Consider the following 43,083-nt stretch of genomic DNA (forward strand, 5'->3'; position numbering starts at 1 on the left):
TATGCGCGGCGAACTCAACCGCCTCGTGCGTCGGCTGGAACAGCATGTCGAACGTCTCGACAAAGAGATCGAACGATGTGTCGGCGAGGACCCGCAGCTCTGCCGCAAGGCCGAGATCCTCACCTCCATCCCCGGCATCGGCCGCGTCACGGCCCTGGCATTGATGGCCGGCATGGACGAGTTGGGCAGTTGTTCGGGCAAGCAGGCCGCCATGCTGGCAGGGCTTGCACCAATCGCCAACGACAGCGGTGCCCGAACCGGACGTCGTTCCATCCGCGCCGGCAGGCCAGCACCCCGGCGCGCGCTCTACATGGCCGCCTTGTCGGCCCGTCGATACAATCCCGCCCTGGCTCGTTTCGCAGACACGCTCAAAGCCGCAGGAAAACCAGCCAAGGTCATCCTGGTCGCCATCATGCGCAAGCTGCTCGTCTTGGCAAACTGCCTCCTAGCTCACGATCGCATCTGGACACCAAATCCGCCTTGACAACCAACACAGATTCTCATCCCGTGCTGGGCTTTCCGTTGCGCAAGCAGGACGACCGCCACATCCCTCATTACGATTTTTGCCATCTTTATCGATCAAGGACTCACGAGATCGCCCCAATTGTCTTGACGGATCTGTTCTTAGAGCCGGCCGGCCGGCCCCAAGGACGCCATCGACGCATTTAATTTCGATGCGGCTGAGAGGATGCAGACCAGAAGCTTAGAGACATCAGCAGCATCCCCGTTTCGCGAGTACTAGGTTCCCTCGTGATGCTCCATCTGCGCCCGCTGAGGGACAATTAACGTGACCGACACCAAGCGGGTGAAGGTACAGGGGCTGCACGTATTTGCTTCTAGTCGAACTCGAGGAGACCGCTGATCCGGCGTCGCGGTTTCTGGAGTTTTGCGAGGGAGGAGCTCCGCGGGCGGCTGATTGACGGCGACGCCCCCGTCTTACTCTACATCGGCGAGCCTCAGCGTCCTCTTTGGGCCGGCTGTTTTCACAGCATCCGTGCAGCACGCCCGCTCCGCCTTGTAACGTTGTTGTAGTAGCCTGCAGCCTGCTGAACGGATCGATGTCGCGATTGCTCCATCGCTTCCAGAAGAGGGATGTTCCGAATGGCGGCCTCTGTCAGATAGCCTGACCGCAGCCCATGAGCGGAAAACTCCCCCGGCTCCAACCCAGCCATCTCCGCCCGCTGCTTGAGAATGGCATTGACCGACTGCGGATCGATCGCCCGCCGCGACACAGTCCCCCAGCGCCCGATCCCCCGAAACACGCTGCCGCTGTCGATCTTGGCGGCCGCCATCCAGGCATTGAGCGCCTCCACCGGCCGGCCGGTCAGATAGACGACATCGTCTTGCTCACCGGAGCTGGTCTTGGTGCGACCGAGATGGATGGCGAGAGAGGGGAGGGGGGCGCCATTCTCGACTGGGATCGGCACCTCGACGGTCAGTTGCTCGCGGCGCAGTCCGGCGATCTCGCTGCGCCGGCGGCCGCCGGAGGCAAAGGCGACCATCAGGATCGCCCGGTCGCGGAGATCGCGCAGGCTGTCGGTCGCGCAAGTCGCCAGCAGCTTTGCCAGCACGTCGCCGGTGACCGCCTTGGCGCTCTTGCGAAGACGTTGTCTTGGCGCGGCTCGGATCGCCAGCCGAATGGCTGATTTGAGGGCAGGGGAGGCGAACGCGCCGTCGAGGCCGCGCCACTTGGTCAGCGTCGACCAGTTCGCCAGCCGCCGCCGCACTGTGGCTGGCGCGTGTGGACCGACGGATTTGAGAAACCCTTGGCTCCTGAGGCTTTCGTCGACGTCGGCCGGCATACCGTGATCGGGTGCGGAAGCCCGCTTTTCCGGATCCCAGAGGTGATGAGCGACGAATTTTAAGAGCAGCGCTTCGGGCGCCGGCCAGGGCAGCGACTTTTTGGTGGCGGCCAATCCCCAGGCTTCCAGATAGGCGAGATCCGAGGTCAGCGCCCGCAGCGTGTTGTCGCCCATGCCCTGGTTGACGAGATGGCGCAGGGTTTCGACGTCGTCGTCGGTGAGCAGTTCGGCGAGTTCGTCGCGGCGCTCGATCGGCAGCACGGCGGCGATGGTGTCGAGCTCTTCGGCACGGCGCTCGACGGCGGTCAGTGATGTCTTGGCTTTGGCCACGGGCGTCCCAAAAAGTCGCGGGTTTTGGCGGCCTTGAGGGCCGTGATTTGCCCCGATTCTCGCTGATTTGCGGCTCCAGATCAATAACCATCGATAAACGTTGGTTATCGATGGCCAGACGTGGCCTGGAGCATCATGAATAGTGACGGAAGTTAGTGAGACATTGGTTTCCGCAACAGGAAATGACGACGTTAATTCATATGGTTAACGAGGCGCAAACACCACCAGCTTCCGCGAAGTTGGCGGTAAACGGCCCCGCAGAATGAGACCATAGGCAATCGAGGCAGACCGAACCTGCCACCCGACGCGGCGGTAAGCTCGGCAGACCACTGACCGAACTGCTATGTAAGCGGAGTTCCGGCCGATCGCTCGTTCCGGCCTATGCCGCTTCCCAAACCTGGTTCAGGATTTTTGCCGCGAGCGCCGCCTTATCCTGCGGCAGGAAACGACTGTAGTGCTGCTGCACAACATCCGGAGTATCTTGGATAGCGTAGCTCGCCTGTTCGTAGGAGCCCGTCTGCTTGAGGATATGGGTCGCGAGAATATCCCGCACGTTGTGCGGCCCGTGCGGCAGCAGGCCCTTGATGGCGCCGCGACCGGTATACGGATTGTAGATCCCGTATCGTTGGATGACGGTCCGCCAGGCTTCGTAGAAGGTCGTAGAGTCGTAAGCGGCGTCGAGGCTGGTCGTCTTGACCGTCTTTACGAACAAGGTGCCGGGATCCTTTGCGCCGGCGAGCAGCACACCGCGGTGTCGATCGATATAGGCTTCCAGGTATTTATAGAGATCGAGAAGGTCCGGCAGGATCAGCCGGAACGGTTTCTGGCCAAAGAAGGACGAGCCGAAATTCTTGAAGGCGACGGACGGGATGAGCACTTCCCAGCCACGCTCGCGGTCGCTCCAGCGCAGCTCGCCGCACTTCATGCCTTCCAGCCGGCGCTCCGCCGTCGGAAAATGACCGCTCGGGCAGACGCGCAGCTGCCGGAGGTTCTTCTGCCGCAGCCCCAGATGAAGTCCGAGCCGAAGCATCAGGAAGGAGCGGACAGCTTCCGCCGCCTGCCGTGGATAGTGGTCTTCGTCCGGCATGCGCGTCAGGATCTCGTCGGTGATCTTGCGGTATTCCGCCAGCGGACTGTCCGCTTCGAGGATCACCATGATCGGCTCGAACGGATCGCGATGCACCCGCATGACCCGCTGCACTTCCTTCGAGCGATTAGCAGCATGCCGATGAAACGCGTCGCAGGCGCCATGCCAGTCGCGCGAAGCGAATTCGATCTCCTCTGGCGCGATCAAGCCTTCGATCGGGCGAACGTTCTTCAGAAGCTCCGGATGCTGCCGGATCCAGCCGACCTCGGCACGGGTGAGGGCTTGGGCGACCATCAGCATGTCTTCTTCCCACTTGGTGTAGAAGCCGCGTCGCTGCTCACGCCATTGCAAATACCAATCCCAGACACCCGGGAAAATCAGCATGCCGAAGGTCAGCTGGCTGAGCGGGACGCCGCGGCCTTTGACGATGCCGGCGGGTGAGGCGGCCAGCGCCCCGAACATTAGTCCAAGATGCTCGACCTTCTGGGATGCCGTTTCCTCACCCCACACGCCATTGCGCTGAAAGCCGATCGCCGTCAGTGTCGAGGTCTTGAAGCGGATCAGGTCCGCCATCTCCATCGCCAACCGCGGCGGCGCGTCGACTACGCCGGAAAGAAGGTCCGGATCCTCGAAGGATTCGTCCGCACTGGGACTGGTGCCACTGGTCAGCACGGCCGATCGGGGAGACAGCGATCCGCCGCCATAGGTGATGCCGGGAAAGCGGATGGCATAGCGCTGTTTGCTGGCCGCCGCCTGGTATCGGTCGATAATCGGTGGAACCGGAGATGATGACCCGCCGCACCCAGTCGAGGATTTCCTCGCGCTTGAAGAACGGCAGGCTGCCAAAGTCATCCGGCAGATGCCAGGCCAATCGCCGCCGCTCGGCAGGACTGATATCACCAAGATCGTGACCATGGAGCGAGCGCGACTGATGCGGAAGCTTCCCCTTGAAATATCCCGACGGCAGTCGGTAGCGGCGCTCGATGCGGGCGAGGATATCGAAACTGGCAATCGATCTCGGCGCGCGATCACCCTGGATCCATGACAAGAGCGTCTTGTGGTCGAAATTCTCGCCGAGACGAATGATCGCGCGATAGAGTTGCCAGTAACTGTCGCCGAAGCGGCGCATTTGGTAGATGAGGGCGTCGTCAAAACTCTCTGGATCGTCCGCCGCCTCGAAGAGCGGTTCGGGAAATTCCCGGATCGGTTTTGGCTGCGGACCTGGCGATGCTGAGGCGGGTTGAGCCGGGGTGTTGTCGCTGCCCAACCGTTGCGGCTTGCGGTTGGAGGATGCGGTCGGTACTGGCGTCTGATGATTGGGTTTGGTCGGTTTTGATTTCGGCTTTGAATGCCGAACGTCTTCCGCAGCGGGCGCCATACGAAGCCATCGGAGGATGGCGTCGAGGCCAGGGCGGAGTTGGCTTTTGAGCTCCAGTGTCATCTCGTCCTCGATCCCGCAGGCTTCACCGATCGTCGTCCAGTCAATGCGGCCGTTGAGCAAAGGCGGTGATTTGCGGTAGATGATCAGACTGATGAGATACGGCCGGATATTCTCCAGGACCTGTTTCGATGCGACCGGCGCAATTCGAACGTCGCAGAAGTCTGAGATTTTTCGTTGAAAATGACGTGAGGATATATCGTCTTTTGGCATGCTCGCATCCCTCTCGGCCCCAATGCCGAAGGCGAGCGGAAATAGGAGTTGTCGTTTGACAAAACGTATATCGGAAGGAGCACAAGACGATCATCGCGATTGGTGTTCTGAGCTACCTCCAACGATAGCTCTTACGAGATCGTTCCGGCCGGCGGGACCCGGACCATCAGCCGGCCATGAAGGCGCAGCTCGGCGGGGAGTAAGAGAGTTGCGGTGAATGTGGATCAACCGTAAAGCGCGCGCTATATTTGCAAGTCCACGAACAACTTTCTGGAACCTGAACCCACGTCTTATCTCCTTCGGATGTCTCGAAAGTGCCTTCCGAAAGAGCGAGTCCGTGGCCATCGGGCCGAACTCACCCAGCCAATGAAACGTCTGAGAATGTTATCGGATGCGCGTTGACAAGTGTTGAAATTCAAGCCGACAGTTTTCCGTCAGCCTCGGCATCACCATCGTCGAAACCAAGGTCCTCTTCCAGCGTCTCGATCAAGACCTGCGCATCGTTTGCAGGCAGGATTTCAACGTTGCGCAGCTTACGGTTGATGGCGCGGCCTCGCACCTCGACATTGTCGATCTGGTTGGACGCTTCCTGCAGCTTCTTTTTAACCTTCTCCAGCACTGGACCGAATTTACCAAACTCCTCCTTGACCGCAGAAAGAACCTGCCACACTTCGCTTGAACGTTCCTGGATTGCAAGTGTGCGGAATCCCATCTGCAGACTGTTAAGAATGGCGGTGAGGGTTGTCGGTCCTGCCACTGTAACGCGATAGGTTCGCTGGAGGTCGTCGCACAGTCCCGGGCGACGGATGATCTCGGCGTAAAGGCCTTCCGTTGGCAGAAACAGGATCGCGAAATCTGTCGTCTTCGGTGGACGAATGTACTTACTTGATATGTCCTTGGCCGAGTTCTTGATGCGTGTCTCCAAAGCCTTCGAGGCTTCCTCGACGGCGGCAATGTCCCCGATCTCTGAGGCCGCCTGCAGCCGTTCATAGTCCTCAATCGGAAATTTCGCGTCGATTGGTAGCAGGCACTCTTCTGTCTCGCCGGAGCCGGGGAGTCGGATTGCGTATTCGACACGTTCGTTGCCAAATTCGGACATGGTGGCATTCGCGACATACTGCGCAGGCGTCAGAATCTGCTCGAGTAGAGCTCCAAGCTGCACCTCGCCCCACGACCCGCGTGATTTTACGTTCGTCAGGACGCGTTTCAGATCGCCGACGCCCGTCGCCAGGTTCTGCATTTCACCCAGGCCCTGATGAACTGCTTCGAGGCGTTCGCTGACGATCTTGAAGGAGTCTCCGAGCCGTTTGTCAAGCGTACCCTGCAGCTTCTCATCGACGGTGACGCGCATCTGTTCGAGCTTCTCACCATTCTCTTTGCGCAATACGCCGAGCTGGTTTTCTACACTGAGCTTTAGTGCTTCGCCCGTCTGCGCGTTCTTCTCGCTCAACACTTCTAGGCGCTTGCCAAAATCCTCGTGTTGGGCGCGCTGGATATCAAACATCTGCTGGTTCTGTTCGATCGAGTTCTTGGCAAAGCGGTCCAGGCTAGCTGTCACCGTTTCCGTCAGTGCCTTTGTCCGCTCGCCAGCATCGGCCTTCATTGCATCGAGATTCTGAATGACCTGATCACGAAGCTCGCGGAACGTGGTGAGGAGGGCTTCCTGGTTTTTGGAGAACTGGGCTGCGCTGTCGCTCGCCATCTGACGAAGCGTCTGGGAAACTTGGTCTAGGTTTTCCTTCTGCTGTTTCGCCGCCTCGGCGGACTGTGTCCGCAAGGTTTCTGCGAGTGCCGCAATGCTCTTTGTGACTTCCTCACGCAAATCCTTAGCGGATGCCGTGCCTTCTTCGCGAGCAGCCCGAAGATCGTCGCGCACATTGCGCTCGATGCGCTCCTGGGCCATTTCCAGGGCGTTCAGTTTTGCCGCTGCGGGATCGGCGTCAAGCTTTCCGGCCAACCTTGAAAGGCGGCTTATGACCACGAAAACAACGAGGAGCGATACGAAGGAGCTGAAGGCGGCGGCGCCCCACAAGCTCCACTGAATGTATTCCTGATCCACGAGCATGGTCCTGCTTGATTCCCAACCAATCCTGCGGCTACGAGAATCAGTAGCCGACATCTTTGAGAAGAAGGCACGTATTTCGGGCAACCCTCAAGTAGCGGCCCGCGTAATGCTGTGCCTTGTGGATAAATGTTTCTCTCAAACGTTCGACGCGATCCAATGCTAGCTGCTCATCATAGACTTGAGCCAACGCCAAACGCGTACCCACCACCGGTCAGGATACAGTTCAGCGTAGTAGTGTTCACGCCGACGCTCCTCGGCCGCGCGGCCGGCGGCAATTTGCTCGGGGGTCCACTCAGTGGACCACTCGACCTTGCCCCGGTCAATCCAATAGTGCGACTTGCAGGGGCGCTGCCAATTGCCGATCGACGGTCGCAGCGATGGTCCTTGGGGGTGATCGGTGAATTGCCATTCGGTCGGCCCAAGAGGTGTCCGCACCTTTGAACCGCAGCCGCATGCGCATAAGTGCGCGGCAGTCTCGAACTCCTCCGACACATAGAGAACGCCCGGCTCAAGCTGGGCCGGCATGGTTTGCACGCATTCTAGCTCAATTCTCATCATAAGCATCCGCGGTGAGGCCGAGGTCGTCGATCCCGAAGAGCATGTGTCGATACCCCTCGGTGTCTCGATAAAAGCCCCGTATTTGCTTGTAGCGGATCACGGCGAAGCAGGCATTAAGCGCGTTCAGCTCGCCGATCTGGATGTTTGAACGATAGATGTCGTCGGCCGCGTCGGACAGGTCGGCGAGCTTCCGGTCGCGCATCGTTGCACCTTCATGGACGGGATAGTAGGTGGCGCGCAGCATGCCATCAATCGTGCCATGCTTGCGGTTGAGACCCATGCCAACGTCGATGAAGGGAATGTTGCGAGAGATGAGCGCGTCGAAGATTCCTGCGCGCGACGATCCTTTGTCAACACAGACGAAGGCGAAGGTAACGCCGTCAAGGCGCTCTGCAGTGTCGTGGTCGATGTAGGTGGCTTCGACTGTCAGCCCGTGCCGAAAATTGTCATAGCGAGCGCCGTAGACGGTGGCTTTTGCCGTCCGAAGTTCCTCAGTGGCGAAGCGACCCGGGGAGCGAAACGCGGTGTGGACATGGTAGGTGTCGCCATCAAACGCGCGGATATTAGGCACCGGCGTCTTGACCAGAAGATCGAGTAGATAGGCGCCGGTGCCGCCAAGTCCGATGATGGCCACCGTCTCGTCGGCGAACCCCGTGTTCAAGTCGCCGATCTGCGCGCGCGACGTTAGCGTGTCCTGAAGCTTGAATATTGGATCGGGCTCGAAGGTTTCGACCACCCGATAGGTGAGGGGTGTCGCGGTGGGATGCCGCTCGATCGCAGGTCCGGAGATAATTGATACGTAGCTTTCAATCTTGGCGTAAAAATCAACGAAGCTGCCTTGGGGCAATGGTTTGTTGGAGAAGGAGCGTTGCACGACAACATCGGCGCACACACTACTCAGTTGGATCCTCGTCTCACCGCCGCCGAGGTTGAGGATGGGTGAGCCGTCAAGCTGATGGGGATGGCCGCCGGCAAAGTAGATCTGGTGGTCATCCTGCTGGACGTGCTCCTCGTCAACGAATACCAGCTTGGCGACGATCGCGCCGCTCTGCAGTGCGCCTTGCCGATCGAGATAGGGGATGTCACGCACGACGAGGCAATTGCTGTCGAACGCGACCGCATAGCCGCTCTCGACGAGCCGAGCGAGGTCGGGGTTACGACTGACCAGTTTCCGAAACACTGAAGATCATCCCTTCTTTGACTTTGACCGAGGCGCCCGGCGCCAGCGTACCTTCAGGCTTGTTGCCCTGGCCGCGCTTGTAGCGCACCGAGTAGGTGATCTCAGGGTGCTGGGCGTAATCCGGAACCTCGAGCGTCACCACCTCCTCATAGCTGATGTCGCCTTTGGGCCAATCGTGTTCGGTACCCTCGACTACGATAGTGACGGTCTTGTTCGGGTTGTCGTTATCCATCCGTGCGAATCTCCATCTTCCGATTTAGGCAGTGTCGCACTAGTGGATGTCAGAAGCTGTCACCCCCGTATTCGCGCAGAATGCAAAGTGCGTTCACCAGCGACATTTCTTCGATCGTTCGGCAGGATGTTTGGAGCAGCAGCGGGCTGGCGAACACCATCGCTGCCGCCTGAGCGCGCGAGACAGCGACGTTGATTCGGTTCAACGAGAATAGGAACGAGATGTCGCGCGGCAGTTCCTCGCCGCTCGATGTTGTCATAGACACGAGACAGATCGGCGCCTCCTGACCTTGGAACCGGTCGACCGTGCCGACCCGCACCGCGCCCGGGAGCGCAGCGCGGAGGGCGTTCACCTGCGCATTGTAAGGAGCAACGACAAGGATGTCGGCGTTCCCGATGACACGCTCGCGGCCATCGCGATCACGATAAGTCGCGCCATCAACTTCCGCTATCCGGGCCACGATCGCTTGGATTTCCTCGGGGCTCACCTGAGACCGACCGGCATGTGTGACGGCGCGCATGCCGGCACCCAAGAGATCAATACCAGTGCGCGAGACGAGCGTTTGACCGCGCGCCGCGTCGTCGCTGCGGAGCCGCCCCTCGTAGACGGCCGTCGAAATGAAACCGCAGACCCGTGGGTGCATTCGCCGGCTGACCGGAATGAAAATGCCGCGGTCAGTCGGTACTACTCGGTGCCCATCGATCAGATATTCGAGACACGAACGTCCACTGTCGCCGGGGTGGCTGCCTTGCAGGGGTTGGGGCAGTTGCATGGGATCGCCGACCAGCACGATGTTGCGGCTGGACCTTGCCATGGCGAGGATGTTGGCAAGGGAGACTTGGCCAGCCTCGTCGACTACCAAATAGTCAAATGCTGCGTCGCTGTATCGGGCGAAATGCCACGCAGTTGCGCCGACAACATGTGCGGATGCGATCTCAGGCGCGTCATTGTCGCTCACAAAAACAATGCCAGGATAGGCCTCTTCGTCGCCGTCGTCAGACGTCTTCTGAACGAGTCGGCAGTTCATGCCCTCCACCCGTGCTCGGTCTGCCACCGCCTTCAGCAAATTGCTAATCGCCTTATGGCTATTTGAGGACACGGCGACACGCTTGCCTGCCCGGACAAGGTCCACGATCGAGAGCGCACTAACATACGTCTTCCCGGTGCCCGGCGGTCCCTGGATTGCGAGCGTAGAATCCGCCATTGCAGCGATTGCGCGGCTTGTTTCGATGGACAGGTCGCCGTCCCCTGAAATCACACCAGGGGACCGCAAACCGCCCACGAACCGGGGTCGGGAGCGGGTGAGTATGTCCTCGATGGCAGGGACGCGCCCAGTGTTGGCAATGATTTCCTCGGTTACCGCAGCGACCGCGTCCTTCAGGACGCTATTGCGCAGAGGCCTCGGCGGCAAAAGGTCAAGGCGATCGGGTAGAGGGCCTTTCGCGATCGAGCGGCGCAATACCAGCGTGTTCGTATCGTGGTCGATCGACCGCAGGTTAACGTCTTCTGGCATTGCTGCCGGCTTCAAGCATGGACTCTTGCCGGCACGCAGCTTCGTCTCCTGCTGTGGGAACCGATATGTCCGTTCGAAGGACTGCTTCGTGACCTGCACAGGCTCGCTTACGGCCTCCAGGCCCTGGATGCATTCGAGGTCGTCGAGTAGTTCCTCGCTTTCCTGCGCGAGGCGGTCGAAGATCGCCCAATAAGCCGGCTTGTCCTCGCGCTTGTGGAATTGGCTGAGGTCAAGCAGCAGATCGGCCACTTGGTCGCCGAGACGCTCTCGCACTGGCTGCAGTTTGGCGCGTAGGACCCTGATCTCCTCATCCTCTGCCTCGATATTTGAGAGTGATCCGCCTTCAGGCACCTCGCCAAGGACTGCCCAAGCCATTCCCGTCGGGCGGACATCGCTGACAAGCCAATCGCGAAGCAATTGTGTCGAGAGGCAGTCTGTACGATTGTAGTCGTGGATCTCGTCGAGCAGGCGCTGCTCGCCGGTGTGGCGCCACTCCTCGTAGAAGACGACGCTGCTCCCGGCGGTCGCGACGTCACCCGCACGCTTCTTCATGTAGAACGCCTCGAGATCTTTGATAGAGTAGCCTTTCTCCGATGCGATCATGGCGCCGGAAACGACCTTGAACAGATCGACAAAGCGCCGCTCGCGCTGGAGTTGATCTATCGCGGCCTCGCAGGTGCGATGCTGCGCGGTCAGCCGCCGGAGTGCAGCAATTTCGTAGTTGGCATAGTGATATATGTGGGCGTTAGGGTGCCGCCGCATATGCTCGACGAGGAAAGTCAGCAGGTCGGCCACCGAGCGGCCCTCGTCCTCGCGGCTATGAGCCCAAAATGCCCGAAACGCCCACTCATCCTTTTCGCGGTACCAGACGCCGTGAAGGTACTCGAGCCCGCCTGGAAAATACGGATCCCCCTCGATATCATAGAATACGTCTCCCTCATCAGGCGCCGGCAGCAGGCCGAACCCTTTTCCAGGCTCCGCATTTCGGAGCTCGAAGGCCGGCAGCCCACCAGCTCGGCGTGCCGACTGCAGGCGAGCCTGGGATACCAACTTGCGTTGGGTTTCGGCCGCCATTTTCGGCACGCGATCTTTGCATACAACAAGAGCGGCCATGGTGGTGATACCGGCTGCCTCGAGTTTCTGGCGCTGAGACCTGCTGATACCGGCAACCAGCGCCAGACTATCGTCGGCGTCCCACTGCTCGGCACAATGGCTACTCCAACGACACAGGGTGCACGCCGACACGGGTTCGGACCGGGTCTCGGGACGCTCCACGAGAAACGCCTCCAGCATCCGCCGAGCGTTGCGTGCGTAGGCCGATACTTCCGAAAGCCGGACAGTGAAGCGGCTACCGTCGCCCAACTGGAGGTGGGCGGCCTCTGGCGCCACGCCCTGTACCTTTCCAATGAGATCGCTGTACAAACAGAGTTGGAGGACATGTTTTGGATCAGGCCTCCGCTTCAGCTTGGTGTCGACGACCTCGTACGACCACGCGCCGAGATCCGAAGGTCTTTCGACGCGTTCAAGGAAGTCGCTGTAACCGCCCCATGCGCCATCGAGCAACGCGCCCTGAAAAATGATGTTGGGGCCAGTCCTCATCGCCTCGAGCGTCAGGCGTACCGACTCTTCGAGTGAAATGTTGTCCTTCGGAATCTCGATGACGCTATGGCCATCCGCCTTCAGCCTATCCAGGAACGCAAGTTCGTGATCATCGCCCTGCTTCTGGAGTAGCTCGGCTTCAGGGCCGTCTTCATCGGGCTTAAGGTCGCCAACTTCGATCAAACGCAAATCCAAAGCCGTCGCATGGCGACAGCCCTTGAACCGCATGAGGTCCGACGCACTCAGTCGCAACAAGTGCCCAATCAAGCGCATGCGCAATCTCCTTTCTTCCGCTATAGCAAAAGAGGGCGACAAAAGCTGTCACGGTGATTCTATGTCTTTCGCGAAGGCTCAGGAGCTTCTCAAGCTAGCGATGATGGCGACCCGCCGAGGGGGCGTGTCACTTGAGGAAATCATCGAAGAGTTCGGTTGCGTGCATCGGTCAGCGCAGCGCATGACGGTCGCATTGAAGGCTGCATTTCCCCAGACGCAGTCTAATGATGGCGACGATCGCAAGCGCCGTTGGCGAATCCCGGCACGGGCGATCGCACCTCTCTTGACCCCCTCGGCTGAGGAGCTCGCTGCGTTAAGTACGGCAATCACGGAACTTGAAACGGCTGGAATGAAGCCTGAAGCAGGTACGGTTCGCGGACTCGAGCGAAAGATCCGGGCGCTTATTCCGCCGGAGGCCGGGACGAGGCTCGCGGTCGATGAGGAAGCGCTGCTCGAAGCCTTAGGACACGCGGCCCGACCGGGACCGCGCCCCGCTGTCAGCAGTGAAGTCGATGCGGCGATTTCTGAAGCGCTCAAGGGGCCGTTCCTGCTGCGGATATCTTACCGTAAGCGCAAGCAGGACAAGCCGACTGAACGGGTGATTGCGCCGCACGGCCTGCTTCTTGGAGTGCGTCGCTACTTGGTCGCGAGGGACACGGCAAAGAAGCCCGGAGCACCCTTGCAGCACTACCGCGTCGAGGAAATCTACTCGGCCGAGGTACTCGATGAGAGCTTCGATCTCGATCCCGGTTTCAACATCCGCACGCACGCGGAGAAGGGCTTCGGGTCGTACGAAAGCGCTGCAGAGCACGGCGACGTCGTATGGCGGTTCTCGCCGGACGCCGCGCCCCACGCGCGCCGATTCGTATTCCATCCGACACAGACCATAGAGGAGGAGCCTGACGGCTCGCTGCTTGTGCGCTTCAAGGCGTCCGGCCTCCTCGAGATGTGTTGGCATCTCTACTCTTGGGGAAACTCGGTGGAAGTGCTCCAGCCCGCACGGCTGCGCGAGATGGTGAACGGGCACCAGCGCAGATTCGACGCGCTGCCGTGAGACGATACCGGGAAAAGAAATCGCGTCCGGCCGTTCTGCTGACGAAGTGCGAACGGAAGCGGCATGTGAGAGGGCGCTCGCCCGTCAGTATGAATTTAGATATCAGCTTGGCGGCCATTGCTGCGGAGGCTATTGATCGGTATGCGAAATCGATAGAATTGGGGCGTGAGAATGGATTGGGAGAAACTGCTCTGCAGTGAACGGCTTGGCGACAAGCACTATGAGCCTAGGCCGAACCGGTCGATCTTCATTCAAGATCATGACCGCATTGTTTTCTCTGCGCCATTCCGGCGACTGGCCAACAAGACCCAGGTCCAACCTCTCTACGAGCATGACCACGTCCACCATCGCCTAATCCATTCCGTCGAAGTCAGTAGCGTCGGACGATCGCTGGCCATGCGAATTGGTAATTGGCTTGAGGAAACACATCGGATCGCCAGCGGCGAGTCCAACAGCTTGGCGAACATTGTTCAGGCAGCTTGCGTCGCCCATGATATCGGCAATCCCCCCTTCGGCCATTCAGGCGAAGCGGCGATGGGCGACTGGTTCGCGGAGAAGTTCGATGATTCTAAAGGGATCATGGCGGAGGTCGAGGATCAACACCGCTCAGAATTCGTGAGGTTTGAAGGCAACGCACAGGGATTTCGGATTATTTCGCGGCTTGAGATGTACCGCAATGATGGCGGTATGCGCCTGTCCAAGGCAACTTTGGGGGCGTTCACGAAATATCCGACCACTTCTGCCGTCCGCGAGAGCATTGTTGGCAGCGGAGATGTGACATATGTCGGCCTCAAGAAGTTCGGCATCTTCAGTTCCGAGATAGAGCTGTTCAAGGAAGCGGCCAATTCGTTGGGGCTTCCTGAGGAAGTGGACCGCATTGGCAATTGGTGGCATCGGCATCCGCTGGTGTTCATCGTCGAAGCCGCAGACGATATCTGCTACAACATCGTCGATCTTGAGGACGCCTTCACGACTGGTGAGCTCCCATTTGATACGGTCAGAGGGCTGTTGCACGAGGCCGCGAACAGCCCGAACCGCGATGTGAGTAGCCTCAGCCGCGCCGAACATATCGCTTTATTGCGGGCATTGAGCATTGGGGCCGCAGTCGAGAGTTGCGTCGAGGCCTTCAAGACCAACTACGATGCCATTATGGCTGGAACGTTCTCTAATTCTTTAGCTGATGCAGGGCCGATGGCCTCTGTCTTCGCAAAAATGAAGACCCTGTCCCGGGACCAGGTCTTCACGGCCCGGAGAAAGACTGAGTTGGAAGTGTCTGGTCGGCGTGTGATAGGCAACGTGATGTCAGGCGTACTTCCTGTCTTCGAAGATCTTTTTAAGGTCAAGTGGGATCAGGATGGGCTTTCCGACCACACACGGCAGCTCGCTAGGGCGCTCGACTTGGACTTGCGGGACGTTACCGATGCCCGGCGCGCTCTGCACGCTCTTGCTGACTTCACGTCGGGTATGACTGATCGATATGCTGTGAGGATCGCGAGGATGCTCAGCGGTATCTAGTGAACGGCGCGCCGGCTTCTTTAACGTGCTGCGTATGCAGATCTTCGGTATTGCTGCGAACAAGTTGATGGCGAATGAGCGCTGTAGGGGAGCTGCCGTGTTATCCTACCAACCGCGTGCCCCCGACAACTTTTATCGTCGAGATTGTCGATGGCAGCAATGCGCCTCATTCCGGTCGTTCAGTCCGATATTGCGCCGCTGGTCTGCTCACAGCGTTGGAGGTTCAGTCACAAAATAGGGCAATTAGGCGGGTTTCGGAGTTGCGGCATCGTCACCGACGCCGTAGGGGTTCGGGTCAAGAACGTAGGGGAGAATGGTGGAAAGAAGCGCCGGCAGTTTTTTCGGGTAAGAGGCTACACGTTTCAAATCGACGGTCGCCAATGTCATCCGCCGTGTCGCCAGGGCTACAAGGAATTCGAGAACTGCTTCACCCTGGTTTTCTGCGTGACGTTCTAGCATTTTCAGTACCAGATGGCCAATCTTGGCGCTGTGATTGGCCATCTGGGGATCCGCGTAACTTAACTCGTGCGGAAAGGCTGCCCGTAACAGGCTGGCCTGGATTATCCCGTCGTTGAAGCGCGTAAAGTTTTCGCTCGACAAAACGGTCATGTGGAACGGCGATTGGGACAGAGGAGCTGCCTGCCCGGTTTTGGATGGTGTTCGACGGTTTTCGAGGATGCCGGCGATTGTGGCGAACACGTCACCTTGCCGTACCTTTTTAGCTTCATAACCGGGCTCCCAGAAGGCGAAGCTCGGCCTCAACTCAAGCGAGTGACCACCGGTGTTGGGAAGGAAGAAATCGTTTTCGACAATGGTATCGGACAGAATGACGCGTCGGCGCTCCGCAAACTCGAGTACCTCACCGTCGGCCTTGTTCATTGACTGATCAAGCGACACTTTCGTCCAGAACCCTAGCTCCTTCTTCCAAGCCAGGTAGCGGTTCTGGTGAGGCAAGGTCATGGAATCGACCACGCAAAAGGTATGCTTGTATTCTTTGTTGTTGTGTTCGAGGTCCTTCAGCAAGGTGCCTTGATATTCCGCCATGCTGTGCTTGCTCAACCCGGCGAAATATGTTCGTGGCAGATTTTCGAACGGCGTGCGAAGGTCTCGACTTGCGTCTTGGAACGATTGACCGGAGCCCACGGTGGCTGCGACAATAACCACGCCCTTCCGCTCTCGCGTCGCATCATCGGGCTTTGACGTGTCCAACACAAACGGCCTTTGAAGACCGAGGGCGTGGATTTCTTCCGCGACGATCTCGGCCAGGCGCCTACTATCCTCGCCTCCCGTTGGCAGGATGTGTGAGGTCGAAGCCGGAACGTTGCGCTGCACGAGCTTCCTGATGGCCAACCGGTTTTCTGAAGCCAGCAATGTATGCTTCAGCTCAACAAAAAGACCGTGACCCGCGTGTTCTATGTCCAGGCGCAGGCTGAACGCGTTCTGCTCGCGATACTTCTTCATCACTGCTTTGAAAGCCGGCGTCGCTGCCGGTTCCACGAGCGTATAAGCAGAGATGGTAGCGGCGTCCCTCAGGAACTGGTCGCCGACAAAAGTGATCAGCCGGGAGCCGTCCTGACACCACGGGCATGTGACATCCTCGAAGGTCTCGAGCATCAGCGGCTCAAGTCCCTTTGTCGTTTCGCGCGCGTCGAATACGACCGTTCCGGGGACACTCCTTGCAGTCGAGAACAGCGTGATGATGCGATCGGCCGGAAGCTTGGTCTGTCCCGCGACAAGTTCGGGAAGAGATCCGCTTGCGGTCGCGGAGATTAGTATCATTTCCTTCGTATGGTCCTGAACCCAGAGCTGGTCTAGGCCCTCATATGACAGAAAGCTCTGTACCTGGATGCTGGATGTCATGTCCGGGGATAGGCGGCTTTTCAACGCGCAGGCCGCGTACACTAGTGAAGCAATGGAGGAGGAGTCGATCCAAACCTTCTCGGCGTGCACAACGAGGTATGGCAGCAAGGCCAATGCAAGAAAACCGATTTCCTCGCCTTGAATGAGTGCATTTGCGGCCCTGAAGAAGGCGCGCGAGTGTTTGCGGCGTGGATGAACGAAATGATGGGCGTGGGGAGCGACCAACACGGCTCCACGGGATGAAACAAGGTGATGCGTACCTGAGTGAATGATGTCTTTGAAGTCACCAGCGGTGAGCTTCAATTTCCCTTGCAAAACAGAGGAAGCGGTTGCGATCACTTTACCCTTCCCATCGAAGGATGCCACAACAATCGCGGTATCGGACGGCAAGCGTATCTGATTCCGTGCCTGGATCATCGCCTTCACCGCTTTGGTCATGCTGTCCGCTAGATCCGTCGGCGCGACAATGATCAGGGCTTCAGGATAGGGATTGCCGCTCAGAATGTCCCTGTCGACGATCTCGATCAGGTCATGTTGCCGAAAGCTTGCAAGCGTTGTGACGAGCACGAGGCAGTCAGCGTGTTCCTTGCGCGACCAATGAAAATGGTAGAAGGCGCTCATTAGTTACCCAGCCCGATCGGAATGAGGATAGTGAAGACCGCGCCGACGACATGGGCGTGTTGTTTTGGTTGTCCTCCATCGACATCGAGAAACGCCAGGTCCTGCCCGAGCACCCGCGGCTCCATGGTTCCCGGTGGAAACCACTTGCACAGGGACAATCTGCCTGTCCTCAACCGCATGAAGCCGCCGGCGGACTTTAAACCAAGCATTACCCGGGGAAGGCCCCATCCATGGGCTGAATTTGGAACCGACGTGATGCTTTTGAGAAAACATCGATGGACGAGGCCGTATTCCTGGGCAATCGACATCTCCTCGGGCACTGGGCTGCCATAGGCCCGTGCGGCAAGTCCGGGACCGCTGTCGAAGACCGAAACTTCCAGAAACTCCACCCTCGGCCTTGCTGCATGCCGCTCCATACTCTCGATGTATTCACGGAGTATCGGAAGGCCTCCGGAGAACGAATCGATCGGGATATCAACGGGTCGTAGGGCAAACACGATGCCCCGTGCCGAACGTCGGTAGAGCGCGCCGTCAAGGTCGGTTCGAGCATGGAGGTGCGTGTTCGAAAAGAGTTCCCGAAACAAGGTGGCCAGAAGCTCGGTATCGATACTGTCCTTGTTCAGTCGCTTCCGAGCTATTAGCCGGGCCAACGCTTGCTGTACGAGACCGGTGAAGTCGCTGCGTACCTCGCCTGTCCTTGGATGATAGAGAAACGGATTTGGGCCCTCGCGCTCCAGGTGATCCACTGAAATCAACGGAAGCGATTGCCCATGAATCATTTGACCGAAGCTGCCGGTATATAGTTCGTCCAACCGCTGACTCACCAATCGGAGCATCCCGCTGGTTACATCGCGCTCGCCGTCGCGCCCGATAATGCGGTCGGCGAAAGACGCGGCAATCAGGCCGTAGGTACGGTCGAGCAACGTTTTCGCAGCGTGTTCGGGAGAGACATCAGTGCCGAGCTGGAGCGTCGCCGAGGGCTCATTGCGGCGCGACCATGTCATCGCCAGCTGCGCGCTGCTGACGGAACCACCCGGCCTTGCTTCGAATCCCCACTTATTGGGTACCGTCAGCCTGCTCTCGCGCTCATTGACGAGGCCAAGCACCGCTTCGAGTTTCTCGTATCCGGCGGTTTGGCCGAGACGATCACGAGTGTCTGCGCCGTTTGCCATATCCGACGGCCTTACTGATTGGCCAAGACGGCCTGGAACTCGTCCCACTCGCGCTTCGACATCGCGGTGTCGGATTGCTCAAGCTTCTCGCCAGCCAGCATTCTGCGCAGTGCCTTGACGGCTTCGCCCGAGAACGTCGCCGCTTCGAGCCGGTGCTCGCGAAAAGCGTCGTAGGTCAGTGGAACCCATTTTTGCAGGATGTCGAGAATGACGTCGGCATAGACCCTGATCTCATACTGAGCGTGTGTATCGGCCCGCAACCGTAGGAAATTCATCAGATTGTGGAGGTCGGTCTTCCAGTACCATTGCGTATAGAAGTTCAACGACAGGTTCATGCGCGCAAGTTCACGCGCCAATCCCTGTCTGCCCTCATCAATAGGTCTTCCCGTCTCGTCGTGGTTCAACATATCGAGATAATGATCGTAAGATCGCTGCGAGTCCTCGGTCAGGAGAGCGAGAATGCTCTTGGCCTCGTCGGGACCAACAACTGCACCGCGGCCCTGGCGGTTCTGGACCGATTGAGCAGCAAGCTGCGCCGGCTCCGGTATGTAAAACTCACGGTCGAGGATGGAGTAGCGGGCAGAGTACTCATTGACGTTGGCCATGCGGTGCCGGATCCATTGACGAGCGACGAAGATCGGCATCTTAACATGTAGCTTTATCTCGGCCATTTCGAAGGGCGTCGTATGCCAGTGGCGCAGCAGATAGTTGATCAGACCACGATCTTCGTTGACTTGGCGTGTTCCGCGCCCGTAGGACACACGTGCCGCCTGAACCACGGCACTATCATCGCCCATGTAGTCGACAACGCGGACGAAGCCGTGGTCGAGGACGGGAAACGCTTCGTAAAGGATCTCTTCCAAGCCGGGGGATACCGATCTTCGGGTAGACGCGGTGGCGTCTCGCGACTGTTGGATCTGGAGCTTTTGTTCGTCAGAGAGAGTGCCCATCGTGATCCTCACATCCCTTTACTGCATTCTCGCTACTACACCGAGTTAAGGCCCGCCCGTTCTACCTATGTGTCGCAAACAAATGGTTGACGAGCAAGGATTCCAACGGATTTGCTGATGCGACGGAGCCGCGGCGCAATGGTTTCGATTTTTATGTAGATCGAGCTTTCCCCTATGCTGGAATTGTTCGCGCGTTTCCCACGGGATGACGACTGGCATCCCATCTTCCGGGAAGCTTTTGATATGATCGCGTTGCGTCTCCCTGGGTCATGAAAGCTGACGGCTCAAAAACAGGCATTCAGCCACGTCAAGTACGTGTACGGCCTGCGGAAACTGTTATCAATTTCGGATCGTAATAACGGCGTCAATGGTTCCGATCCCTTCAAGGCGTGCTATCAATGCGACGACCTGGACGATCAGGCCAGTGACCCGAGATTTTATAGTGCAACCTCTCCCCCTAGAAGGGCCTAGACCGCTCAACATCGAAAAGCTCTTTGTGAGCGGCGAGGAAGCTTTGGGCGCATTTACGGTTCGGTTCGTTCACGTCGATTTCTACGTAACGTTCGTGAGACAGCTGCCAGCTTCCGTAGCTGCTGGTAGAGCTCATTCGGAGCCGTCTTGATCGTCTGGTAGGCCTCGGCTCTTCCTAACTGTCTCTGAAGTCATGGGCGCGCCTACCAAACGCTTGCCGCCGCCAGCTCGATGTCTCGCGATAAGCATCAGGACCGCGTCCGCTGCGGCGCAGCGCTTCATCCGGCATGTTGCATGATCTCATCGGTGATCTTGCGAAAACGCCAGGGGGCTCACAGCCTTGAGCGCCGTCATGATCGGTTCAAACGGGTCGCGATGAGCAAATCCGTTTGTGACAAAACCCTATCTGGGTCTGAGCTTGTCGTCTCCGTTCCTCCATTCGTCAAATGTTTTGTATGGTGCTATCTCAGATTTTCGTGACTGATTGACGAAAAGGCTAGCTCCGACGACATCGATCTTCGGATAGAGCTGTAGATACTCCTCTCTGTCAAAATCCAACGTGCCATGGTCGGGAGTGATCGGAAGGATGGCAACGTTTCCGTTCGACCCGTCGAAGTAGCCCAGCTCCCACGGCATCCATCGCGAGCGTTGTGAACTTTGTGAGTAGACGTAAATGAGCGTCGAACATTGATCCATGCGCCGACGCAGCTTTTCCGCCGTTTCGCCGCTGACATGTTCTCGGTCCAGATCGGGATCATCGATCCAGTCGATGTATACAGTCTTCCCGGTGTCCTCCAGAAGACGTTTTAGTCCGAGTATCAAACCTGCATCTTTGATTGAATGAGAGAGGAAGATATCAAAAGAGTCGCGAAATGCCGATATCGCGTTATGTGCGGCGATGAAAATTCGGGCGGTTTGCGAGTCGATCCCAACAATTTTGGCACGCACTTGCCTTTCGGTAATAAACGTGGCCACTAGACTGCTTCCTCTGCCATCCTGGCCGAAATGATACTTTCCTGTAGTGTGAATCGCCTTTATATTACAGGCTGGATTCGTATGGCACCTTTCCTTATCCAGATAGGTTTTAGCTGCAGCCAGCGGAGAAGACTTCCAGTTACGCTTAGGTTCGCCGATCTTGTCGGCGAAATTCTCGCGGCTGCTCCATTGGACGCTATGCCGCCGCCGTTGCCATTTAAAGCCTATGCATAGGAACGCGGTAAGTCCCCGTATTTCGCGACTGGAACGTTGTTAAAACCGCCGGTTCGCATAGCCCGGAGTACGGGGACGCATGGGGTCGTCGGGATGCTTTCTCCACACATTGAACGGCCGGGAGTTTGGTGCCTCGAAGATCGTTATACCGTTCGGCCCACGGACGTTGGGACGCACGATCTTGAGCTTCCACTCCTCTGTGACTTCCACGTAGGGATAGAGTCCTAGAAATTCGCGTTGTCGATAAGATTTCGTTTCCTTTCGAAGCACTGGCAGGATCGCAACGAGGCCTTTGGCGGCATCGAACCAGCCCAGTTCCCAGCACATCCAAAGGGATTGATCGGCATTTTGGGTGTCAAGAAAAAGCAGGGCGTCGCTGATGCGCATCGTGTCACGGATGAACTCTGCGTTCGCAGGGGTGACCTCGTCGCGCGAGGGGCTCGGTGCCTCCAGCCAATCGCAGAATACAGCATGCCCCATATTGGTCAGGACTGAGTAAACCCCAAGTACAATCTCTGCGTCTCTGATTGTTTGTGATAGAAAGATGTCGTAATGCTCGCGGCGAGAGCGCCCTAACTGTCTAAGCGCCTCATCAGGTGTTTTACCGAGACCTCGAGCAAATTCCTTGCCCACCTCCCGCATGTCATCCTGTTCCAGAAATGGCATTCTCAAGCGCTACCAGGGTTGGCGGGCCGTCCCCCCTTAGACCAGAAGCGCTTGTTGACATCCGCTGGCTGCTCTTGAGGGGTTCGAAATCGCTCCTCCCGTTCAGAAATGCCAAGGTGTCGGTGAAACAGCGCCACAAAATCGAGATTTGTCTTAAGGTCATCCGAAACGCCGCCCATCCTTTCGGCAACAAGTGACGCTGCACCGCCGGCTGACACGAGAGGGATGAGATTGATTTTAGGCTGCGCCTGCCGGAGCATCTCGAACTCGTCAAGGATGCCACCCATGCCTCCTATGAAGACGGCGTTGGTGAACTCATTTTCTGTGAACATTTTTCGGCGCATTTCTTGAAGGCTTTTCTTCAGATCCTTGTCCACATCATCTGTGTAGGTAACGTTTTGGAAATGCTTATTTTCTTCAGGAAACTCGTCTTGGAAATGTCTTGATTGGTACAGGCGGACCCAAGAGCCATAATCTATTTTCATGTCGGCGGCGATCGTCCAAATCATTGGTGTAATCGCTGGCTGCCCACCCCAGATAAGCTGACGCCGACCGAGGGTGACGTAGACCAAAGCGGAGACAGCGGATGCTATCGCAACCGTATCAGCGGTTTTCGCATACTCTGGCCCCCGTTTGGGATCGGGAACCCCTGCGGACAGAAAAACTGCACCATCCATCTCACATCTCCCAGGCAGCCAGATCCCAGCTGGCGTAGCCTACTCTCATCGCTCTTACAGAAGATATATTGTCATCAAGCCATTTCAAATGGGCCGCCCATGCCTCACCGATGCCGACTTGGTCATAGACGAGAACGGGCGTTCCTCGTTGTCGTGAGTTTCGAGCTCGCTCCGCAACATCATTCAAGGTAAGAGCGGTAGGCACACCCACGATAGGATAAGCCCAAACCCTCTCGCCGTCTTCGAGCTTAATCGCGACGGCTCGATGAGCGCCGACACCCTCAACGATTCCTTCAATCTTCAAAACCTCGGCGCGTAGCTTTCCGGTTATCGACATGTAGCGTGAGGCGATACTGCGGCTGCGTAGCCTTTCAATTGCAATAACGATGTCGTCTGCGGTTTTAGAAATTATTGGGCCATCTGGGCCTTCCAGCTCGTTGGGATCGAGATAAATTGTTTCAGCAAGGTCGGTGAACCTACTTGGACGGTGCTCCGGCCACACGACGCGAAGCACATGAATTTCCTTGGATCTGGCTCGCCCGATTTCTTGCTTGGTCCATTTGCTTTCGAAATAGGTCGGGGTGTCGAGCATCACCATGACGTCGGAATCACACAATCTGTGCCAGAGAACGTCTTGAAACGGCTCACCAGGCCGGATGTCGTGCGTGTCCAGGAACACGTCGTACCCGCGGGATGAAAGTAAGTCGTGAAGCTGAACCGCGGCAGATTTAGATTCAATCCGGCGGTAGCTTACAAACACCTGCCTCTGGCGTCGAAGTAACCCAAGGCACTCCAACACTGCGGCGGCTAGCTGCCGCATTTCTGGATCATCATCTGACCGTTGATGTCCATTGAAGACTTGGAGAAATTCAGGGATTACCCCCGAGAAATTCTCATCTCGTCCGAAACTTGGAATGATTGGGGCACTGTCCTGAACAACCCCCTTGGCGATTTCGATATCCGGCGTAGTCGGATGGCCGAAATAGACCGCAGCGAAGGCCGCGTGTCTATCGCGTTGCTCCAACTCCCCGCCGGTCCGAATGACAACGTCAGTTCCGATCTCCAGCGAATACTCGGCAATCATCTCGGACAACGTAAGCCGAAGCCGCGCCCGCTCTTCTGGAAGCGCGCCACCCAGAAAGCCTATCTCATATATACTCATGTTCCGCTCCACCCATCGGACAATTTTGGGACGTGCCAATCAAGCTCTTAGGTCGATCGCCGACTCAACCCAGTCCGCGAGATTGTTCTTGATGTGGTCGTAGACGTTGCTGCTCGTCGTATACGGCGGATTGTACACTTTCGCCCACTTTGACAGCGGATAGCTGCCGACGGTAAAGCCATCAAATGGATTTGGCCCCATGGTGGCCTGGTTTCCATCCGAATCTTTCAGATTGTGGATGTAGACCCCGAGAACCCCTTTTCCGTCATCAAACGCTTTCCTGATTTCATATTCCACCCATTTGCGCTCCGCGGTCCGCTGACCAATCAGTACAATTAGGCAGGTTTTGCCTTTCAAATTGTCATCGATCCATTTTTTGATCGCAGCGTCGCCCTGATTTTCGATCTCTTCCCATTTATTCGCGCTGAGGATCGGCTGCTCTTCCACGACGCCCATATTTTTGACCTGCTGAACCCGCCAATGATCGTCCCCATAACAAAAGCTGAGAAATGTATTTCGCGCCATCGGCAATCGCCTCCCGTTCTGGTTGCTCTGCACGATATAAACGACTTGCCACAACTGCAACCTGAAGCTCCGCTTTCGGCAAAAGATATTTGCTTCTTACTACCATATAACGTCGGCCGGGGCGTTTCTTCGAAAAACAATGCGTTTTGCACTCACTCCGCGGCTACGCGGTCATGCAATGAGCGGGATAGTGCAACACCGAAACAATTGGAAAAAATTTCATTCTCCTCCCCTAGGCGGCGTCGAACATTCCGGGCATGGTGGCGCCATCGCCTGCACAGGTTGTTTTCAAATGACTGAAAAGCCATACATATTTATAAGTCATTCCAGCAAAGACATGGCCGCACTCACGCCGATCATCCGAAACTGGAAAAGTCTCGGATTGAATATTTGGTGGTCACCTGACATTTCGGAGGGCCGCTGGGACATCATCACCCGACAGAAGCTTGACGAAGCCACGCGGGTTGTTGCCGTGTTAACCGAACATACAGCAAATTCGGAACTCGACTATATTTTCGTCGAACTCGAACTGGCGCGAAAGCAAAACAAACTCATCCCTTTGATGATCGGACAGAGGGCAGACGCCTTCAATCTGCGCGCCGTGACGGCAATGATCCAAAGCTACTACTTCGAGGATATTGCCCAGATCGCGGACGGTGCCGTATCCGCCAAGCTGGTCGATACGTGCCGTCGTGCTCTTCGCGCCAGCGCAGAGCCGACTCCGGCCGCGCCCACGCGGCCAGTTGCAGAAACCGCAGCCGATCGCATAGAAACGTGGTTTTCGAGCATTGAGCAGAAGCTCACGCCCTATGGCCAGATCAAAGCGTTTTCTCATGCCTTGGCCGTTGCCGTTTTTGAAATGAGCCCGGCCACTGTTGTCGACGACATTGCCGACGACCTGTCGCGGCGGCTTGTGGAGGCCGAGCTCGATCGGGCGTCGTCCACGGTCGATCCCGGGTATCCGAAACGCGCTCGGCAGGTTCTCGATCTCCTCGCCTGCGAACTGGCCACGCTCGCTCATCCCATTCTCGGTGTCGACCAGGACGTGGTCCGCTTCCGTGATCCGGAGTGGGCGGGTCATTTCCTCAAATTTGCGTGGACCGAGTTTCCGCAACGCCGGAAGGTGTTGGCCGACTGGTGGCGATCGATCGCCGAGCGGGCCAACGCGGACGGGAAAATGCGCCTGGGATTTGCGTTGGGCCTGCTTGCGCAAAGCCATTATCTCGACATGTTCGACACGCTGCTGAAAGAATGGCTGCTGTCGGGCTCCGAAGACTGTCAAAACGTGGCAGACGTCGCGTTGAGCGTCGCTGCGTTCGATCCGGTGGCCGCCGACGCGATCGCGCGTCTGGTGGAATTCTGGGCAGAGCGCGGTACGCGAAATCAGCTTTCCGCGGCGGTGCGCGTAGCCTGTGGCTACGCCGGAACGCGCATTTCCGGATTGTCGGTGGCGACGCTACGTTATGCAACGCTGCATAGCGATCATGCCGTGACCGGCGAGTTATTCCAGTCTATAGAAAAATCGCTGTCCAACCTGATGCAGACCCACGCCGAGAGCGCCGATAAAACGCTTTTCGACCTGCCGGGCCTGATCAAAAAGCTTGCGGACTGGGTCGGCGAGGGGACGGCATCGCAGCGGTCAGACAACAGGATGGACGAGAACCCTTACCCGCTGATGCTGTTTCTGACCGTGCTTGGCAAGCTGCCGCTCACCGCTTCGAACCGTCATCAGGGAAAGCTGTCGCTCCAGGCGCTGTCTTGCGACGCCGAAACGGTTCGTCTGATGGCAATCATCCTCAACACGGCGCTTCATCGGCATCGCATCGGTCAACATCCGACGCGCGAGAAGGCACGCGCGATCCTGAAGTCCTGGATCGCGTCGCGCGAGGCAGAACTCCGCGTCGATACGCTGGCAGATTCGCGCGAGGATCCGCTGGCAATTTTGGCGAAAAACCTCGTCGATACTGCCCAGACGCAAGACGATATGGACCGCATCGGCTTTCTGTTTGAACGAGCCTTTACGCTATCAGATCTAAACGATAAATTCCACCAGCAGGGGAAATGAGGCTGCCGTGACAATCAAGACCTACGATCCTATCAGCGCTCAGTTCGATACCATCCCGGTCCAAAAACCGGGCACGCAAGTCATCGAATTCAGCAACGGAGTGGCGACGAGACGCGAGGCCGCCGGGCCTTCTTTGGTCGACAGGCTGAAGGAGATGGCAACGCCGCGATCGGGGATTGCTGCGATCGTCATTGCCGTCGTACTCATCTATCTGCTCGGCGTCGCTGGCCTGCTCCTGACGATGGCCGTGATCGTGGGTCTTGGCGTTTTCCTCTCGCTGAACCGTCGCAACCCGATCGCGGTGATGTTGTCGGGCCCCGTGCCTGCCTATTATCTCGTCACCGTGTCGGCCGTGCCGATTGCAGACGAACGACGCGTCCAGCTGAAGGATACCGGGATTTATGCCACCGTGCATATAGAGTATCAGGCAGCGGTCATCGATCCCATTGAGGTCGTCCAGAAGGGTATTCACGACGTCCGGGAGTATTTTTCGCCGCGGCTCTACAAGAAGATCAGCAGGCTTGCATCGGAGGGTAAACTCGACGACAAGCTCGAGAGCCTGCGCAAGGTGCTGATGGATTTTGCCGAAGAGCCGATCGACGACACGGCCATCCGCATCACGGAGTGCAATATTGAGATCACTGTCGAGGAAGCCGAGGCCCGCAAATTGCGCACGATTGCCGCGGCGCAGCTCGACATCCTCGAAAAGCGGACCGTCCACCAGACGCGTGCTGTCGATCGCGATTATTATGCGAGATTGCTTGCAAGCGACGAGGAGCTGCAAGCGGAAATGATGAGCCCACATGCGGACAAAGCAGCGCTGCGCGACATCATCAATCAGCGAATGGCGCGTGAAGAGCAGGACTTCACGCGCAAGCTCGCGGTAATGGAATTTGCGGTCAAAAACGGGATTATCGAGCCGCATCAGGTACGGCGCGACTACCCGCAGATGATGGGCGAGTTGGCCCGGGCCTTTGGAGGCCAGATCAGTGCACCGGCGGCGGCAACACCGATCGCTGGCAATCCTGGCCTCAGTGCGATTACCGATCAATCGACGACGGACCGCGATTAGGGAACTGACGTGAAGCCACATTTGCAAGCGGCTTCCCTTCACTGAGTGTTGGCATGATCTCGATGTCCTCGTTTTGTTGGGATCGCAAAGATGCGCCTGACGGAAAACAGTGTGCTCGTCATGAGAGAGCCGGAGGTGGAGCGTCCGACGAAACTTGCGCATTGTTTCGTTGAAGACGTAACGAGGTCCGAGTGGCGCAACAGACCGTTTGGCATCGTTCTCAAATAGATCATATGTCGCTTTCACGGAGATCAAAGGGCAGCGAGTGGCGGGGGTGACGGTGCGCTGCGGACGGACGGGTCAGGGGAAAGACTGCCAGCGGAAGGCTGGTTGTGACGAGAACTGTGCGAGCCGTGTTACCCCTGATCAAGTATTCGTCTTGCCGCGGCACTTGTCTTGGCGACCGGCAGCAAAGGGCTTTTAGGCTGCTTTTGAAAGTCTGTATTCCTCGATCACGCAACCGAAGTATGTTTGGCGTGTTCAATATCGCAAATCTACCTCCGGTCGTGATTTCACTGGCGGGACCAATCTTTCTCTGCCATCCTCTACAACCAGCATTGTGGCTGATTGCGATGGGGGCTCCATGAGGATCGCGTTCGTTTCACTGGTATTGCTGTTAGTTTCACAGTCGATCGCCGCCGCAGAAAGCTGTCCGCGATTCCAGGCCAGCACGATGACCGTTACGGGAGCAGATCCTGCACATTGGCGGGAGGACTATCCGAAGGTATTTCCTAATCCTCGCGACGTCCAACCTTGGGAGTCGATCAAGTTTCGCACCGAACCTGCCAAATACATGCAGGTCGTTTTGGAAAGCGCGAAACCGCATTTCAAGAACGTCGGGGGTCGTCTAACCGGCACAGGCTCTGAACCGTGGTGGATCTCCAAATGGCTTGACTACGGAACGTCTGGACGTGAACCTCTGATGGGCTTGACGAAGGAGCGAGGACCGAAGGTAGGCGACTTGTCAGAGACAAGTACGGAAGGCCCGCAGGTCTGGGCTGTCGGTTTCTACAACACGCCGGGAGCTGCTGTGTTCGGCGAGGTCTTCGCTGACCCTTGCAGCCCTTCGCTGCCTGTTAATCTGAAATTTCCGGCAGACACTGTTTCAATTAAGTTCCTGTTCACGGATGCGTCGCCCGACGCGGTTTCGTATCTTAAGGATGCGCCGGTCTATTGGGCTTACATTGACCCACCAGATTCAAGCAGCGACTCCCATGACGTGACCGAACGCACCCGCCAGCAACTACGGCTCTTGCAGGTCGACATCGCTGTTAAGGACAACGGATCTTTCGACACTGGATGGGCGTTTGGAACCTTCGTTTGGCAAGGCCCGCCGAAGGGTGACCAGTTTTTTGACAACCTAGTTCCGGTCTCGCTTCAGTGGGGCAATGATCCCGGAGTCTATGACGACACATCGATCATGCAAAGCTGGATCAATCAAGACCTGAAAGATGTCACCTTCGGTTGGAGCAAGCGGCCGACGATGGGTTTTATGGGGCGTGCGAACGGCCCTGCAGACAACATTCGATCCTCGTGCCTATCCTGTCACTCGGCAGCGCGCAGCCCACGGGCGACGATGGGGCTGTTGAACAGCGCTTTCGATATGGCCCGTTTGGACAATACTCAGGCAGTCAAACGCCACGTCGATACGTGGTTCCAAAACATAAAGTCCGGTCAAATCTTCCAACCCTTGGAGCCCGCCGCTGCAACATTGGATTATTCGCTCCAGCTCGAGGCTGCGATATTTCGGGCATGTCTCGCCTGCGAAGCCGGCGATTTAACTGGCGAGACTCCCTTAATATGCCGGAGCAGCGGCTTCTATAACCGGCCGATGTGTAGTTCCTCGGACACGCCAGTGGCGCGCAAGCGCATTCTACAAACCATGGTGCCACCGCGCCAGTAATGGCGATGCCTCGCGAGAACCAAGCTGGCGCAAAAGAGGGAAAGCGCAATGTATCAACGTCGAGCTATACACCCCATAAGCAGAACTCTAGAGCCTCTGTCGCAGGCGACGGTCGAGACGCTGTGGACGATCTTTGTCGCAATTGGCGAGCGCTGGACCCTTGGAGATGACCCGTCGACCTATCGGCTGCGTTTTGAAACCTTCCTGGAAAACAGAATCAATGTAAGCCCGATCTACAGGGACTACTATGCGAAAGGGGCGGTATATTTTGACGAGTTGGTTTCGGATTTAGGACAAGCGGCGGCACTCGATCGGCTTTTCGGACAAAAACCGCGGGTCGTCCAATCGGGTATTCCGGCCACGCGGCTTGAGGCTATTCAACGGTTCGTCGCAAACGAATTCATATCTCTTCGTCTGGCGCTCGGGGGGTTCAAGTCTTTCGGCGCGATCAACTATCGCGGATACTTCGGAGGCGCAAACATCGAGGGGGAACCGACCCCTTATCGCAAGCGGTGACCAATGAAAGCGGAAACCGTCATCATTGGCTCGGGAGTCGCCGCTACGGCAGTCGCGCAAACGCTGCTTGAGAAGAATCCGCAAGCTTCCATCCTGATCCTAGAGGCAGGGGTGCGGGTGAAAACGAAGGACTACGGACTGTGGGAGCAATACATGCTCACGCGCCAGACGCCTTACGAACAATATACCGATCTGCCATACCCTCAGCGCGATTTTACTGGCGAAAACACCAGTGCTGGAGGGACGGATGTGCCTCTCAATGGCGCAAGGGTCTTCGCCTACGGGGGCTCCACGCTGCATTGGGGTGGCTGGTCGTTCCGGCTAAAGCCGGAGGACTTCCACCTGAGGTCAAACACGGGCCAAGGCATCGATTGGCCGTTCGACTACGACGAACTTGAATCATTTTACTGTCGCGCCGAACATCATCTCGCTGTTTCCGGGGATTCTCGTGATCCTTTGCTTAAGCGCACTCGGGATTACCCATTTCGTGAATTTCCATTCACTGTCATGGATGGTCCGATTGCAGATGGGCTCGACAAGCTAAAAATCGGTTACGGCCATTTGCCTATCGCGAGGCGAGGCGTCTCGGGCGAACCGTCGAGACATGCGCCATGCCAAACGACTGGCACCTGCAAATACTGTCCTTTCGGCGCGCGCTATGCTGCCTGCAACTACCTCGACGATTTGATTGAATGGAACGATTTTCCTGGTTTCTCGGTGCGGCTTGGCGCCATCGTCGATCGGATCATCTCAGACGGAAAACGCCGGGTCAAAGGCGTGACGTTCTGGGACCGCGAGACGGGAGCCTCGCTGGACGTTGAGGCCGATCGCGTCATCGTTGCCGCGGGCGCAATCGAGTCTGCCAAGCTCCTTCTGCGTTCGGTCTCGGAAGAATGGCAAAACGGACTTGGCAATGACCATGATTTGGTGGGTCGCTATCTTGTCACCCACCCGTATTTCACCTTTGAGGGACTTTTGAAAGAGAACCCTCTCCGTCTCCAAGCGGAAATGGACTTTCCGACGCTTGCTTCCCGGCATTTCGATAGCAAGGCTGAACAGGCCGCCGGAAAGTTCGTTCTGGTCTCACCACCGGATGCGGTCGGATTCAGGCTTGCCGATAGCCTTCAGAAAGGCCAATCACGGAAAGAGATCATTGATGCACTTGAGGGAAAGACCGGGATTCAAATCCACGGGATGATCGAGGTGTTCGGGCGCTTCCATAATCGGGTGACTGTTGCCAAGGATGCCGGAGGCAAGGTCAAATATAACCGCGTCGGCATACCAATGACCCAGATCGAGTACGACAAGGACCCGGAGTTTGACAAACGAATGGCTCTGGTGGAAGCCAAGGTGGGCGAAATCCTCAACGCAATGGGCGCGCCTCCCACCGGGACGAAGTCATTATCCTGGCGGGCCGATCATGCGGCCTCCGTCTGCAGGATGAGCTCAAAACAAGAAGAGGGCGTCGTCGATGACGATCTCAGGGTGCACGGGATCGACAACCTCTATGTGATCTCGAACGCAGTTTTCCCTAACATTGGAGCAATCAATCCAACCCTAACGCTCACGGCATTGGCACTGAAGCTGGGGGACCATCTAAATGCACGAGGCAGCGCATGATGACGAACGACGAATTCCAGGCGAAACGCCAAACATTGCTCGCTCGACTGCAATTGGCGCTGGAACTCGAATGGGCCACGCTCCCTCCCTACCTCGTAGCCCTGCTCAGCATGAAGCGCAGTGCGAACCGCGAAGCCGCCGATCTCGTTCGAGGCATCGCAATGGAAGAGATGCTGCATTTCGCACTTGTGGCGAACGTTATGAACGCAGTCGGTGGCAAGCCGCTTGTTGCCAAAGCGAACTGCCCTGCCTATCCCCTGACGATGACCTTCGAGGGCCGGCCGTTCGCCGATCGGACGTTCCCGATTGATCTCGGACCTTTCTCGAAGGAATCGATCGAGACCTTCATGAAAATCGAGCAGCCGCAGACGCCGATTGCCAAGACAACTTGGGCGCATGAAAGGATCGATGTACCAGCGCCCACTATCGGAGAATTCTACGGCGAGATCTCCTCCTTGCTAGAAGAACTCGACGCCGCGCTCCCAGGCAAACTCTTTACCGGCGATCGTAAACGGCAGCTTGAAGGCGACTACTTCTGGGGCGGTGGCGGTGCCATCGTTATCGTGACCGATATTCACAGTGCGAAGACTGCGCTTACAACCGTCGTGGAGCAAGGTGAGGGCGCTTGGCCTTGGTCCCAAGAAAAGCTTGCCGCGACCGCCGGCGAGCCACTGGAAATGGGTCACTACTACCGGTTCAGCGAGATTTTCTACGAGCGTCACTTTCTGAAGTCGGATCAACCTGACGAGCCGCCAACAGGCGATCCGATGCCGATCGATTATGGGGCTGTCTATCCTATCAAAAAGAACGCCCGGGCGATGGACTATCCTACGGAATCGCAAGCTGCAAAGTTGAATGAATCCTTCAATCGTCGTTACACGATGATGCTCCGCCAACTTGGGGAGGCGGTTAACGGGACGCCGAATTCACTCTATACTGCGATCATGAACGGCATGCACGAAATGACGTCGACCGCACGGGAGCTCATGCAGACCCCGTTTCCTAACTCCACCGGCGGCGAGACGGCTTGTCCGACCTTTGAGTGGGTGGATTAAGAGCGACCCTGATTCAGAGCAGCCGGGTAGGTTACCTCGACTATGTCGGCGTGGCGGCGCGGTCGAGTTGGTCGCCATCGCGGACGCCAAAGGGCGAGGATAGAAGCGGCCCAGCGTCTGCGGCTCGGCTCCCATCAAGGCAAGCACAGGCAGATTTTCACCCGTCAGCGCGATCAGGTCAAAGTTAGGCTGTGTCGACTTGCGTTTTTTGAGAGGAAGTGCGCCTTGACTTCGGGAGCCAAGCCACCGGCTCCAAAGAATCCCTCGATCTTCTGCCAGAGTTTCAGGTGTTTAGTAGCGCAGCGTGCTGACGAGCAATTGAACCAGAATGTCGTGTCGCCGCCGTCACTCAACGGTATGGTTTTCACAGCCTTCAGATATCCTTCGACGACGTCTGGCTCCGGGTTGTGATGCGCGCCGTCACCGCAGAAAATATAGTGGCTGGCACGGATACTCTCGACGAATTTCTTTGAGTAGCTGTTGTCGGCGCCATGATGGGGCACTTTCAGCACGTCGACTTCGAAAGGTTTGTCGTCTCCGATTAATTTCGCCGCGGTCAGGTATTCGAGCAGGCTCTCATCGCCCGCGTCTCCTGTCAGAAGAATTCGGCGGCCATTCTCCTCGACGAGAAGTACGAGAGAGGCGAGATTGGGGGGAGTGACATCCTTTTCGATCGCGAGCGCCAATTCCTGCGCTCGGCGGGCGACGTCCATCGGCGACACTCCGGAGCGAAGGTCTTCGACATCGCGGCGATGCCGATTGCGCAGGGTTTCGACGTAGTCTTTCTTTTTCTTCAGCCAGTCGATCCAGTCTTTGCGCAACTCATCGAGCTGTACCTTCGTTGGACCCAGCACGGTAGTGGTCATAGAGCCTAACGCAATCGGCTTTTTCGGGCGCGCGACCATGAAGTTTCCGGCGAAGTCTGGATTGAGCGGTATGCTCAACTGATCGTCTCCGATCCGCCAGTTGACTTCGATGGCGTCGCCGACGCTGAGCGCGAGCATCTCGACACGCTCCGCATTCCTCACCATTTCCGGCGTACCCAACCCGGCGGCATTGAGGCCAGCCATCGCGTTGGCACTGGCCGCAAGTGCGCTACCCAGTTGCACGCTTTCGGACTTGCTGATGTCGTCGAGGAAGGCATTGTGCCAGAGCGCTCGAATCGCCGGCGGCCTGGGCATCGCGGGCTGTTTGAACTTCTTGCCCTTGAGCTGCATGTGGTCGAAGGCTCGCCACTTCATCTCGTCATCAAGCATCCGGAGCACGCCACCGATATGGTCGCGGTCGATGTGTGAGACATAAACGACGTCGATTTCCTTTTGCGCCGCCCTGAGTTCGGAGAGTGGGGTCGCGATGAATTCGTCATAGGCGTCCGGTAGGCCGGCATCGGCCAACACACGCCGGTCATCGCTCGAGGTCAGTAACAGGCAGTCGCCGCTGGCGGCAGGGAAAACTTCGATCTGCATCAACTTTTGCCCTTCATTCGCTTCTGAAGACTGTCGGTCAGGTCATCCACGGGCTGGACCATTCTCACCACCTCCCGCAGGCACGCGCCCGGATCAATGACACCGAAACCAGAGCCGTTTTGCCATTCGTAGCCGGAACCCGGAAGCGGTTGTGAAGTGCGTTGGATGACCCCACCGATCTGGGCGGCAGTGAGTTGCGGGTTTAGCGAGAGCATCAGCCCGGCAACGCCCGCGACATAGGGGCTTGCCATGCTGGTACCCGTCATTTCAATCCACTTGTTTTGCGAATCGAAACCGCAGGCCGCGACGATCCCAGTGCCCGGCGCCGCAATCTCTGGCTTCATCCTCCCATCGCGGGTCGGCCCTTGGCTCGAGGACGCGTTGAGCAGTTCCCGCGCCTCATCGAGATTCGCTACGCCGATCACGCGCGGACCACATGCCAACGAACTCAGCGTCGAATGGTCGACGAAGGTATCCGGTCCAAAGAACGAGGGTAACCGCCACTGCGTGCGTACCCGACCTCGTGACGGGTCGTCCCGCTCGATCCACGCATCGTAGGCTCCGTTGCGCACCACCTTGCCGGTAAGCCGCACCTTCCAGCCGCCGGCTGTAATCCCCACGATTGGCTCGCCCATATAGGGACTGAGATAGATCGAAATACGGTTATCCCCATTTTTGGGGTCACTCAGGACGTTGTAGATCGAAACGACCGTGCGATCGGCCAGCAGCAGGTTCTCCACCCTCTGGCCGGGAGAGACCGGCCCGATGCGAATGCCGTTAGGGGTAAAGAGCTCAACGTCGAATTCATCCTGTGCGCTGTACCAGATTTCGAGCTCATTCTCGGAGACGTCTTCGACACCGTTGCCAACCACGAGCCATTCCAGATCGCGCCGCAGCGCCGCCGCTGGGATTCGACCGCTGGAATGCACGCGCCCAGACCAGATGCCGGTATCGCCTTCGAATTCCAGCGCATCCTGTCCGGAGTTCCCGGCCGCGACGCAAATCGACCGGCCCGGCTCGGTCATCGATGCGTCGATCCAGCGTGAAAGAAGCTCCGAGCCATCGTGTGCGCCGCCATTGGTGCCGAGGCTGACATTGATCGAAATCGCCTCGATATCCTTGTCAGCCTCCGCCAGCGCGAAGAGATACGCCAGGCCGTCGACAAGGCAGGTCGTGTCGTAGAACGATTTGCGACGATCGTTGTCGGCGTCGGGGAGCGACAGGAGAACAGCGGCGATCTTTGCCCTTTTGCAGAGACCGGAGCGGCCCGCAGCGATGCTTGCAACATGGGTTGCATGAGAACCGCGGATTTGCTGTGACTGCGGCGCAAGATCGTAGGGTGATACCCGCGCCGCCTTGGCTTCTTTCAGCGCAAAGGCGATGTGCTCGGCCGTGATTTCAGACCCGCGGCTTTGGGCTTTGCTTGCCTTCCCCTCGCTGACGGCGAGTTGCGGTGGGTCGAAAGCATCACCGCCTTGATCCCAGATGCGGATGATACGTGAATTGCCGGCATCGTCCATGAAGTCTTCGTGGGCGAAATCAATGCCACCTACGTCGATTATCCCGATTAACACGTTCTTGCCAATGTCATCGATCGTTCGGTTCTTGCCGGCGACTCCGACTGTGCCGCTATTGTAGAGAACGTAGCGGTCGGCGGATGGTTGGCTGGGGGTGTTGGCGCCAATCTGAGGGTCCGGCGCCCGCAGCGTCTCGGCGAGCTCGATGGATTGCACCACGGGATCCGAGTCGAGCTTTTGGAGGTCCGCGATGCTTACGGTGGCTGTGCCGACACGGCCGTTGCGGCGTGTGACAAGATCAGGAGATTTAGCGCTCTCGCGATTCAGAAGGACAAAGACGCTGACCTCGACATCCTTCGGCAGGTCCTTCTGTTTCGGGCCGCGGGCGATTGCATCGATCTCACGCTTCAGTTGCTTGACGCTGTCGTCGGTCGTCAAGCTGACGATATCAGGCACTTTCAGTTTCTGCGCCGCCGGTTTGAGCCGCACTGCACCGTTCTGCTGCGCGCGCACCGCGTTCACGTTAGAATCGCCGTTTGCCACGCAACGCAGACGGCTATTGAGTTTGCGCATGCGATCAAGTGGATTGGCCATCTCAGTTCAAGGTCCTTTTTCGATCCGAGGATTCTATTGCGACAAGCACTTTCTGAAGTGGACACACAGTTCTAGAAATCGGCCCATCGGCGCCATGAGATACTGAAGTCGCACGTGAGCGTTTGTGGCGCGTGACGCTTCAATCCGTTGGCAAATCACTCCACACGAACCAAGCGAGCTAGTTCAACCGGGTAGGCAGATTGAACTGCGTCGGACTGAGGTCCAGTTTCTGTTCAAAAACCTTGAGATCGGTAGGCTCCAGCACCATGCCACCTGAAACATCGCCGCCCTGCGGAAGGGCGCTACCTTGGATGTCTGAAAAGCTGGGAATCTTATTCTCCGGCCAATCGTCTATAGCGTCGAGCTGGATGCGCTTCGGTTCAAGGACAACACCAAGTGAATTCGGATCTAGCCGATATGCTGACGTCGCGAAAATCTCGCGGGTATTCGCAGCGTTACTTTCAATGCTTTCAATCGAGGCGGAGACCGTTCCGGTCGGCAGAACGTCGAGCGTTGCCCCGTCCGACGTCTTGAGATTACGAGCGATTGCATTGAATTTTCCAACTGCGACAGCCAAAGTTTCTGGATTTTCGAGATTAACGCGCAGTGTGGCAACCGTCGCCGTGACAACTATGGGAACTGAAGTGCATAGACTGCCGGTGAGTCCAGCGTGGCACTGCAGTTCGTTCACGACCTTTGTTTCCAGAGTCCAGTCTGGTCCGTACGTCGCGACCGCCCAGTACATTGCCTTTGCTTTCCATTCCGCCACTCCGTTGGCCCGCATGCCATAGTAGAAGTTCCGGTGCGTGTCGTGAGCTGTGCGATTTTGCTTCGTGCAAAAATAATCGTGAATGATGGATGCCTTCAGATAAGGCCCTTCGAATGGCCCTCCAATAATCGACCAGAAGGCCTGTGGAATAGATGCGCCATCTACTTTTTCACCGGCGGGAACGTCCCATTTGAGGCCATTCGGGTCATCGAAGCTGAAGTTGTTTGACAATTCAAATAAGGGTCGCGGATCAGCGTCTATGAACTGACCCGACGGTCCGCTCGAGAAATTGCCGAAGAACTCAGCCGCGTTGATTTCGATCGCGCTGCAACAAAGGAGAGCCGCGGCCAATAGTACGCGCTTAAAGGAACTGTCCGAACTACCGCTTTTAGCTAAAAGGTCACGTTGCATGTTTGAAACCCTCCCCAGTCTCAGCTCCGCAAAGTCCGAGCATGTCCCCCCAGAAAATAACCCATGATTGCAAATTCTATCGATGGCGTCAAAGAGCGTCAGGAGGTTGGATGGTTGATGCGCGCTTCTCACTTTCCGGAGGGGTACCAGCGCCAGGCGGTCCGACGATTGCGCCGCCCCAGTTGTCATCCAAGCTCTGCTATACGAAATCGGGGGAAAGTACCATGGTGAGCCTTTACAACGACCCGTTCAAGGTCGCCGAAACCACCGAATCCATTGCGTTGGCGCGCGGAATTCTACCCTGCGGCTGATAGCCGCCGCAGACGTTCGTTCGCTTCTGGCCCATCGGCAATCTGGTGACCGCGCGTTGGAACGCAGGCTGAGGGTGCTTGCGATCAACAACCCAAGAGCTGTAGCTGCGTGAAACTGCGAGATTGTAAACCTTGCTCGCGAGGTTGGCTGAAATCGCACCCCCACCAACAAGGTTGATCTGCCGATCGTGCCGTGTTTTGAAGTAAGCAAATCGGCGCCGGGGATTTGACAACAGGAATGGCAGAGCAGTTTGACATGTTTTCGGAGCAGGTTCCGCGCGACCATGTGGTTACGCGTAGCACCTCCAAGTCCGCTGAACCCGACAAGCATGCCATTCCCATGAGTGAAGAGGACATGGTCCGACATCTGTCGGAGACAGGTCGATATCGGATCCTGCAGAAACTTATGCCGCGCGCAATAGCTCTCTTCGCCCGGCCAGCGTACCCCCTCAAGGGCATCATTCTCGACACCGAGACCACGGGCCTCAATGCTCGCAAGGATGAGACCATCGAGATTGGCGTGATCGCTTTCACCTTCGATGCGACAGGAACTATCGGTGACGTGACCGGCATCTATGGTGGGCTTCAACAGCCGAGCGTTTCCGTTCCCCCCGAAATCACCAGGCTCACCGGGATCACCGACGACATGGTCGCCGGGCAAACGATCGACATGGCGGCGCTAAAGGCGCTGATTGACCCCGCTGATCTGCTGATCGCCCACAATGCCGGTTTCGACCGGCCATTCTGCGAGGCGTTTTCTGATCTGTTCTCCGGTAAGGCCTGGGCTTGCTCGAACTCCGAGATCGACTGGGCTTCACGCGGATATGAGGGCACCAAGCTCGGCTACCTCATCGGGCAGGCGGGCTACTTCCATGATGGTCATCGGGCTGTCGATGATTGTTTCGCGCTTTTGGAGGTTCTCGCTCGGGAAGTCGAAGGATCGGCTTCCACCGCTTTCGCCGAGCTCTATGAAGCAAGCCAGAGGTCACGTGTGCGGATCCTTGCGGAGAACAGCCCCTTCGACATGAAGGACGACCTGAAGGCGCGAGGCTATCGCTGGACCGACGGAAGCGACGGCCGTCCCAAATCCTGGTGGATCGAGGTTGGGGAAGAAGCGCTCGATGATGAGCTCCGCTATCTCAGGGCCGAAATCTACCGCTATCCAGACGCCGATCCTCCAATCAAACGCCTCACTGCCTTCGACCGGTTCCGGGCCTGATAGCCCCTTCAGCCCATCTTCTGATCGGACCCATGCTTTGAGCGCATGGCCGACCTGAGACCTTGTGCCTTATCGACGGGCGTCCAAGGGCCTATCTTCCAATCATCGAAACGACGTTGGAACCGAAGCAAGGTTGCTGGCGTCAAGAGACCTCACGAAAGGGGATCATCATGAACGTAGCACGCTCTTTCAATAACTGGCGCAAGTACCGTCAGACCGTTACCGAACTCGGCCGCATGAGCTCGCGCGAACTGCAGGACCTCGGCATCGATCGCGCCGACATCCGCAGCGTTGCTCGCCAGTCGGTCGCTCGCTAAGCGGCTTTTTCCTACCCATCCTGAATGACACTACGCCCGCTGATGACGCGGGCGTTTTTGTGTCTGGCCGCCGCGAGGCGCTGTGCTGGAGATAGCTGTCGTCAGGATTACGTCATGCATTTTTCGCATATCTGCACTGCAGCAAAGTCTATTTAATGTGCGGCGCGAAAAGGTATCTTGGTTTTCATCGAAGCGATGCACCTCCTCCCGCAGAGCTTCGAATTCAGACGGCCCACTCCTCCTCCCAAGGGGCGTCTGTCGGAACAGCGGCACTCCTCCAGCCGTTGTTCGGTTCTTTTCGAAAAGCCTGCCGCACCTCCTCCCGCGGCAGGCTTTTTCGTTTTCAGGCTCGGCGGGATCAAAGTCCCAGATCGAGTTGCGGTTCTTGCCCGCTTTCTTCGGTGTTGAGCGATGACAGGGTGATCCCTAAGAGCCGCACCGGACGTTTGAACGGGAACACCGAGGCGAGCAGGGTCTCTGCAATCTCCAGCATCTGGTCGACGTCGGAAACGGCTCCGGACACGGTCCTGCTGCGTGTCGCCTGACTGAAATCCGAGTATTTGATTTTGACGGTGATCGTCTTTCCCGTGATGTCATGGGCCCCGCAATACCGCCAGGCCTTCTCGGCCAACGGTCGGAGCTCGGCTTTGGCCAGGTCGAGATTGTCGATATCCTCGACGAACGTATCCTCGGCGCCGACGGATTTTCGGATGCGGTCAGGCCGGACCTGGCGCTCATCGATGCCCCGCGCGATGCCATAAAAATAAGCACCGGACTTTCCAAAATGCTCCTGCAGGAAGGCGAGCGACTTCGATTTCAAATCGAGCCCGGTTTCGATCCCGTATTTGCGCATGCGCTCAGCCGTCGCCGGCCCGACGCCATGGAATTTCTTGACGGGCAAGGCTTCGACAAAGCCTGGTCCGTTCTTCGGTGTGATGACGGCCTGGCCATTGGGTTTGTTCAAGTCGCTGGCCATTTTCGCGAGGAACTTGTTGTAGGAGATGCCGGCCGAAGCGTTGAGCCCGGTGACCTGCTTGATCTTCGCACGGATCTCCAGCGCAATCTCGGTGGCGATTTCCATGCCCTTCAGATTTTCCGTCACATCCAGATAGGCTTCGTCCAGCGATAGCGGCTCGATCAGCGGCGTATATTCGGCGAAGATTTCGCGGATTTGCTGGGAAACCGCCTTATAGACGTCGACGCGCGGCGGCACGAAAATCAGCTCCGGGCATTTCCGTTTTGCGGTGACCGACGGCATGGCCGAATGGACACCAAAGGCACGCGCCTCATAGCTTGCGGCGGCCACCACGCCGCGTGCTGCGGATCCGCCGACGGCGAGTGGCTTACCACGAAGTTCCGGGTTATCGCGCTGCTCGACCGACGCGTAAAAGGCATCCATGTCCACATGGACGATTTTGCGGATCGGCGTTGGCGTTTACCTCGAAGCTGACCTTGTCACCTTCTCTGAGCGAACCGCCTTGCTGCAAAGCGGACACGTGAACGAACACGTCCGTTCCACCATTCTCTGGGGTAATGAGGCCAAATCCCTTATCACCGTTGAAAAATTTGACAGTACCGGTCGCCATCTCAGTTCCTCTTCAGTCTTTGCGGCATGTTCACGCGCGAAACGAACCTAAGCGGGAGCAATTGCCAATCAACGGATGAACCTCGTCTATGAGAAGGCGCGGACTCTTTTGCCGCGCGGGACGGAGCTTTGCATAGCAGTTTGCGTTTGTTTGCTGCGCAGTACATATAGACATTTCCGCGGATATGCGGCATAAGAGCTATATTTGCTGCGCAGGGAATATCTATGGAAGAGTCCGTAGCCTTCGATATGTTGAGTGAGTTGACGGCCAGCCTCACGGAGGCAGGCGGGGAAATCACGTCCGAGCCCATGTCTGAGTCGCAGATGGGAAACTCTCACGCAGATTTCCTTATAGATGCGCGATTTTTTGATGCGCCTCTCAAACTTGTTGTCGAGGTCAAAAGATCAGCTTTTCCAAGAGACGTCAGGGAAGCAATCTGGCAGCTGAAGAAATACATTGCCGCCATGCCGCCAGGCAATTCCAGAGTTCTCCCCCTATTGATGGCCGATACCATTTCCCCAGGCGCACGTGCACTCCTGCGCGAGGAGAAGATCGGTTATTTCGATCGTAGCGGCAGTCTCTATCTTTCGGCCGACAATCTCTTTGTTCTCGTCGAAAAGCCAGCCTCGAAGCAGCAGGCTCGATCGCTCAACAATCTGTTCGTTGGAAGTCGCGCAAAGGCCCTCCATGCCGTCTGGACATTTAAGGACCAATGGTTCGGTGTGCATGAACTGGCCGAGCGGGCATCCGTATCTCCCACAACTGCATCCCAGGTTCTTATCGAACTAGAGCGCCGCGAATGGGTGAGCTCCAAGGGTGCCGGTCCATCGAAGGAAAGGATACTCTCCAATCCCCGCGCGCTGCTTGACGAGTGGTCTTCCTATGTCGCTTCGATCAAGCCGAAGCCGCTCCGCTCGTACTATATGCGGATGACCAATATCGATGAGGCGATCCGTGAGATTGACCGCATCTGCGATGAGACGGGAGTTCGCTACGAAATTTCCGGGCTCATGGCCGGGCAGATCCATGCACCGCACCTCTCGAAGATATCCCAAATCCATTGCCGCATCGATCATGGCGGCGAAAGCCTTCTTCGAAAACTGGGAGCAAAGGCTGTCAAAGAGGGCTGGAATCTGGGAGTTATAGACTCTAATCCACGCCACGACTTTCTGTTTCGCCAACGGGTCGGTCATGTCTGGGTCACAGATCCACTTCAAACCTACCTCGATCTCCTGCAGCTTGACAGCGGTCGCTCAAAGGAACTGGCCGACCATCTTCGGCTGACAAAACTCGCGGGACCCGAATGACAAAGCCCCAGATACTGACTGAATACAGTGCCGATGTTACCCGCGACTGCGAGCGCGTCCTGGTTACGCTCTTCAGCGGCCTCGGCCCCTGGCGTGATTCCGTCTTTCTGGTCGGTGGGCTTGCACCGCGCTACATCGTCACCAAGAGGCCGCCTGACGTCCCGCCTCATGCAGGAACCGGCGATATCGATGTCGTCGTCGATCTGTCGATCCTCGCCGACACAGAGGCATACCGGACGCTCGAACAGAACCTCAAAAAAATGGGTTTCGAGCGTGCGCAAAATGACAAGGGCAATAAGGTCAACTGGCGTTGGCAGACCATGACCGAGCACGGCATTCTCGTCATTCTGGAGTTCTTGGCAGACGACCCGAAGCTCCGGGGTGGCGCATTGCAGGAACTGCCGACGGAAGGAAATGTTTCTGCGGTGAATATCCCTCACGCGTCGCTCGTGTTCGGGCACCACGATCGGATGGAAGTCACCGCTGATCTGTTGGGTGAAAAAGGCCGCTCGACAGAATCCATCCCCTACGCCGATATCGTGGCATTCACATGCCTCAAGGCGTTTGCCTTTGATCACCGGCGTGAGCGCAAAGATGCGCACGATCTCGTCTACTGCCTCGAACACGGAGAAGGCGGGCTCGCCGGCGCAATCGCCAAATTCCAAGAGGCTCTGAAAGGCAACGATCGGGAGGTCATCGAACGTGCCCTGACGCTTTTGCTCACCCGCTTTTGTGATCCGGAGCCAGACGAAGGCTACCTGCGCGAAGGCAACGTTGCCGTGGCGCAGTTCGAAATTGAAGGTGCTGCAGACGACACGGAAATCAGAGAAGCCCGGATTTTGCGCCAGCGTGCCGTCAATGACATCATGCTCGAGTTTTTAAGCGCGCTTGGTATTGCGTTCAAGTGATGCTCGGAGCGCGGGCCGCAGGCGGTGAACTCGACGTCGAGCATCATCGCCCTCCGGCCAACGCGGCCAGAAAGCGCAGGATTTTTCCGCACCACAAATGGCCGAACACGGCCAAGACGACGAGGCAAGTGCCATTATATGTGCGGCTACCGCGCGACTCCATCAAGCAAGAAAGCATCAGTTGCCCGAGCTGCTTCCACTGGCGCAATGGTTTAACGCAATCTTGGATCGACCGCGCCAGGGTAGGCGCGTCTTTGAACGGAGGCACCGTAGTC

Annotated in this window: 33 protein-coding genes and 1 pseudogene (1 of these 34 only partly in view); 14 read left to right on the forward strand and 20 right to left on the reverse strand. The window is 57.4% G+C overall.

Features of this window, described 5'->3' with window-relative positions:
• Positions 1-484, forward strand: the final stretch of a protein-coding gene (locus tag J3O30_RS30405; RefSeq protein WP_207585664.1) for an IS110 family transposase. Its footprint begins 488 nt before the window's first position; the window shows 484 of its 972 coding nt (coding positions 489-972); its start codon lies beyond the left edge, outside the window; its stop codon occupies positions 482-484.
• Between the two features lie 499 nt (positions 485-983).
• On the opposite strand, the gene J3O30_RS30410 is transcribed toward J3O30_RS30405, so the two are convergent.
• The 7 genes and pseudogenes from J3O30_RS30410 to J3O30_RS30435 all read right to left on the reverse strand — a co-directional run bounded on the left by J3O30_RS30410 (position 984) and on the right by J3O30_RS30435 (position 12,290).
• Complete coding sequence (locus tag J3O30_RS30410) at positions 984-2,132, reverse strand: site-specific integrase (RefSeq protein WP_131645521.1); 1,149 nt, start codon at positions 2,130-2,132, stop codon at positions 984-986.
• 379 nt (positions 2,133-2,511) lie between these two features.
• Positions 2,512-4,870: pseudogene (locus J3O30_RS30415) on the reverse strand (hypothetical protein).
• A gap of 415 nt (positions 4,871-5,285) precedes the next feature.
• Entirely contained in the window at positions 5,286-6,935 is a 1,650-nt protein-coding gene (rmuC, locus tag J3O30_RS30420; RefSeq protein ID WP_018068212.1) for a DNA recombination protein RmuC, read from the reverse strand.
• Positions 6,936-7,094: 159 nt separating this feature from the next.
• Positions 7,095-7,499 carry a DUF6527 family protein gene (locus J3O30_RS33545; protein ID WP_311043809.1) on the reverse strand — a complete coding sequence of 135 codons (405 nt, stop codon included), beginning with the start codon at positions 7,497-7,499 and terminating at the stop codon, positions 7,095-7,097.
• Positions 7,480-8,673: a ThiF family adenylyltransferase gene (locus J3O30_RS30425; protein WP_207585665.1), complete on the reverse strand. Its 1,194-nt coding sequence runs from the start codon at positions 8,671-8,673 to the stop codon at positions 7,480-7,482. The genes J3O30_RS33545 and J3O30_RS30425 overlap by 20 nt, the downstream gene beginning before the upstream one ends.
• On the reverse strand, positions 8,648-8,905 hold the full coding sequence (locus tag J3O30_RS30430; protein ID WP_018068209.1) for a multiubiquitin domain-containing protein: 258 nt from the start codon (positions 8,903-8,905) through the stop codon (positions 8,648-8,650). Before J3O30_RS30430 ends, J3O30_RS30425 begins: the two co-directional genes overlap by 26 nt.
• 49 nt (positions 8,906-8,954) lie before the next feature.
• Positions 8,955-12,290 (reverse strand): TM0106 family RecB-like putative nuclease, encoded by a 3,336-nt coding sequence (locus J3O30_RS30435; RefSeq protein WP_207585666.1) that lies wholly within the window; start codon positions 12,288-12,290, stop codon positions 8,955-8,957.
• A 61-nt stretch (positions 12,291-12,351) separates the two neighbouring features.
• On the opposite strand from J3O30_RS30435, the gene J3O30_RS30440 reads away from it, so the two are divergent.
• Positions 12,352-13,344, forward strand: a complete 993-nt coding sequence (locus tag J3O30_RS30440) for a WYL domain-containing protein (RefSeq protein WP_207585667.1) — start codon at positions 12,352-12,354, stop codon at positions 13,342-13,344.
• A 171-nt stretch (positions 13,345-13,515) separates the two neighbouring features.
• Positions 13,516-14,859 (forward strand): dGTP triphosphohydrolase, encoded by a 1,344-nt coding sequence (dgt, locus tag J3O30_RS30445; protein ID WP_207585668.1) that lies wholly within the window; start codon positions 13,516-13,518, stop codon positions 14,857-14,859.
• 243 nt (positions 14,860-15,102) lie between these two features.
• On the opposite strand, the gene J3O30_RS30450 is transcribed toward dgt, so the two are convergent.
• The 8 genes from J3O30_RS30450 to J3O30_RS30485 form a co-directional block, all read right to left on the reverse strand.
• A complete protein-coding gene (locus tag J3O30_RS30450; protein ID WP_207585669.1) occupies positions 15,103-17,340 on the reverse strand; it encodes a hypothetical protein in 2,238 nt (745 codons plus the stop codon).
• A complete protein-coding gene (locus tag J3O30_RS30455) occupies positions 17,340-18,512 on the reverse strand; it encodes a hypothetical protein (protein WP_018068204.1) in 1,173 nt (390 codons plus the stop codon). Before J3O30_RS30455 ends, J3O30_RS30450 begins: the two co-directional genes overlap by 1 nt.
• Before the next feature lie 11 nt (positions 18,513-18,523).
• Positions 18,524-19,462, reverse strand: coding sequence for an FAD-dependent thymidylate synthase (thyX, locus tag J3O30_RS30460; protein WP_207585670.1), 939 nt, complete (start codon positions 19,460-19,462; stop codon positions 18,524-18,526).
• 873 nt (positions 19,463-20,335) lie between these two features.
• Positions 20,336-20,908, reverse strand: a complete 573-nt coding sequence (locus J3O30_RS30465) for a toll/interleukin-1 receptor domain-containing protein (protein WP_207585671.1) — start codon at positions 20,906-20,908, stop codon at positions 20,336-20,338.
• Positions 20,909-21,181: 273 nt separating this feature from the next.
• Positions 21,182-21,808 (reverse strand): hypothetical protein, encoded by a 627-nt coding sequence (locus J3O30_RS30470; RefSeq protein ID WP_207585672.1) that lies wholly within the window; start codon positions 21,806-21,808, stop codon positions 21,182-21,184.
• Positions 21,809-21,810: 2 nt separating this feature from the next.
• On the reverse strand, positions 21,811-22,485 hold the full coding sequence (locus tag J3O30_RS30475; RefSeq protein WP_207585673.1) for a hypothetical protein: 675 nt from the start codon (positions 22,483-22,485) through the stop codon (positions 21,811-21,813).
• 1 nt (position 22,486) lies between these two features.
• Entirely contained in the window at positions 22,487-23,647 is a 1,161-nt protein-coding gene (locus J3O30_RS30480) for a toll/interleukin-1 receptor domain-containing protein (RefSeq protein ID WP_207585674.1), read from the reverse strand.
• Positions 23,648-23,686: 39 nt separating this feature from the next.
• Positions 23,687-24,172: a TIR domain-containing protein gene (locus tag J3O30_RS30485; RefSeq protein WP_207585675.1), complete on the reverse strand. Its 486-nt coding sequence runs from the start codon at positions 24,170-24,172 to the stop codon at positions 23,687-23,689.
• Between the two features lie 292 nt (positions 24,173-24,464).
• Between J3O30_RS30485 and J3O30_RS30490 the strand changes: the two genes are divergently transcribed.
• The 6 genes from J3O30_RS30490 (at position 24,465) to J3O30_RS30515 (ending at position 32,403) form a co-directional block, all read left to right on the forward strand.
• Positions 24,465-26,237, forward strand: coding sequence for a toll/interleukin-1 receptor domain-containing protein (locus tag J3O30_RS30490; protein ID WP_207585676.1), 1,773 nt, complete (start codon positions 24,465-24,467; stop codon positions 26,235-26,237).
• Between the two features lie 7 nt (positions 26,238-26,244).
• Positions 26,245-27,309 carry a hypothetical protein gene (locus J3O30_RS30495; protein ID WP_207585677.1) on the forward strand — a complete coding sequence of 355 codons (1,065 nt, stop codon included), beginning with the start codon at positions 26,245-26,247 and terminating at the stop codon, positions 27,307-27,309.
• 583 nt (positions 27,310-27,892) lie between these two features.
• The gene (locus J3O30_RS30500) at positions 27,893-29,212 is read left to right on the forward strand and encodes a hypothetical protein (RefSeq protein ID WP_207585678.1); all 1,320 of its coding nucleotides are present in this window, start codon (positions 27,893-27,895) and stop codon (positions 29,210-29,212) included.
• 48 nt (positions 29,213-29,260) lie between these two features.
• On the forward strand, positions 29,261-29,728 hold the full coding sequence (locus tag J3O30_RS30505) for a hypothetical protein (protein WP_207585679.1): 468 nt from the start codon (positions 29,261-29,263) through the stop codon (positions 29,726-29,728).
• Between the two features lie 3 nt (positions 29,729-29,731).
• Positions 29,732-31,348, forward strand: a complete 1,617-nt coding sequence (locus J3O30_RS30510) for a GMC family oxidoreductase (RefSeq protein WP_207585680.1) — start codon at positions 29,732-29,734, stop codon at positions 31,346-31,348.
• Positions 31,345-32,403 carry a ferritin-like protein gene (locus J3O30_RS30515; RefSeq protein WP_207585681.1) on the forward strand — a complete coding sequence of 353 codons (1,059 nt, stop codon included), beginning with the start codon at positions 31,345-31,347 and terminating at the stop codon, positions 32,401-32,403. The genes J3O30_RS30510 and J3O30_RS30515 overlap by 4 nt, the downstream gene beginning before the upstream one ends.
• Positions 32,404-32,576: 173 nt before the next feature.
• On the opposite strand, the gene J3O30_RS30520 is transcribed toward J3O30_RS30515, so the two are convergent.
• The 3 genes from J3O30_RS30520 to J3O30_RS30530 form a co-directional block, all read right to left on the reverse strand.
• Entirely contained in the window at positions 32,577-33,869 is a 1,293-nt protein-coding gene (locus J3O30_RS30520; RefSeq protein ID WP_207585682.1) for an MBL fold metallo-hydrolase, read from the reverse strand.
• The gene (locus J3O30_RS30525; RefSeq protein WP_207585683.1) at positions 33,869-35,980 is read right to left on the reverse strand and encodes a S8 family serine peptidase; all 2,112 of its coding nucleotides are present in this window, start codon (positions 35,978-35,980) and stop codon (positions 33,869-33,871) included. Before J3O30_RS30525 ends, J3O30_RS30520 begins: the two co-directional genes overlap by 1 nt.
• Positions 35,981-36,158: 178 nt before the next feature.
• The gene (locus J3O30_RS30530) at positions 36,159-37,160 is read right to left on the reverse strand and encodes a DUF1353 domain-containing protein (RefSeq protein ID WP_207585684.1); all 1,002 of its coding nucleotides are present in this window, start codon (positions 37,158-37,160) and stop codon (positions 36,159-36,161) included.
• A gap of 110 nt (positions 37,161-37,270) precedes the next feature.
• Here J3O30_RS30530 and J3O30_RS30535 point away from each other — a divergent pair, with 110 nt between their 5' ends.
• The 3 genes from J3O30_RS30535 to J3O30_RS30545 all read left to right on the forward strand — a co-directional run bounded on the left by J3O30_RS30535 (position 37,271) and on the right by J3O30_RS30545 (position 39,007).
• A complete protein-coding gene (locus J3O30_RS30535; protein ID WP_207585685.1) occupies positions 37,271-37,471 on the forward strand; it encodes a hypothetical protein in 201 nt (66 codons plus the stop codon).
• A 238-nt stretch (positions 37,472-37,709) separates the two neighbouring features.
• Positions 37,710-38,690 (forward strand): 3'-5' exonuclease, encoded by a 981-nt coding sequence (locus J3O30_RS30540; protein WP_207585686.1) that lies wholly within the window; start codon positions 37,710-37,712, stop codon positions 38,688-38,690.
• Between the two features lie 170 nt (positions 38,691-38,860).
• Positions 38,861-39,007: a DUF1127 domain-containing protein gene (locus J3O30_RS30545; protein ID WP_207585687.1), complete on the forward strand. Its 147-nt coding sequence runs from the start codon at positions 38,861-38,863 to the stop codon at positions 39,005-39,007.
• A 358-nt stretch (positions 39,008-39,365) separates the two neighbouring features.
• Here the strand turns inward: J3O30_RS30545 and dinB are convergent, their stop codons facing one another.
• Entirely contained in the window at positions 39,366-40,406 is a 1,041-nt protein-coding gene (dinB, locus tag J3O30_RS30550) for a DNA polymerase IV (protein ID WP_222257351.1), read from the reverse strand.
• Positions 40,369-40,593 carry a cold-shock protein gene (locus J3O30_RS30555; RefSeq protein WP_245315061.1) on the reverse strand — a complete coding sequence of 75 codons (225 nt, stop codon included), beginning with the start codon at positions 40,591-40,593 and terminating at the stop codon, positions 40,369-40,371. The genes dinB and J3O30_RS30555 overlap by 38 nt, the downstream gene beginning before the upstream one ends.
• 224 nt (positions 40,594-40,817) lie before the next feature.
• Between J3O30_RS30555 and J3O30_RS30560 the strand changes: the two genes are divergently transcribed.
• Together J3O30_RS30560 and J3O30_RS30565 are read left to right on the forward strand one after the other, a co-directional pair.
• Complete coding sequence (locus tag J3O30_RS30560; protein ID WP_207585688.1) at positions 40,818-41,900, forward strand: hypothetical protein; 1,083 nt, start codon at positions 40,818-40,820, stop codon at positions 41,898-41,900.
• The gene (locus tag J3O30_RS30565) at positions 41,897-42,808 is read left to right on the forward strand and encodes a GSU2403 family nucleotidyltransferase fold protein (protein WP_164575276.1); all 912 of its coding nucleotides are present in this window, start codon (positions 41,897-41,899) and stop codon (positions 42,806-42,808) included. The genes J3O30_RS30560 and J3O30_RS30565 overlap by 4 nt, the downstream gene beginning before the upstream one ends.
• The last annotated feature ends 275 nt before the right edge of the window (positions 42,809-43,083 follow it).

Source organism: Rhizobium sp. NZLR1, from assembly GCF_017357385.1.
In the GTDB taxonomy this organism is placed as follows: Bacteria; Pseudomonadota; Alphaproteobacteria; order Rhizobiales; family Rhizobiaceae; genus Rhizobium.

Bases quoted from the DNA above. Each gene is read 5' to 3' on its own strand.
- dgt (WP_207585668.1), top strand. From the start codon at position 13,516: ATGGATTGGGAGAAACTGCTCTGCAGTGAACGGCTTGGCGACAAGCAC.
- J3O30_RS30515 (WP_207585681.1), top strand. From the start codon at position 31,345: ATGATGACGAACGACGAATTCCAGGCGAAACGCCAAACATTGCTCGCT.
- J3O30_RS30560 (WP_207585688.1), top strand. From the start codon at position 40,818: ATGGAAGAGTCCGTAGCCTTCGATATGTTGAGTGAGTTGACGGCCAGC.
- J3O30_RS30490 (WP_207585676.1), top strand. From the start codon at position 24,465: ATGACTGAAAAGCCATACATATTTATAAGTCATTCCAGCAAAGACATG.
- J3O30_RS30470 (WP_207585672.1), bottom strand. From the start codon at position 21,808: ATGCCATTTCTGGAACAGGATGACATGCGGGAGGTGGGCAAGGAATTT.
- J3O30_RS30500 (WP_207585678.1), top strand. From the start codon at position 27,893: ATGAGGATCGCGTTCGTTTCACTGGTATTGCTGTTAGTTTCACAGTCG.
- J3O30_RS33545 (WP_311043809.1), bottom strand. From the start codon at position 7,499: ATGCTTATGATGAGAATTGAGCTAGAATGCGTGCAAACCATGCCGGCC.
- J3O30_RS30430 (WP_018068209.1), bottom strand. From the start codon at position 8,905: ATGGATAACGACAACCCGAACAAGACCGTCACTATCGTAGTCGAGGGT.
- dinB (WP_222257351.1), bottom strand. From the start codon at position 40,406: ATGGATGCCTTTTACGCGTCGGTCGAGCAGCGCGATAACCCGGAACTT.
- J3O30_RS30535 (WP_207585685.1), top strand. From the start codon at position 37,271: ATGGTTGATGCGCGCTTCTCACTTTCCGGAGGGGTACCAGCGCCAGGC.
- J3O30_RS30565 (WP_164575276.1), top strand. From the start codon at position 41,897: ATGACAAAGCCCCAGATACTGACTGAATACAGTGCCGATGTTACCCGC.
- J3O30_RS30530 (WP_207585684.1), bottom strand. From the start codon at position 37,160: ATGCAACGTGACCTTTTAGCTAAAAGCGGTAGTTCGGACAGTTCCTTT.
- J3O30_RS30545 (WP_207585687.1), top strand. From the start codon at position 38,861: ATGAACGTAGCACGCTCTTTCAATAACTGGCGCAAGTACCGTCAGACC.
- J3O30_RS30485 (WP_207585675.1), bottom strand. From the start codon at position 24,172: ATGGCGCGAAATACATTTCTCAGCTTTTGTTATGGGGACGATCATTGG.
- J3O30_RS30555 (WP_245315061.1), bottom strand. From the start codon at position 40,593: ATGGCGACCGGTACTGTCAAATTTTTCAACGGTGATAAGGGATTTGGC.
- rmuC (WP_018068212.1), bottom strand. From the start codon at position 6,935: ATGCTCGTGGATCAGGAATACATTCAGTGGAGCTTGTGGGGCGCCGCC.
- J3O30_RS30455 (WP_018068204.1), bottom strand. From the start codon at position 18,512: ATGGCAAACGGCGCAGACACTCGTGATCGTCTCGGCCAAACCGCCGGA.
- J3O30_RS30475 (WP_207585673.1), bottom strand. From the start codon at position 22,485: ATGGATGGTGCAGTTTTTCTGTCCGCAGGGGTTCCCGATCCCAAACGG.
- J3O30_RS30450 (WP_207585669.1), bottom strand. From the start codon at position 17,340: ATGAGCGCCTTCTACCATTTTCATTGGTCGCGCAAGGAACACGCTGAC.
- J3O30_RS30525 (WP_207585683.1), bottom strand. From the start codon at position 35,980: ATGGCCAATCCACTTGATCGCATGCGCAAACTCAATAGCCGTCTGCGT.
- J3O30_RS30505 (WP_207585679.1), top strand. From the start codon at position 29,261: ATGTATCAACGTCGAGCTATACACCCCATAAGCAGAACTCTAGAGCCT.
- J3O30_RS30435 (WP_207585666.1), bottom strand. From the start codon at position 12,290: ATGCGCTTGATTGGGCACTTGTTGCGACTGAGTGCGTCGGACCTCATG.
- J3O30_RS30440 (WP_207585667.1), top strand. From the start codon at position 12,352: ATGTCTTTCGCGAAGGCTCAGGAGCTTCTCAAGCTAGCGATGATGGCG.
- J3O30_RS30540 (WP_207585686.1), top strand. From the start codon at position 37,710: ATGGCAGAGCAGTTTGACATGTTTTCGGAGCAGGTTCCGCGCGACCAT.
- thyX (WP_207585670.1), bottom strand. From the start codon at position 19,462: ATGGGCACTCTCTCTGACGAACAAAAGCTCCAGATCCAACAGTCGCGA.
- J3O30_RS30510 (WP_207585680.1), top strand. From the start codon at position 29,732: ATGAAAGCGGAAACCGTCATCATTGGCTCGGGAGTCGCCGCTACGGCA.
- J3O30_RS30480 (WP_207585674.1), bottom strand. From the start codon at position 23,647: ATGAGTATATATGAGATAGGCTTTCTGGGTGGCGCGCTTCCAGAAGAG.
- J3O30_RS30520 (WP_207585682.1), bottom strand. From the start codon at position 33,869: ATGCAGATCGAAGTTTTCCCTGCCGCCAGCGGCGACTGCCTGTTACTG.